This is a genomic window from Pseudoalteromonas sp. c7(2019) (assembly GCF_011378625.1).
Classification (GTDB): Bacteria; Pseudomonadota; Gammaproteobacteria; order Enterobacterales; family Alteromonadaceae; genus Pseudoalteromonas; species Pseudoalteromonas arctica.
Genome location: NZ_WTKS01000012.1, coordinates 1 through 57,671, shown reverse-complemented (window position 1 = coordinate 57,671; position 57,671 = coordinate 1). Strand labels below are relative to the sequence as shown.

Genomic DNA, 57,671 nt, shown 5'->3' with positions numbered 1-57,671 from the left:
CAGGACTTGGTACATACATGCTATTTAGCTGAGTACTAGAATAGCGTTCACCTAAACCACGCACATAAATAAATTTGCCGTCGACTAACGTTAAACCAGTAACACGACGAAGTGCAGAGGCGGCATCGCCATCACCAGTACGTGATATTTGGTCTGCACCCATAATATCAGCAACAAACGCTTGGTTTTGACGTTCTTGCAGTACCGCACCCGCACTGCCCTTTAATCGTTGCCCTACAGCAACAACTTCTTCTATTTCTTGCTCTTCTACTTGCTGCTCAGCAGCCGTGGCTGTATTTACTGATAAACCAAGTAACGCAGCCATTACAGCGTAGTTTAACTTTGATAAAGCAAGTGTAGAGGGTTTAAAAGATTTCATTTTTATACTCCGAAACAAAACAAGACATTAGCCGAGCTTTCGCTCGGCTATAATGTGGTTTGGGTTAAAGGCCTACTTTTACCCAACCTGCTGTCCAGTCTGTTTGTGCATCCATCGCACCAATGTAATCTACAGAATCAAAGTAACTATCTAAGCTTGATGAATCAAAGCCATTACCAAGTAATAACGACTCAGCAGTTGGCATATAGCCATTATCTGCAAGCCCAAGGTCAGCGGCTACTTGAACTGAATTGCCTGTTTGTCCTAAGAACCAAGATTCAACATTACCTGTACCAATTGCTTGCGTACCAAAGTTGTTAGCGGTTTCACACGCAACAATTGAGTGAGTAACAGTTAATGTACCGTCCTCTGCTCGCGGCGCTGAATCAGAGCCTACTCGTAAACAGTTTGAATAGTCTGCACCACCTGTAACCACTACGTTTTTAAGCATACCCGCAGTACCTGCACGTAAGCGGATACCATTTACACCCACATTACCAATAATTGTTACATTAGAAATAGTTGGCATTGTTAGTGGCGTTGCACTTGAATCAAACTCAGAGTTATCAGCTTCAATTGCATTGTCGCCCTCAGAGTCTGATTGTTTAATCAATACATATTGCGCTTTACCCGTCCAACCGAATGACCAATCAAGTGAATCATCACCTATGCTTGTTAAAACAAGGTGACTAATATTTGCAGTACCACCAAAAAATTCAACACCATCGTCTAGATTTTCATGAACGTGAATGTAATCTAGCTCAGTCTGACGACCAACACCCGCAAGTGTAATACCGTTAAGTTCATCGCCATTACCCAGCGTTTTACCCGCTTGTTTAACTGCAACATACTTTAGCGTACCTGAATTATCCTCAGGGTCATTACCACCGAACTGGCCTGCGTCACCTTCAGCAGACACGCCACAGTTTGCAAGTTCATCTGCGGTAGCTTCGCCTTCTTGATCGCCACATGAGTTAGCTGGTGCATTACCCAATAATACTAAACCGCCCCATTGACCAATCGTAGTTTCTCCGCCCGTCATATCTTGGATTGACGTCATAGTAATTGGTTGATTTACACTGCCTACCGCTTCAATTTTAGAACCACGGCGAACAACTAAGAAGTCATCACCCGACTCACCAATTAACGTTGTACCAAACTGAACATAAAGTGTTGTGTTGTCAGCGCGGTCATTACCAACGGCTGTACGTCCTTTTAAAATCCAATGCGCATCGTTAGTCAGTGTTACATCAGATGTAAATACAACATCAGAGGTTAATTGATATACAGGTTTGTCTGTAATTGTAGGGAAGCTAGCAGAAACATCTGTTGCAAGTCCTTGTGCTAATGCATTAGCAATATCGTCAGGAAAGCTTGGTGTAATAGCAACTGTCCAACCATCCATCCAATTATTATCGCCATCGAATGCGCCGATGTAATCTGTTTTGGTAAAGAACGAGTCAAGCTCAGATGAATCCCCACCAGCACCTAATAAAGGTGAACCCGATTTTGGTGTAAAGCCGTCTGTCGCTAAATTAAGTGCTGAAGCTGTAAGCGTTAAGTTACCCGTTTGACCTTCAAACCAAGACTGCACATTGCCACTACCAATTGCTTGTGAACCAAAGTTATTATCTTCATTACATGCAACAGCTGAGTTTTCGATAGACAACTCACCCGATTCTGCATTAGCAGCAGAGTCTGAGCCTACACGTAAACAGTTTGAGTAACCTTCAGGGCCCGTTATAACAACATTTCGTAGAACGCCCGCTGTACCTGCACGTAAACGAACACCGTTAGTACCATCAGCACCAACAATTGTTACGTTAGAAATAAGCGGTTTAGTCAATGGTGTCGCATTTGAATCGAATTCTGAGTTATCAGCTTCTATTGCGTTATCACCCTCAACTGAACTTTGTTGAATATAGATATTTTGTGCACGACCCGACCAACCAAATGACCAATCGAATGCATCGTCGCCAATATCAGTTAGTACAATGTTACGAACATTAACTGTGCCACCAAAAAACTCAACACCATCATCTAGGTTTTGGTGAATTTGAATGTATTCAACTTTCGTTTGTGAGCCAACACCTGCAAATGAGATACCGTTAAGTTCATCGCCATTACCCAGCGTTTTACCTGCATGTTTAACAACAATATAACGAAGAACACCTGAGTTATCATCGCTAATATCACCACCAAACTGACCAGCGTCACCTTCAGCTGATACACCACAGTTAGCTAATTCTTCAGCTGTCGTTTCACCGGTTTGATCGCCACACGAGTTAGCAGGTGCATTACCTAATAATACTAAGCCGCCCCATTGACCAATCGTTGTTTCAGCACCTGTTACATCTTGAATAGATGTCATAGTGATTGGCGCAGTTGCATTACCATTGGCATTAATTTGTGAACCACGACGTACAACTAAAAAGTCATCACCTGTTTCACCAATTAGCGTTGTACCCGCTTGAACATATAATATAGTTGCATCTGCACGGTCATTACCAACTGCAGTACGACCATTTAAAATCCAATGTGCATCGTTAGTAAGCGTTACATCTGCTGTGAACGTTGTATCTTCAGTTAAACGGTATACTGGTTTATCTGTAATTGCTGGAAATTCACTAGAAACATCTGATGCTAAGCCTTGTGCGAGCGCGTTATCAATATCAGTAGGGAAGCCGCCATTAATACCGACAGTCCAACCTTCCATCCAGTTAGTTGATCCATCAAAAGCACCAATTTGACCATTTGCGATAAGCGGTGAACCAGCAAGTGGCGTGTAACCGTCATCAGCAAGCATAAGCTCTGCCGGCGTAAGTACTTGGTTACCATCTTGTCCTTCAAACCAAGATTGTACATCGCCACCGTTAATTACTTCACTACCAAAATTATTTGCCGTTGTTTGACACGCCACAATAGAGTTTACAATCGTTAGTGTGCCATCTTCAGCGCGAGGAACTGAATCAGACCCTACACGTAAACAGTTTTCGTAAGTAGCAGGACCCGTTACAAATACATTTTTAAGAGCGCCCGCAGTACCAGCGCGTAGACGAATACCATTATTACCTTCTGCACCGACGATTGTTACGTTAGATATAGTAGGCAGTGTTAATGGCGTGGCGCTTGAATCAAACTCAGAGTTATCCGCTTCAATAGCGTTATCGCCTACGTTAGCAGCTTGTTGAATGTAAACATTAGTAGCCGAACCCGTCCAACCAAAAGACCAATCTAGTGAATCATCACCAATGTTAGTCAGCACTACATTACTTACATTAACCGTACCACCAAAAAACTCGATACCGTCATCCAGGTTTTCATGAACCTGGATATAATCAACCGTAGTTGCAGAGCCAACACCGGCAAATGTAATACCATTTAACTCATCACCATTACCAAGCGTTTTACCTGCTTGCTTAACAAGTACATATTTTAGAGTACCTGAATTATCATCACTAATATTTCCACCGAATTGACCTGCATCACCTTCAGCTGACACACCACAGTTAGCAAGTTCGTCTGCTGTTGCTTCACCTTGTTGGTCTCCACATGAATTTGCAGGTGCATTACCAAGTAATACCAAACCACCCCATTGGCCAATTGCTGTCTCGCTACCCGTAACATCTTGAATTGATGTCATCGTAATAGGCTGGCTTGCAGTGCCTACTGATTCAATTTGTGAACCTCGACGCACAACTAAAAAGTCATCACCTGACTCACCAATAATCGTTGTACCTTGCTGAACATAAAGCGTTGTACTATCTGCGCGGTCATTACCCACAGCAGTACGACCACTCACAATCCAATGTGCATCATTAGTTAATGAAACATCAGCAATCAATGTTGTATCAGCACTTAAGCGATACACTGGTTTATCTGTTATTGCTGGAAATTCACTTGAGACATCCGTTGCTAAGCCTTGAACAAGTGCATTGTCGATATCAGCAGGAAAACCCGTAGTTCCATTTTGAGAATCATCACGCGATGATGTTTCATCTACTGTATCACTGCCACCTTCAACAACATTAGTAACTGTGTCGCCTTCATTTATTGTTGTGTCGCCTTCAGATACAACTAAGTCACCACCACAACCCGCTAATGATATTGCAGTTGCAATCAAACTAACTTTAAATAAGTCAGATAATTTCATTGTTCACTCCGTTAAAGTATTTAATTATTTTGTTAAGTGCTTTAAATAAACTCAAGTCACCTTAAAACATTAAGTAATGCTTTAAGGTCACTTGAGTTATCAGCAGCGCCTACCTTACGGTAGCTATATGACATTACAGTTACACTTTAATAAACATAAGATGACAAAGTTATTTACATAAAATTCAAGTAGTTAATTTATTAAAAACATAAAAAAACCACACTAAAAATAGTGTGGTTTGGATTTGCGATTATGAAATTATATTTAAACGTTATTACTAAAGCTTAAAGCAGTGCCGTTCTTAATGTTTCTGCATGCACTTTCTCGCGCTTTACATATTTAATCCATTGTTGTGCTAAACGCTGTGATTTTTTGTGTTTTTCTGCCTGTTCAAACGCTAAAATAGAGGCATCAAAATTTTGTAAGTTGTACTGAGCCATACCCAAGGCAACAAATGCATTTGATTCAAAATCAAGTGAGCCTTTATCAAGTGCTTTACGCGCTGCGTCGGCCGCTTCCTCGTATTGCTCAGTGTTAACATACACTTCAGCTAAGCGTTGGTCATACTTACCACTGGATGATAAATCAGCTGCTTTTACAAAGTATTCTATTGATTTTTCGTCTTCTTTTGCTTGAATCATCGCCTCAGCTATAAATGCATAGTTTTTAGCGTTTTGCTCTGCGACACCTTCTTTAATCGCTTTACTCATTACAACGCCTGCTTTGTAAGCCAAACCGTTATATAAATACACTTGCGCTAATTGGCGTAGATCAGATTTAGATGTTAAAAAACCTTGCTGGTAAGCCGCCTCAATAATTGCTAGCTGCTTTTTTTCTTGCCCAGTTTCGCCATACATACCCGATAATTGTACCCAGTACTCAGGTTTGTTATAGAGCTTTACCATGCGCTCAAGTACTTCAACAACTTTGTCAGTTTGATTAAGTGAGTAGTACATGGCACGCTGTAGTACTAACCAGTTTTCCTTAGGGGTTTTACCTTCGCTGTCACTTAAAGCAATAACTTGAGATATATACTCAAGCCCTTTTTTATAATCCTTTAACTGATAGTATGTTTGAGCCCTTAACAAGTAATAGCCTTCTGTTTTAGGCTTAGTGTTAATAGTGTCCCAGTCATCTAAAAATGCAATTACCTTTTTGTAATCACTATTAGCCATTGCCAGTTGAGCCAAGCTAAACGTAGTACTTAAACGAAGTGACTCAGGAATGGCTTCCTCTGCTACGACCTTTTCAAACGAAGCTATTGCTTTTGGTAAATCGTTTTCGTTGTAATAAATAAACCCATAAAAGTTATGCATCATCGCAATTTCGTACGAGTTCATGCTTGAAGCTCGCTCTTGAATGCTATCAAGCGCTTCAAGTCCACCTTTAACATAGCCATCATCAGCGAGTTTTTGTGCACGTGCGAGTTGGCTGTAGACCTTTTCGCGTAGCGCTGGTACACGTTTTGTTTTTTGCTCTTGCTCAGCATATGCCGTAGCTACATTTAACCCTGGCATTAGGCTTAGGGCACTTGGTACAACAATACTTGTACTGATCGCAGCAGTACAAAATAGTGTTAATTTTAAAAATTTAGCTGTAGGTAGTAATTTCATAATCGCCTCGCATTTCTGTCCGTTTACTCGTGGTTAATTACTAAATTAACCGCTAATTTGGAAAGATATTTTGTTCTGTACACCCGCAACTTCAACGGCTTCACCATTTACTACGCGCGGTTTATATTTAAATTTAAGGGCTGCATCCATCGCCGCTCTATCAAAGAGTGACTCAGGCTCTGCTTTAACCACTTGTGGGTCTCGCACCGTACCTTGCTTAGTTACTGTAAATTCAACAATAACGTAGCCTTCAATGCCACGTGATAATGCACGGCGCGGATAAACAGGCGCCACTTTAACAATGGGTAAATACTCACCATCACTTGTTTCAAGTGCTAATCCGCCAGACAAATTTACATCTGCATCCACATTGGCGCCAAAGTCGAAGTTATTAGCGTTCGCAGTCGCGTCGCTATTTTGCATTTGCGGCGATTCCATTGGCGGAGGTGGCTCTTTAGGCGTTGGTGGCTTTTGTGGTTTACGTTCTTTTTTTTGCACGCTTTCTTCTTTTTTAAGCCTGACAAAATCAAGTACATTACCCTTGGCGGGTTCACTCATTACACCTTCGCCACCAGTAATAAGTGCCTGCATGCCTAAAAACAACATAAAGGTCACTACACCGGCTATAACTAATGCTACTAAATAACGCATTGCCTGCCCTTATGCTTCTTGAGCCGCAATCGACACATCAAACACACCTGCTGCGCGTGCTGCATCCATTACTTTTATTAAAGTATCTGTTGTTGATTTTTTATCAGCTTGAATAACAACACTACCTTGCGGGTTTTCAGCTTTTAAACGCTCAATATTGGCTTGCACTGCACGTATGTCAATTTGACGTTTGTTAATCCAAATTTCACCCGTGTCAGAAATCGCCACTAATATGTTTGCACGTTCTTTTTTAACAGCTGTTGCTGCTTCAGGGCGGTTTACGTCAATACCCGATTCTTTTACAAACGACGCTGTAACAATAAAGAAAATAAGCATGATAAATACAACATCTAACATAGGTGTCATGTTTATTTCTTCAGCTTCGTCTTCTTGCATTAAATTACCTAAAGGGGCTCTCATTTTTTATTCTCCTAGGATGAACGGCTTTAAATGGGCCGCTTATCAAAATTTTGCTTAATGGTCTAAAACCATGCTGTCTTGTAGTAGCTCTACTTCTCGCTTGGCTTTGCGTTGTAAATACGTTGAGGCAAATACACCCGATAACGCACCTACCATACCCGCCATTGTTGGAATAGTTGCTTTAGATACACCCGATGCCATTGAGCGCGCACTGCCTGTGCCTGTAATTGCCATAACATCAAATACTTCAATCATTCCTGTTACTGTGCCCAATAAGCCAAGTAACGGACATAACGCAACCATTACGTTAATAAGCGGTAAATTAGTATTTAGGCGCATACTTGCACGCGAGATCATCGCTTGGCGAATTTGCTCTGCATTCCAGCTGTTACGCTCACAGCGAGAACTCCATGTGCTTTTAGCGTCTTTTTTATAACCACGAAAACCATTAAAAAAATAAATAAATCGCTCGAGTATCAATAACCACATCGCGAAGATTAACACCCCGATGACCAAGAGAACTTGGCCACCAGTGTCGAGAAAATCACGGATAGCATTGATTGAGTCAATCAATAGCACCATGGCTTATTCTCCTTTCTCACTTCGCTCTGCAATAATACCGGCGCTTTGCTCTTGTAATATAAGCAGTAAACCTTTTGAGCGAGTATTAAGTAGCGTGTAAATAAATACGGTTGGTATTGCAACAACTAAGCCTAATACGGTTGTTACTAGTGCTTGAGAAATACCACCAGCCATTAATTTAGGGTCGCCAGTACCAAATAATGTGATTGCTTGAAAGGTATTGATCATACCGGTTACCGTACCAAGTAAACCTAATAGCGGTGCGACTACTGATATAATTTTGATAAGTGTTAAGTTACGCGTAATTTTTGGCATTTCGCGTAAAATAGCTTCGCTTAATTTAAGTTCGAGTGTGTCGTAAGCAACATTTGGGTAGTCGTCTTTAACTTTCATAACACGACCTAGTGGATTGTCATCTCGCGCTACGCTGTCTTTTAGCTGGCGGCGAATTTTGCCACCAACAAGTAATAGCGATACAAAACGCTCAATCGCAATTAATAATGCAAGTAAACCTACACCTAAAATTACGTAGCCAACAGCGCCACCTTGATGTACTTGCTCTGCAGTATCTGGGGCTTGAACTAGTAAACCTAAAATTGAACCACCCGTTGGGTCAAGTGCAAACTGCACAACACCTGTTTTAGCGTCTTGTAAATCGCCCGCTGTCGATGTGTAACGCGATACTGGTTGGCGAGTTAGTTCGCTTAGTGTATTCGTACCAGGGTTGTATTCTAAATACTTACCGCCCGATACAAGGTTAAAAGCACCTACGCGAACAACTTCTTGCTGTGCTTTATTACCACCTTCCACTATAACCGTTGTATTAAAGCGACTTACTTTACCTTGCTCGGTCATTTCGCGTTGCAGCTCGTACCACACTTTTTCAATATCGTCGATTGAAGCAAGCTTTGATGTTGAACCCATTTTTTGAGCGAGATCGTCCATAAAAGCACTTCGCCCCGGAATTTCTGCCGATACAACCGATGTTGCAAATTTATTGCTTGAATCACCAGCAACTTGCTGAAGAACGCCATATAGTTCTTTAAGTGATCCCATACGCTTTGATAAAGTGTCGGTTAAATTAGCAAGCTTAACTTCGTTTTCTTCAAACTGTGTTTCTAATCGCTCTGACTCACCAAGCATTTGACTGCGTTTTGCTTGTGTATCTTTTAGCATTTGCACTTGTTGGTTTTGACGCGAGGTAAATTCTTGCTCTCGTTGTTTGTTTTGTGCGCTTTGAACCGATTTCCCGTCTTCAATTGATTTAAGTAACGAGTCAAGATTCATTGACTCTGCCGCGATACTATTACCTGTAAAACCTAGGCTTAATGTAAGACTTGCAGCAAAAAGAGCCGTTTTTGTCATTTGAGTAAACAATTTCATTTTTAACCTCTTATTCTGCTGCGTGTACTGGCAGAGTTAACATATCTGGGGCAAGTTGCTTACGCGCTATGCGAAGACCTTTGTTAATTTGGCTTATAGTAGAGTCAGGAAGCGCTACAAACGTTTTTGTGTCTGTATCCCAACTACCTGCTTGCTTGCCATCTCGCGTTAAATAAATAAGCTCTAAACGACCAATGCGTAAAAAGTCTACTTCTCGCTCTTTACCACTAACTTCTAATAGAGCGGTATATGCTTCAATGGTACGCCCGTAATCAACTTCCACTTGATAAGCTTCTAAAACACGGCGAAATTTCTCGCTTGAGGTGATATCAGCGCGATCCATCATGGTTTTTAATGAGGCTAAACGTTTTGCACGCTCATCTTGTAGAAATGGCACGTCGAGTGATACAAACTGCTCAAGGCCTGTGATCATACGCATCATTAAAGGTGTAATTTGACGTTCAATAATAGAAACCTGATCCATTGACAGGTTTAAAGATTCCATCTCTTCTATTTGATTATTTAACTGTTTAGTTAGCTGAGCGTTGTAAACAGCTAAACCGTCAATTTCTTTATTGAGGGTTTTAAACTGCTGTAAACGCCCTTGCATTGAATCTGCAATCTTGTCTATTTTTGTTTGTGATTGCGCAGCTGATTTATTAATTTCACTGCTTTTATCAATAACCTTATCTAAATCGTTTGCGTGTACTGCTGCACTTGCGGCCACAATACCAGCTAAGATTAATGGTTTAACGCCTTTCATCGCATACACCTTTACTCGTTAGTTAGCGGATTTGCTAGTTTGTTTTCTTAGGTCATAAATTTTGTTATATAAATAATTTATGACTTAATAATTTCAATGAGCAGGAGTTTATAGATGAAACATGACAAGGATGTTGCGCAAAAAAGTCGCTTTTATGACAGTGGTAATAATTAAGACTTACGAAGAGGTTTTTAAGATGATAAGAGCATTTGTTAACCAAATGCCCTATAAACAAGCTGGGTTATTTTAAAATTGAATTAATTTGATTAAGGGAATAGTGCCAATCGGTGTAATTTATTTCAATTGGGTATGCTTTATTACCTTTAATAAGCACTAGTGAGGGAAAACCTTGGATTGGTAACGTACGAACGAAAGACAACTCTTCTTTAAGTTCATCATTAAGCTCACTTGATGCTAGCTGCGCAGTAAACTCATTTTTATCTAAGCCAATTTGTTCAGCCAAACTAATTAGCGTACTTTCATCTGACGGGTTTTGCGCATTTAGGTAATAAGCATTTTGAATTGCAGCCACCATTTGAGCTTCTTTATCCGCTTTACGCGCTATAAGTGCGGCTCTACATGCGGGATACGTTGAACGCCTTGGCTGGCAATCGCGCCAAAAGTTATAATTAAATTGCGTACCTAACTGCGCTGAAATTTTATGCCAAGTACCCTCAAGCATCTCTTTCATATTTTGTGGCATTGGGTCTTGGCTATCGGGTGCTAGGCCACCTACTCTATATTCTATTGCCACTTTACCAGCAAGCTCTGATTTTAGCTTAAGCCAGGTTGGTGAGTAACCCCAACACCAGCTACACATTGGGTCATGAACATATATTAATTTACTTTGAGACATATTAATCCTTCAACTAGTTCGAGACGACACTATTACGACCAGCAGCCTTTGCACTATAAAGAGCTTCATCAGCTTGTTTTAACGAATCATCATAATCAGTTACTTTATTTACTTGGGAAATACCAATACTACAGGTGATTGAAATACGCTGCTTGTCATCAGTAAATATAACGTGCCCTGCAACAGCCTCTCGAAATTTGTTTGCTATTACAGTGGCTGTAGAAACAGTAACCTGCGGTAAAATAACAACAAACTCCTCACCGCCATAACGGGCCTTTAACGCAGTTGCCAAAAACTGAGATTCAAGGAGCTTGGTAAATTCAATCAATACCGTATCACCAAAATCGTGACCATGCGTATCGTTTAAAGATTTGAAGTTATCTAAATCAATTAACAAAATTGAAAAAGGTAAGTACTGCTCTGGGCGTGTTTGGGCAAGCTTTAAAAAATGAGAGGTAATAAAGCGTCTGTTTGCCATGCCAGTAAGGGGATCTGTGTACGCATGTTGTTTTTGCTCTAGCGTAATATCGGCAATAGCCATGTGGCTTTTATGTCTAAAATACTCACCAATAAATGAGAATAAAAACACCATAGAAAATGACGCTATAAATCGTGTTTTTTCTACGTCGCCATAGCTAACTTGACCAAAATCAGGGCCGTATAAAATAACAATACAAGAAAACAGTAAAGTAAAACCTAACCAAGCACCTAATCTTACCCCTAAAGATGCAAACGTCACTACAGGATAAAACATTAGCCAATATAGCGCGGTGTTGTCTTTACCACCGGTATAAACAAGTGCAACAAACATCATGCACACAATGCTCATACTTATTAATGCCACTACTTGAAGATTACCCGTTCTTATAAAGTAGATAGAACAGCTTATATTTGTAATGTTAACGATAATTAATGAAGCAGTGAGTATCGGTGAGTAAACCTTATAATTCAAAAACACTAATACAGCAATCACCACAATTGATATCCCAATCATGGTAAATAAAGAAAACGCTTTGCGTTGCATGTCTGAGCTATAAACACTGTCGATATTTATTAGACTGAGCCAGTTTGGTTTATTTACATTTTTTTTAGTCATTAATTTTATACTTTAAACTTTTGAACCATATTTTCTAAGGCACTAAACTGCTGTTTTAGTTTGGTACATTCGTTAAGCGTGTCATTTAAGTTAGCCTTGCCTTGTATAGAAAGCGCACTAATTGTTTGAATATCAGTATCTAATAACTTAACAACTTGGTTTTGCTCATCGGTTGCACTGGCCACAGAATGATTTGCATCGTTAATTTGCTTAATAGCTTGTATAACATGACTCATTAAATTGCCGACGGCATCTGCTTGTTGTACGCTTTTTTCACTGTCTTGAAGGCTTGTTTTCATAAGCTCTACAGCAAGGTTTGAGCCTTTTTGTAACTGGCTCACCGTGTCTTCAATTTCTTGCGTTGATTGTTGAGTGCGGTGTGCTAATTGGCGTACTTCATCTGCTACAACGGCAAAACCGCGTCCTGCCTCTCCTGCTCTAGCGGCTTCTATTGCTGCATTTAGTGCCAATAGATTAGTTTGCTCGCTTACACCTTTAATAACTTCAAGCACTTGCCCAATACTGGCTGTGTGCGTATTTAAACTGTTTATAGTTTGCTGAGCTTTCTCCATATTAGCTGAAAGCTGGTGGATGGTTGTAACACTGTGACTTAATGCTTCTTGGTTTTGTGTTGAGTGCTCATCTGCATTTTTAGCAAGCTGCGATGCACTCTCTGCATTATTTGAAATATCCATTGATGTAGCTGAAAACTGGTTAATAGCCGCTGCAACACTATCGGTTCGTTTACTTTGATCATCATACATAGACAGCGATGAATGTGTTTGTGATACCAAGCTCTCAATTGCTGTATCTAATTGCTCTGTGGACTCTTTTACTTGCTCTATTGAATGCTGAATTTTTTCGATGAAAATATTAAATGAATGGCTTAAGTCGCCAAACTCATCATCATTTTCAACGGTTAAGCGCCTTGTTAAATCGCCTTCGCCTTGTGCTATATCTTTAATGGCATCGTTTAAACGGTTCATAGGCTGCATTAAATAGCGTAATAAAAGCTGCATCATAATAATGATAGTAATGATCCCTATCACCATAAAAACAGCCGCAGTTTGGCCAAAGTTAGAAACGCTGACATACGCTTTATCTTTATCTATGACAACACCTAGGTACCAATCTACGTTTTCAATACCACTGATTTTTGTAAACGAGATAAGCTTAGACTCTCCATTTATCTCGTATTGGGTAAACTCACTTTGCAAGGGCGTATTAGTACCAAAAATGTCTGATGTATTTTTTAAGTTTAACTTAGCATTAGGATGGCTTAACACTTGACCTTTGTTATCGAGTAAAAAACCATAACCGAGACCTAAAAAATCAATATCGTTAATAATTTTAGTCACGGTTTGCATATCAATATCGGCACCTGCAACGCCGCTAAACTGGCCATTTTGTAGCATGGGTACTACCGCTGAAATTGTAAGCTCGTTAGTTGTTACATCAATATAGGGAGTTGTAAAAGCGGTATTTGATTTGTTTTCGACTAATTTGTACCAAGGGCGAGAGGTCGCATCAAAATCAGCAGGTAAAACAACTGATTGATCGTTTAATATAAACGTGCCGCTGGATTTACCGATATACGTATTTTTAAAGCTTCCGGCAAGCTCTGCAGTATTTAATTGTGAAAGGGTGAGTGCTTTAGAATCATTAGCTTTATGGGTTTTAGCAATTGATATAACAATCGCCAACTTTGCATTTAACCAACTCGCTATATTTTGTGAAACAGATTCGGAATTTTGTTGTAATACTAGGCTTAACTGCTGCTCGGTTTGCTTGCGCATCGCAATGTAGTTATTAAAAGTAAATAACCCTAGCACCAAAACCAAAATTAAAGAGGCTGCAATAGTCACTTTGGAAGTGAATTTTAACGAGTTAAGCATATACATCCTTTTTATTATTTATCTTTATTATCCATACAGTTTTAGCAAAAATTTAGCTAAATGTCCTAATAAATAAGGCTTGTGACTAGGTTATTAGATAAAAATAAGGATAAAGGATTAAAAAACAAATGGCTGTAGGGGGTAACTGACTAATATTGAAATAAATTGTGACTCGTATTAATTACTTATGGAACGTTCCTATTAAATGTAGCTTTATAAGTGACTGAATACGTATTCAGTCACTCTTGTATAGTCTGTTATTTCCACTTATTTGCTAAGCGAACAACATTTAATCCGTACCATGCAATAAATACATAACATAGCATTGGAACAAAAAAGCTTTGCTGTATATTTACTGTGTCAGCTATAAACCCTTGCAGTAATGGTACAAGTGCACCACCTACAATAGCTAAGCACAACCAACCAGAACCCTTACTGGTCAATGATCCTAGTCGCTCGATTGCAACTGAAAATATAGTCGGGAACATAATTGAGTTAAATAAACCAATTGCCAATACTGAATATAAAGCGACGTCACCTTGAGTAAAAATGGTGATCAGCAATAGCGCAATAATACTAAATGCATTAAATGCGATCGCCTTAGAAGGCGCTATTTTTTGTAATAATACAGAGCCAATAAAACGCCCTACCATTGCCCCGCCCCAGTAATAACTAATAAGTGCAGCCGCAGTATGCTCTTCAAGTCCTGCTATGTGCGCCTCACCAAAGTAGTTAACTAAAAAGCTGCCAATGGCAACCTCCCCACCTACATAACAAAATATAGCAAGTACACCCATAGTTAAGTGCGGTGCTTGAGTTAATGAACGAGATTCTACTGCAGCATTATTTTCCTCTTTATGGGCTTCAATTTCTGGAAGCTTTATAAAGGCAAATATAATAGCGATAAGTAATAAGGCACCAGCAAGCATTAAATAAGGCACTTTTACAGATTCAGCAGTTGCTGCAGAAGCAGCTAGACTACCTGCTGTACCAAAAAATAATAAACCACCTACATAAGGCCCAACGGTAGTACCAAGCGCATTAAGTGCTTGTGCCAAATTTAAACGAGAAGAAGCTGTTTTTTCGCTCCCAAGAGCAGCAACATAAGGATTGGCAGAAACCTGAAGCACCGTTACACCAGCGGCAAGTACAAATAAAGCGCTCAAAAATAGCCAATATTCATGTACTACAACAGCAGGATAAAACAACATACAGCCAATTGAAGCTACAATTAAACCAGTTAAAATCCCTTTTTTGTAACCAAACTGCTTAACTAAAATCCCCGCAGGGATAGAAACAATAAAATAAGCACCAAAAAAGCAAAACTGTACTAGCATCGCTTCAAAAAAGCTTAAATCAAATACGCCTTTTAATCGTGGTATTAGTACATCATTTAAAACAGTAATAAAACCCCATAAAAAAAATAGGGTCGTCATTGCAGTCAGTGGAAACAGATAATTTTTATTTGGCTGTTCGTTGACCGCGAATGATTGATTTGTATTTATTTCACTCACGTCGTTTTCACTCCATTAACAAGTTGAAAACGATTCTACATGTTTATATATAAATTAGTCAGCGCAACAAAGGAACGTTCCAATTTTATGGCTTACATTGAGTATTTGTCGTATTGATAATACGGTCTATCTCGCCACTATTATGAAACTGATAAAGCCCTTCATTTATGTCCTCTAAGACTAAAAGCCATTTAGGTGTAAGCTTACTAATAGCAAAATATAAAGGGTTGTATTGCAGAGGAATGCTTTCTTGTTCAATGGAAGAAAGCAAAGATTGTTTTTCAGGTTTAGTTAAAGAAGAATAAGTTACAGAGAATTTAAGAACTTGAGGGTCGCCTATAATCAAATCAACACGTTTAGCAACCAGAAGCTGAACAAGCTGTAAATCATCAACAGAGGTAATAACTTCAAACTCAGCATTGTCCATCATGGCATCAAACTCAGGCGTATTTTGATACCCACGAACAACACCAATCTTTTGCCCTTTAAGCGATTTTAAGTTTCCAGTGAAACGGTCTGTATCGCCTTTCCTTTTTAAAAATGCAATTTCGCCACCTTTAAACGAATTAGATAAACCGAGTAATTCTCGACGTGTTTTACCATTAACATAATCGGAGGGGGCTGTATCTTCTATAAAGTATTCAGGCATTAATATATCAGCTTTGCCTAGTTCTACATTTCGTACAGCTCTTGCCCAAGGCAAAAATTCAATATATACGCTGTAGCCCTTACTATTTAATAGAGCAATTGAAAATTGATAAACCCAGCCTTTATTACATAAATTATTACCAATATAAGGAGGCCAATCGAGTGTGGCTAAATGGAGTGTTTGTTTGGGGTTTTTCGCTTCATAGAGCACTCCTGATTTGTGATAATGTCCAGTTAAAACATGTTGAGTACCATTTTGATAATACTCAACTGATGTTTCAGCAAAACAATTACTACTTGTCAGTAATAATATAAAATAAAACCAGCGCATTTTAGTATCTATTTATGATTTATAATGTTTTTAAGTTTAGCCAAAACTAACATTTTTGCACAAATAAACCTTAACTAATCAGCTTTTTTGCCACCTCATTTTATTGTTTGTATCACGAGAGCTAATAATAGTATCGTCACTACTCTCAACGCCGCCTAATTTAGCTAAGCGATCATACAAAACAACATTACAGGTAGCCGCTAAGTTCATGCAGCCAATAGTTGGAATATATACCACTTCATCACACCACTTTAAAACGTCTTTTGGCACAGAGCCATCTTCAGGGCCAAAAACATAGAACGCATTTTCAGGATGCTTAAACTCAGGTAAAGGTGTTGCACCTTCAATAAGCTCAATAACAACAACGGTTGCGCCCTCTGGTTTTACCGCTTCTAAACTATTAGTTTCAGTTAAAGGGATACGCTCAAGTGCGTTCTTAGTATCGGTATGAAACTTTTTAGCGTTTAAGTAACGGTTACCGGTAAAAAACACTTGTTTGGCGTCGTAACAACCTGCTGCACGCAATACACCGCCAACATTAGTCGGGCTTTTAGGATTGATTAAACCAATTACCGCTTGTTGTTTGCTCATTACTCAGCGTCCTTTGTTGGCCACTCTGCAATGTATAAATCAAAGTCGTCTAGCTTTACATCGCAATCTTTGACTGTTTTGTCTTTTACAGAAATACCTAGCTCATGCATCTTTGTTTTATCGCCACTGTTTAATAATGGGTGCCAAGAAGCCAAACCCCGGCCTTCATGTAAACGACGGTAACTGCAGCTTTGTGGCATAAAAAAGATGTCTTTAAGGTTTTCTTTTGTGAGTTTTACACAAGAAGGAACAAGCGTTTGGCGGTTTTCGTATTCGCTACAACCACAGGTGTTGTTATCAAGATACTGACATACAATATTAGTAAATATTAATTGCTCACCTTCGCGTAACTGATCGGTGGCGGTAAATTCGTCTTCATCTTCGCTATCAATAAACGTATTTAAACAACATTTTCCGCATCCATCACAAATGGCTTCCCATTCGTTTTGACTCATGTCGCTTAAGCTTTTTTTAAGCCAAAATTGTGTATTTGCTAATTGTTGATCAAACATAGTTTACTCGTGCCCCCTAAAGAGCGCGCATTCTACCGTATTGCTGTAAATGGCGCAAAGCCAATACCCTTTCAAAGTACAGGCTTTGCGCTACAAATTAGCTTTGAGATTTAACCCAACGCTTAATTTTTTCCTCAAGGATTGGCATTGGCAATGCGCCATCAATTAATATTTGCGTGTGAAACGCTTTAATATCAAATTTATTGCCGAGTTCTTTTTTAGAAAAATCACGTAATTCTTGAATTTTAAATTGCCCTAACTTGTAAGAAAGCGCTTGGCCTGGCCATGCTATGTAGCGCTCTACTTCAGCAATTACATCACTTTTAGCCATAGACGAATTTGCAAGCATGTAGTCTATACCTTGTTGACGCGTCCACCCTTTTGCATGAAAACCAGTATCAAGCACTAAACGCATTGCGCGTAATTGCTCGTCTGATAAACGTCCGTACCACATATAAGGGTCGGTAAATAAACCTAGCTCTTTGCCTAAGCTTTCTGCATAAAGCGCCCAACCTTCTGCAAACACAGTGTAACCACCAAATTTGCGAAAATCAGGTAAGCCCTCTATTTCTTGCTGAAGTGCTATTTGAAAGTGATGGCCCGGGGCTGCTTCGTGAATCGATAAAGTTTCGAGTAAAAATTTAGGCTGCGCTTTCAAGTTATAAGCATTGATATAAAAAATACCAGGGCGAGAGCCATCAGGCGCCGGAGATGCGTATGATGCACCAGCTGCAGACTGCGCTCTGTATGCTTCAACAGCTTTTACAACGTAAGGTGCTTTGGGTGCGATGTTAAAAAGCAGAGGCAAACGTGCGTCTATTTTTTTCTTAACGTTTTCATATGCCGCAATTAACTCCTCGGGCGTGTCGTAGTAAAATTCATCTGAATCGCGTAAATGGTCAAAAAATTCTGATAACTCACCTTTAAAGCCCACGGTTTCTTTTACTTTTTTCATTTCGCTTAAAATACGCGACACTTCACTTAAACCAATGTCATGAATTTCATCTGCAGATAAGCTAAGCGTCGTGTTTTTCTTAATTTGGTATTCGTACCATGCTTTACCGTTTGGTAAGTCACTATAACCAACGCTTTCTCGGCTATTTGCAATATACTGATTAGCTAGAAAGTCACTCATGCTTTTATAAGCTGGTACTAAGTGCTTCATAATCAATTCACGATACTGTGCTGTAACTTTTTGCTTTTGCTGTGCGCTAAACGAGTCTGGTAATTTTTTAATTGGTCCCCAAAATAGTGAGTCTTCGGCATTTTTAACTACATGAGCTGCAAATTGTGGCTGCAGTTTTTCAGCAAGTGGTTTTGGTAACGTAATACCTAGTTTAATGCCTTGCGCCATTGAACGCTCTACACTGGCAAGCCACTTTACAAAACCTTCGCTGCGCGAGATAAAAGCCGTGTAATCTTCAGCGGTATTAAACGGCTGAGCACTTTGACCTGAACCAAAACCTGCAAAGGTGTTATGCGCACCCGCCATTTGGTTAATTGGTAGTAAATAATCAGGAAACTGCATGCCTTCTAATTTAAGTGCAAGGTCGCGCTCTAATATTTCAAAACTTAAAAGCGACTGCCCTGTTAACTGTGCTTTATCTATAAAGTTTAAACGCTGTTGATATTTTTTATAAAAAGCCGCTTTTTTAGCTCTATTTTCTTTTGAAATTACAGGCGTGAATTGATCGTTAAACTCGTTACGACCATTGTACGTTGCGCTGATAGGGCTATATGTAAGCGATTCATCGTAATACTGTGCAACAAGTACATCGAGTTGTTGCTCTGCTGAAAGCTCTGAAACAATACTTGCCGATGCGTTAACGGTATTTAACTGCGAACTGGTATTAGTGTGTGTACTAAGCTCAGTATTCATACAGCCACTTAAAGCAAACATAACGCCACTGGCAACTAATGCTAATTTAATTGATTTCATGATAATCCTTTTTAATATCGTTTTTTGATTATGCGCATTAAGCCTTACTTAATAAAGTAATTACGATAGATTGCGTTCATCGTATTAAATTTGCACTTTTATCTGAGCTTGTTACATTTCTATTAATTCAAATATGATTTAAAAGAAAAATAAAATGAAAAAACAACTACTCAGCACCTCTATTGCCTTACTTTGTTTAACTACTTTTAATGCCCATGCCGTTACATATCTATCGGCTAAAGCCATGGTTAATGTTGAAGATGGCACGCTCGTTAAATCTCCCTTAATTACTATTGATGATGGCGTAATTACAAACATTGAACAAAATAAAAAACCAACGCTGGTTAAAGGTGATAAACATATTCAACTACTTGATTTAACCCTTATGCCAGGTTTAATGGATATGCATGTGCATTTAACAAGCGACCCTACGGTTCCACGCAGTGAACGTTTAGGCCAGTCAGTTCCTAGAATGGCAATTAAAGCGGCTCATTTTGCTAAAAGAACCTTAGAAGCCGGATTTACAACAGTTCGTAATGTTGGCGCAGAAGGTTACAGCGTTATAGCGGTGCGTGACGGCATAAATGCGGGTGACATAGTTGGCCCTCGTATTTGGGCTGCGGGGCCATCACTCGGAATTACCGGCGGGCACTGTGATAACAACCGATTACCTCCTGAGCTAAAATATACTTCAAGTGGCGTCGCAGACGGTCCATGGGCTGCGCGTATAAAAGTACGCGAAAACATTAAATACGGGGCAAACGCTATTAAGTTTTGCGCCACAGGTGGAGTATTTTCAAAAGGGACTAAAGTAGGTGCACAGCAGTATTCTTTTGAAGAAATGAAAGCCATCGTTGATGAAGCCCATATGCGAGATTTACCTGTTGCAGCTCATGCACACGGTACAAGCGGGATTAAAACAGCCATTAAAGCAGGTGTTGATAGCGTAGAGCACGCCAGCTTTTTAGATGACGAAGCCATAGCCCTTGCCAAAGAGCATGGAACTTGGCTTTCTATGGATATTTATAACACCGAATACACTTTGACTTATGGCGAGCAAAATGGTGTTGACGAAGAAAATCTAAATAAAGAACGCCAAGTATCAAAAAGGCAACGTGATAGCTTTAGCCGTGCTGTAAAAGCGGGTGTGAAAATGGTCTTTGGAACGGATGCAGCAATTTACCCGCACGGAGATAATGCAAAACAGTTTAGCCGCATGGTTGAATTTGGCATGACAGAACTACAAGCCATTCAAGCATCCACTATTAATAGCGCTAAGTTATTAAAAATGGATACTCAGTTAGGACAAATTAAAACCGGATTTGCTGCTGATATAATTGCTGTAAAAGCAAACCCTCTTAAAAACATTAAAACCTTAGAGTCAGTACCCTTCGTAATGAAAGCAGGTGTTGTTTATAAAAACCAATTGTAAATACACGCTATTAAGGCTGAGCTTACTTAGCCTTAATAAACCCCTCACCCACCTCAAACATCCTATAAAAGGTACAACGTACCTTTTATAGGCTTAACTTTGTTTGTTAATTATCCGAACAGTTTTATTTAATCAAATAAAATGAACTTTCTATTCACTTTAAAAACAATAACCATTATCATTCGCGCAAATTCAATAACGCGAATAGTTATCACTCTATGAAAACGTTTAAGTACTCTCTTATTACTCTTGCTTGTTTAAATGCAAATATGGCATTTGCCCAAAATACACAAGTTGATGCTGATATTGAACGCATCAGCGTATACGAAAAACAAAACCGCGTTGTGATGAGCTCAGGTCTTGCTACTAAATCAGACATGTCTTTAATGGAAACACCTGCACCGGTTGTTATTATTGACCGTGAACTTATTGAATCTCAAGGTGTAGATAGCCTACAAGATTTAGTTAGAAACGTAAGTGGTTTAACACAAGCAGGTAATAACTACGGTATTGGTGATAACTTAGTAATTCGTGGTTTAGATGCAAACTACACCTACGATGGTATGTATGGTGGTGCAGGCCTGGGTAATACATTTAACCCAACTCGTTCACTTACAAATGTTGAATCTGTTGAGGTTTTAAAAGGCCCAGCAACAGGTTTATATGGCATTGGTAGTGCAGGTGGCGTAATTAACCTAATTGAGAAAAAGCCAGAGTTTGAAGAAAAGCACAAAGTATCGGCTGAGCTTGGCCAGTGGGATAGCTATTCATTATCGTTTGATAGCACTAACGCTATAACAGATGACTTGGCCTATCGTGTAATGGCTAAAACAGCGTCAAGTGACGGCTTTCGCGATTTAAAAGAAGATCGCGACGAAATTTATACTTCGCTTAAATACGTGCTAAACGACAGACAAAACATCATGCTTTCTGCAGCATATATAAAAGATGAAATAGCGGTTGATTCTATTGGTCACCCTATTCGTATTTACAATGCAGAAACTGCAAATGGTTTAAGCGCGGGTGAAGTAACCGGTGCCGATTTAGTAAACGATCCGACAGGAAGCGGCGTACAGTTAAGTGATGCACAACGCGACCAACTTGCTAATTCGCTATCTGCATCTGATGGATTAACACCTTATAGCTTTGGCACAAATGGTATTATTTCACCAATGGCTGATGCTAACGAAGGTGAAGAACTGCGTTTTAAATTAACGCATAACTATTACATTACTGACGATTTGTTTTTAAACCAGCAGCTACAGTACCGTAACTACACATCAAGTTTTGCGCGCCAAACAGGTGCTTATAACTACGTATATTCAACACGCGATGGAATTATTAATAACGACCCTCGTGCTCCATTAGTTGAAGACGGTGTACTTTACCCGTATGCAGCACGTCGCCAAGAATACCGACAAGTAGAAGCAGATGAAAAATCATGGCAGTACTTTTTAGATTTACGTTATGACTTTATGTTAGGCGACGTAGATAACGAATTGCTTGTTAACGCAAACTACGAAGATAGAGATATTCGTTTTAAACAATTCTCAATATGGGATCAAGATTACGTACTCACAAACGATGCTGGTGATGTAACGTACCAAGGTTCATTGCCGTATATTTACGATATAAGAGAACCAAATTGGCCATCTGGCAGCTTTGATGACTTCGATCCACTTAAAACCAGCGACTACAATAAAAAAGTACAAGCATGGGGCTTAGGCATTCAACATGTTGGTTATCTTACTGAAGAGCTTACAACGCGTATTGGTGTAGCATATAACCGAATTGAGCAAACTTACGAGCACTTTGGTGTAGATGAGCGCTATAGCTCAAGCCGCGCAGAGCCAACACCTGAAGCGAGTACATCAGATTCTGGCTTAACGTATAACCTGGGTGCGACGTATCAGCCATCTGAAGATTTATCTGTATTTGTAAATCATTCAAAAGGCCGTACAGCGTATAGTGTATTAGGCTCTGTGGCGGGTAATGAAGCAGACAGAGAAGATTCTGAATCAATCAGTAACGATTTAGGTTTTAGATTTAAAGCGTTTGATGATCAACTACTAGCTTCTATTGTTATATTCGAAAGCTCTCGTACTAATTTAGAATACGCAAATCCGCTTTATGACGCTTTAACATCAGGCTCAAATGTACCTGAAAGCTATTATGATGGTAAAGAAGAAACAACAGGTATTGAACTTGATTTAAACGCTTACTTAAATGATAAATGGAAAGTAAACGTAAACGGTATTTATCAAGATGCACGTGACAAAAGCAATCCTAACAGCAGCAGTTACGACACACGCCAAAAAGGTGTGCCTTACGTAACAGCAAGCACGTGGGTAACTTATTACGCAGATATGTTTAACTTACCTGAAGCTGTAAATATAAGTGGTGGTATTACATTTGTAGATAACAGAAGTACTAATTCGAGTTCGTTCTCGATTCCAGATGGATATGTACCAAGTTACACGATATACGATACAGCTGTATCGTATACAACTGATAAATGGCATATGCAGTTAAACTTAAATAACTTGTTTAACAAAAAATATTACTCAAAAGCAATGTTTTTAGGTGGTATGCCAGGCGAAGAGCGTAATGCAAAACTAAGTTTTAGTTACACACTTTGATAGTTTAGATGATTAAAAAGCACGGTTTGTATTTTTACAAGCCGTGCTTTTTTGCTATGGCGATTTAATTAAATAGTAACCACTATGCGACCGTTAATTTCACCTTTGAGCATATCATCAAAAATTTCGTTAATGTCCTCTAAGCGTTTTTCTTCAATAATCGCTTTTACTTTACCTTGCGCTGCAAATTCCAAGCATTCTTGCAAATCTTTACGTGTACCAACAATAGAGCCCACTACTGACACGCCATTAAGCACAGTATCAAAAATAGGAAGCGGCATATCCTCTGGAGGTAATCCCACTAATACACATTTACCGCCACGGCGTACACTCTTATAAGCTTGTTCAAACCCAGCTTTAGATACCGCAGTACACACAACGCCATGCGCGCCACCTACTTGTTCAAAAATAGCTTCGCTAGGAACAACTTCTTTAAAGTCGAGTGTTATATCTGCGCCAAGCTCTTTAGCAAGCGCGAGTTTTTCTTTACCTGTATCAACAGCTATTACATTAAAACCCATTGCTTTAGCGTACTGTACTGCTAAATGTCCAAGCCCGCCTACACCAACAATAGCAACCCACTGCCCAGGTTTAGCACCAGATACTTTTAATGCTTTATAGGTTGTAACACCTGCACAAAATAATGGAGCAGCTTCAGAAAAGCCTAATCCCTCAGGTATTTTTACAACGTAATCACCGTGAGCCAAACAATATTCTGCATAGCTACCATCAATAGAATAGCCAGTATTATGCTGCGATAAACACAGTGTTTCTTTGCCATCTAGGCAAAACTCACAGTGCCCACATGCACTATAGAGCCAAGGAATACCCACTCTATCGCCAACTTCTAAGTGCTTAATGTTGCTTCCAACTTTATCAATAACACCAACTCCTTCATGCCCTGGAACTAATGGCATTTTTGGCTTTACCGGCCAATCACCATGGCAGGCATGTAAATCGGTGTGGCAAACGCCACAAGCGGCTATTTTTACTAAAACGTCGTTTATTCCAACCTCAGGAATTGGCAGATCTGTTATTTGTAATTTACCTTTGTATTCATTATTAATTGCAGCTTTCATAGTCATTCCATCGTATGTGAAAAAAATTAAAAATAAGGATTTATTTACGTATTGTTGTGTACAACATACCCCAATATAGATGTATAAATATTAATCTAAATCATACTTTAGTCGTTAAAATCAATTTATAAAATGGCTAAGAACTTGCTATCCAAAATGAGCGTGCTAGCATTTACTTTCTGAAATTACTGAAAGTTACTAAGCTATGAGTTTATCCGAAAAGAATTTTGCCTTTGTAATGCATTGTGGTGAGATGGGCAGCCGCTGGGGATTCAATCGTACGATTGGGCAAATGTGTGGTTTGCTGATTATTACTAAAAATCCAATGACAGCCAATGAGATTGCAGATGCGCTTAGTATTTCTCGCGGTAATGTAAGCATGGGTATTAAAGAGTTGCAATCGTGGCAATTAATTAAAGTGCAGCATATTCCTGGCGATCGAAAAGAGTACTACGCCCCTGCTGGCGATATTTGGGATATGGCAAATCGCGTATTTGAAGAACGTAAAAAGCGCGAAATTGAGCCCACCTTAACATTACTACGCGATAACTTATTAGACGAAGCCAGTAACGACGATGAGCTTTATGCACAAAAACAAATGGGGGAAATTCACAACCTACTTGAAACCGTCACTAAATGGTCATCAGAGCTGCAACGCTTAACGCCAGAGCAACTTAATAAGCTGATGAAGCTAGGTTCTGGAATTGGTAAAGTTATTGACTTAAAAGATAAGATATTCAAAAAAGAATAAAGCCGCAATTGCGGCTTTATTTATAGGTATATTTTAATAATTAGATTTTTGGATAACCAATTCTATCCGACAAGTAACCTACGCTAGTAGCAAAGTAATACGAGCGATTCCAATGCATAAATACTTTGTAGTTGTCGTACGCTAAGTACATACGGCCATTTATATCATCAGGCATAACCAGCGCAGCACGCACGTCCACATTAGGTAAATCAGAGCCATCAGCTTTACGTACACCGAGTGCTTGCCAATCAGCTAATGAACGCTCAGAATCATTCCAATATTCTAGCCACTGCTTGCGCGTTTTTGTACCACGCACTAAAACGTATTTACTATCAAAGTTTTCAGGTAACTGTACTTGGCGACCCCACGTAAGAGAGTCGTTCCAGCCTTCTTGCTTTAAATAGTTAGCAATTGAAGCAAAAGCATCTTCTTTTGTGGTCCAAATATCTTTACGGCCATCATTATTGTAATCAACCGCGTAAGCATTAAATGAAGTTGGCATAAATTGCGTTTGCCCCATTGCGCCTGCCCATGAGCCTTTAAATTTATCAAGCGTGATATGGCCCGATTTTAAAATGTCGAGTGCAGCCCAAAGTTGGCGTTTATAAAGCGCTTCTCGGCGTCCATCAAAAGCAAGTGTAACAAGTGACGAAATAACATTATGGCCACCTTGAATGGCGCCAAAGTTACTTTCAAGTCCCCACAATGCCACTATAAAGCGTGCTTGTACGCCAAACTCTTTCGCTACTTTTTCAAGTACATCTTTGTTTTCTGAATAAAGCTTGCGTGCGCGGTCTATTTTCCACTGTGGTACGCGTTTTGGTAAATACGTTTCAAGGGTTTCTTTTACTTCTGGCTGGTTTTTATCAGCCGAAACCACTTTTTCTTTATATGTTGCTGTTGCAAAAGCATCATCAATAAGTTTTGCTTCATAGCCTTTTGAGATGGCTTCTTGCTTTAAATTTGCTAAATAATCTTGAAATTCGGCCTGTGTTTTTGCCACCACAGATGAGCTTAAACATACACCACATAATATAACGATAAGTTTTTTAATCACTATCAACTCCATTTTCTTTTCGTAACTGACTTAGCAAATTTTGTTCCGGTGGAGGAAGTTGTAAATAATACCCCTGATCACTTAGTGCACCTTTTACTGCTTCTAAATCAGACCCACCTAAATGCTCACGTTTTGCTAAGTTGATGATCATCACATAAAGAGGTTGACCAAACATAGCCATTAAAGGTTCCGGAACTTTGTCAAAATCATCTCTTTTTTCAACAAATAAGAACGTATCCGCTTTTTTCTTACTTTTATATACTGCAGTGAGCATTATGACCCTATAAATTCTTGCTTAACAATGCCGCACACTATAACATGAGAGTAATAATAAGTTAGAAAAATTAGATTAGAAATTTCAATAAAGGCCCTATTCAGCCTACGTTTATCTAAAATTAATTTCTAATCAGACAATTCAATTGAGCGTGTATGTCGGACCAAATTTTTGAGTTAAAAGGGAATCTTTTTACGTTATCAGTTTTGCATCTTTATAGTACTGATATAAACCTTTTAGCAGAACAACTATATATAAAAATAGCCCAGGCCCCTAAGTTTTTTGAGGGTGCTCCTATTGTTGTTAATTTAATTGAAATTAAAAACAGTTCACTTGATTTTGTACACTTAAAGTCATTAATCGAGCGTATGAGCTTTAACGCTGTTGGTGTATGTAATGGCTCAGATGAGCAACATACACAAGCTAAAGCTGCTGGCTTATCTGTTTTGAATTATTCACAAGACGTTAAGAGCGAACCTGTTAAACAAGAGGCTAATACGTCGATTGTAGAAAAAACAGTGCATTTACCAGCGCAAATTATTAGCGGTACAGTTCGTTCTGGACAACAAGTTTATGCAAAAGATAGAGATTTGATAGTACTTGGCGCGGTTAGTCATGGTGCTGAAGTTATTGCCGATGGAAATGTGCATATTTATGGCACGCTACGCGGTCGCGCTATTGCAGGCGCAAAAGGTTTTAAAGAAGCACACATTTTTTGCCAAAAACTTGAGGCCGAGCTGGTTTCAATAGATGGTAACTACTGGATCAGTGATTCACTACAAGGTGAACATTGGGGAAATGCAGTGCAAATACAACAAAAAGACGAATCATTAGAAATTTCAGCTTTGGTTAAAGGATAAATCTCATGGCAAAAGTAATTGTCGTTACCTCAGGTAAAGGCGGTGTTGGTAAAACAACATCAAGTGCTGCAATTGGCACAGGCTTAGCGTTAAAAGGCTATAAAACAGTTATTATCGACTTTGATATTGGTTTACGTAACTTAGATTTAATTATGGGTTGTGAACGCCGTGTTGTTTATGACTTTGTAAACGTAATTAATGGTGAGGCAAACCTTAACCAAGCGCTTATTAAAGATAAACGTGTAGATAAATTATTTTTACTACCCGCTTCACAAACTCGTGATAAAGACGCATTAACTCGTGAAGGTGTTGAACGCGTATTAAACGAATTAAAAGAAGACTTTGATTACATTGTGTGTGATTCACCAGCAGGTATTGAAGCTGGCGCTATGATGGCAATGTACTTTGCTGACGAAGCAATCGTGACAACAAATCCAGAAGTGTCGTCAGTTCGAGATTCGGATCGTATTTTAGGTATTTTACACAGCAAATCAAAACGTGCTGAAGAAGGCCTAGAAAACATTAAAGAACACTTACTATTAACACGCTATAATCCTAGTCGTGTTGAAAAAGGTGAAATGCTATCGGTAGAAGATGTGCAAGATATTCTGTCAATCCCACTATTAGGTGTTATTCCTGAATCGCAAGCGGTATTAAGTGCTTCAAACTCAGGCCAACCTGTTATATTGGATACAGAATCTGATGCAGGCCAAGCTTATTCTGATGCAATTAACCGCTTACTAGGTGAAACCGTCGATTTTCGCTTCTTAGACGTTGAGAAAAAAGGCTTATTTAAACGGATTTTTGGAGGTTAACGTGTCTTTACTTGACTACTTCCGCTCAGAAAAGAAAAACAGTGCGTCACTAGCAAAAGAGCGATTGCAGATCATTGTCGCGCACGAGCGTTCTCAACGAGGAACGCCGGATTACTTACCACAATTAAAACAAGACATTTTAGATGTGATCCGTAAATACGTGAACGTAAGTACCGATGCAGTTCAGGTTCAGTTTGATCAGAACGAAGACGATTTAGCCGTACTTGAGCTAAACGTTACACTACCTGATGAAGAAAAGAAGTAATTGAAGAAAGGGCGCTTTATAAGCGCCCTCTTTATTTTCGCAATAACTTTCTAAATACCTACGTTTTAATCCCCTTCGTGCAACTAAAACTTAACTATGTAACACAAAAACTATAGATAAGTATTACACAGTTAAAGAAAATATTTAGTCTTAAGTATCCCATTCTTTTAAAGCGTCTTTAACGTAGGTATATCGCCAAGAGCTCAGTAAGTCAGGCTTTATATGACTCTGTTTTTGCTCATTAGTTAGCTTCCAATTCCAACTAATCAGTTGATTAACTTGCTTTTTAGAGGCCATAACGTCTTCTGGTATATTGTGCTCTTTAGCTACTTTAGTGATTTTTTGTTTTATATCTTTTGCTACTTTTTTATAAGTAGGAAAATCAATTAAGCGCTTAAGTACATCAGGGTGCTGAGCATCTGGAACTTCTTTGGCAGCTTCAATACACTTTATTATATCGACACCAGAGCGATTAACTTCAATAGCTTCAACACCTGGAATTTGACGTAGAGCGTTTAAACTTGAAGGACCACGTTTGGCAATTTCAGTCATGTTATGTTCTTTTAACACAAAATTAAGTGCCAAATTTTTCTTGATAGCTTTATTTCTTCGCCATACAGCAAGCTCTTTTAACACCGCCAGTTCGTGCGGTTTAAGTTGCCATGCATTTTTAATATCTTTATATAAAAGTTCGTCAGGTGTTTGAAATGCACGTTTTTTGGCAATCAATTCACTTTCGTTTATTACAATGTCAAAGAAGCCAGCGGCATTAATGCGATCAATAATCAGCTCAAAACACGGTAATAAGTAAAAAGTATCAGCAGCCGCGTAGTCTAATTGTTTTTTAGTTAACGGGCGTTGCAGCCAGTTAGTGCGTGACTCGCTTTTATCTATTTCAATACCTTGCAGCTCTTTTACCATAAGAGCAAAACCCATACAGTTACCTTCACCGAGTAGCTGCAACGCAAATTGTGTATCAAATAATGGGGCTGGGACAAAGCCTGCGTACTTTTGAAAAACTTCAATATCTTCTGAAGGAGAATGCAGTACTTTTAAAACTGCAGGATCTTTAAGTATTTCCCAAAAATCAAATAGTGAAAGTTCCGCTAATGGGTCAATAAGCGCTAAATGCTCACCATCAAAAACTTGGATAAGTGCAACTTCTGGATACAAAGTACGACGACGCATAAACTCAGTATCAATAGCTAAAATAGGTTTATTTTTTATTTGTTCAACAAAAGTGTTCAGTTGATTTTGGGTTTCGATCAATTGGTATTGCACTTAATCTCCTACAATAAAAAAGCCGACATATGTCGGCTTTTTTATAGGTTGCTAATCTTTCAAGGCTCTTCGGAGTATCTTACCTACGTTAGTTTTAGGTAACTCATCCCTAAACTCTACCAGCTTGGGGACCTTGTAATTAGTTAAATTATCACGACAGTGACTTATTATATCTTTTTCAGTTAAAGAAGGGTCTTTTTTCACAACAAAAACTTTAACTTGTTCACCACTTACATCGTGAGGAATACCAATAGCAGCTACTTCAAGCACACCTTCGTGCATAGCCACTACTTCTTCAATCTCATTAGGGAAAACATTAAAGCCAGATACGATGATCATGTCTTTTTTACGATCTACAATAAAGAAGAAACCTTCGTCATCATAAGTCGCAATATCACCTGTAGCAAACCAGCCGTCTTTTAAACATTCAGCGGTTGCATCTGGTCGTTTGTAATAACCAACCATGACTTGCGGGCCTTTAACACAAAGCTCGCCAGGTTCACCTTTAGCGGCTTCTTCGCCGTTATCTAAAACCAATTTAATATCAGTGTTAGGCGCTGGTAAACCAATAGAGCCATTATATGCTTTCAAATCAAAAGGACTAATAGTAACTAAAGGAGAACATTCTGTAAGGCCATAACCTTCCATTAATTTTGAGCCAGTCACTTTTTGCCATTTTTCAGCAACAGGACGTTGAACGGCCATACCGCCGCCTAAAGACATTTTTAAATGACTAAAATCAAGTTCAGCAAAACCTGGTGTGTTTAATAAACCGTTAAATAATGTATTAACACCGGTAATAGCTGTGAAATTATGTTGACCCAACTCTTTAACAAACCCAGGCATATCTCGTGGGTTTGTAATTAATATATTTAAACCACCGTACTTCATAAATGTTAGGCAGTTAGCTGTTAAGGCAAATATATGATAAAGCGGTAAAGCAGTCACAACCACTTCTTCACCACGGTTTAACACTTTGTCTAAACAACCTGAAACTTGTTCAAGGTTACCAACCATGTTGCCATGGCTCAGCATTGCCCCTTTAGATACACCTGTTGTGCCGCCGGTGTACTGCAAAAATGCAAGATCAGACAAGCTCATTTCAGGGCGCGTATATTTAGCTTCATCTGCAGCTAAAACGTCTGAAAATTTAATTGTGTTAGGCAAGTTGAACTTTGGCACCATTTTTTTAATGTGCTTCACAACAAAGTTAACGACATGCTTTTTAAGCCCGCCAACCATATCGCCTACTTGCGTAACCACGATATGTTTAACATCAGTATGAGCAAGTGACTTTTCAAGTGTGTCAGCAAAGTTTGCTAGGATGAAAATAGCCGTAGTGTCAGAGTCTTTTAGCTGATGCTCTAATTCACGTACTGTGTAAAGTGGGTTAACATTTACAACCACACAACCTGCACGCAAAACACCTAAAATTGTGACTGGTGTTTGTAGTAAATTAGGCATCATTACGGCAACTTTGTCGCCTTTTTTAAGACCCAAATCATTTTGAATATAGGAAGCAACTTTTTTTGTTGCTGTGTCTATTTCATCGTAAGACATCGTTTTACCCATATTCGTAAATGCAGGTAAATCGGTGTAGTCACTAAAACTTTTTTCGAACACTTCGAGTAACGAGTTGTAATGCTCAGGATCGATTGTTTCAGGCATACCCTCTGGGTAGCGCTTAAGCCAGATTTTTTCCACTCTTAGCCCCTGTTTATAATTATATTTTTATTAACCTTAATCTAAGTAAGGCGCTTTAACAATTGAGCAAATACTCTAATGCAGGAATAATCCCACATTTAACACAAACTTACAATTAACATGCACCATTTTGCAGCATAAAGTCTTGAATATGCTCAAAACAGTGTTCACTGCTTTGCATGTGGCAATGATGCCCACCATCTACATTAATGACCTTCAAGCTATTGTAATAACTAATATACTTTGCCAAATTTTGTTTTACAAACGAATAACCTTCGTTACCTAAAATTAATTGACATGGTGCAATTAAATCTTTTATTGCACCAATACATTGCGCTTCATCAAACCTAAAACCTGAGTGATTTTTGAGCTTTGGATCTGTTGTTAGCGCAAAACCATCTGAAACCTGTTTAATATTTCGTTGCATTAAGAGCTTAATAAGCTCGCTATTCAAATCGGTTGTTTGAGCGCGTGCTTCATAAATAAGTTCTTTCGACTTATAAATTCTCGACTTTTTATTTTTTAAACGCGCTCTATTTAGTACTGCACTTTGTAACTGTTCACACACACCTTCACTAGGGGTTGTAACACAACCAATTCCCTCAATAAAGGTAACAGACTCTACATAATCGCTAAAGCAGCTAGCAAAAAGTCCTGCAACCATAGCGCCCATGGAATGACCTACTAAATGTACTTTTTTAACACCAAGGGCATTTATAAGTTGGTACACATCATCAATATAATCAACAAAATAATAGTGTGCATCATCACTTCGCCAAGATGATAAACCGTGCCCGACAAAGTCAATACAGTACCACGTATGCTTTGGGTTACCGTTGTTTAACATTGGCATAAAGCTATGGCAGTTGTCTAACCACCCATGCAACGCTATTACTATTTCGTTCCCTGAACCTACTTTTAAGCCATGGATATTTAAATTATTGGTTTCAATATTAAATGGCTGCACGGTAAGTCCTTTATTAATTTAGAGCATCATTATTTATAGCATACAAGTTGTCAGACCACTAACTTAGAAAATGGTGCCAAATTCACGATTTAATTATCTTCGTGATGACAAAAGAAGCAAAGCATAATAATTAAACATAACATTATTAATAACTTAAACTAAAAACAACAAACTAACCGTTTTTAATAAGCTCACTCTGTATGTATTTTGAACAATTTAAAAGTGGCGGCATTGTATATACTTAACTTATAACTAGTATAATTTAAATAAATAGAACTAACAGCGTTAACTATAATTCTATGTATATAAAATCAAAGTATAAATTATAAATATCTCAGATATTCATTTATTTATCATCCTATCTGTATACAATATCAGCGGCTATTAAATAAGGTACACTCATAAGGTACAACCATGAAAAAACAGATCAGCTTATTGGCACTTTTATGCACCGCTTCTGGTGCTTACGCAGAATCAGCACCTAAAAATGTAATTTATATGATTGGTGACGGCATGGGTCCGGCTTACACCACGGCTTATCGCTATTTTAAAGATGACCCTGCAACAAAAGAAGTAGAAGGCACGGTTTTTGACACTATTTTAAAAGGCATGGCTCACACCTACCCTGATGACCATACTTATGTAACAGACAGCGCTGCGGGTGCTACAGCGCTTAGTAGCGGCCATAAAAGTTATAATGGTGCAGTTGCTGTAGATACAGATAAAAAGCCAGTTAAAACCATGCTTGAAATGGCAAAAGAGCGCGGTATGACAACAGCGCTTGTTGTAACGTCACAAATAAACCATGCAACACCTGCTAGCTTTACAGCTCACAATGAATCTCGTTACAACTACGATGATATTGCCAACGATTATTTTGATAATAAGATTGCTGGTAAATTACCTGTTGATTTAATGCTAGGTGGCGGTACTAAATATTTTATTCGTGACGACCGTAATTTAGTTGAAGAATTTAAAGCGGCAGGTTACCAATACGGTGACGATATTAATAATCTGGGACAAATTACACAAATACCTGCCATAGGTTTGTATGCAAGCAAAGGCTTGCCATTTGCCCTTGATATGAATCCAACTCGCCTTACTCAGTTAACATCTAAAGCGCTTGGTTTACTAGATAACCAGAACGAAGAAGGCTTTTTTGTGATGATTGAGGGCAGCCAAATTGATTGGTGTGGTCACTCTAACGATATAGCTTGTGCGATGGCTGAAATGGACGACTTTGCTAAATCAATCGAAAAAGCAAAAGCGTACGTTGATAAAAATAAAGACACTATACTTGTAGTTACAGCCGATCACTCAACGGGCGGCTTAACTATTGGTTCGCATGGCCAATTTAAATGGGAAACAGACGTAATTAAAGGTGTTAAGGCAACGGCTAGTAAGTTAACAGACAAACTTATGGAGTCTAAAGACTTAAAACCAGTATGGACTGCTAACACCAATATTGAATTTACAACTGAAAACCAAATCAAACTTGAGCAAGCTAAAAAAATGGGCGAAAAAGCGCTTAATTTAGCTGTTAAAAGTATTATTAGTGATGCAAGCTTTACTGGCTGGACAACTGGCGGACACACCGCTGTAGACGTTCAAGTATTTGCCTATGGCAAAGGCAGTGAGCAATTTATCGGCTCACAAAATAATACTGATATTGCAGATAAGCTAATTGGCTTTATTGAACAGTAATACCAATCCGCAATAATACTTAATCAATTTGAGGGGTTAAATCTGACGTTAACTACGTTAAAAATTTCTGATATAGAACAACTAAATAACGAAATTTTTGCCTTGTTATCGACACGATTTTCTTCCCTCAAAATAGATCACTTAATTAAGCGAATTGGTATAATTTCACCTCGTTTTGAACACAAAAAGCCCGAACACATGTTCGGGCTTTTTATTGAATTTTATCGCTGTATTTATCTAAAACGTTTGAATGAGCTTTAAGCGTATATATCAACGCCTATTAAATTTTGTACTTCGGCTCTGCGTTCTAAATTGGCAAATTCAGTATAAGTAGAAATCGCTTTACTTACTTGAGCTGTCGGTTGGTCGTAAATTGTTTGGCTGTATTCATTGCTTTTAGCACTGCTTTTAAACAGTTGATTAGCCAGTTCGACGCCCTCGACACTGCTTTTTACATAATCGGTATTCGTTTTTTGAGCAGCCGGCTGGTCTAATAAACTCTGTGGTTTATTAGTAACAACTTTAGTAGGGCTAACCCTACCCGGAATATCTCCGGTAAAAAAACCTGAACCAATAGGTAGCGTCATTACGCGTCTCCAACCTTAATATTGCATAAAATTATGATTTAAAAACAACCAATTTGCAAATAATATGATTACTCACGTCCTGGTAGCTTTTTCCACGTTACCGTATCGCGCACATATTTAGGTTGAGCGTCACTCGCTTTTACAACATCACCCGCTAAAAACGCGGCTTCAACATGCGCTAACATATAACGCGCATCAGGCAATGTAATATCAGTATTAATTGTCACGTTTTCAAAGTCATTAAGCGCATCAGGATAGGTTTTAAAGCCCGTGCCTACCGCTACAGATGGCTCACTGGTCGCTATATAATCATTGTTTAGTAAATCAGGTTTTATAACGCATTCTTGGTTAACTAAAAGCATTAGATTATTTTGCGCTTGGTAATGTGCAAAGTATATCTCACCCATGCGTGCATCTATGCTTGGATAAACACTCACACTACCGTTTTGTTCAAATGCTTGTTGCGCCATAATAGCCAAAGTAGACACACCTACAAGCGGCAAATTAGTTGAATACGCTAAACCTTGTGCTATTGCTACACTAATACGCACACCAGTAAAACTGCCCGGGCCTTGCCCAAAACCAATGACATCTAAGTCTTTTAATTTACAGTTTGCTTTAGTTAATAGCTCATCCACAAGTGGAAGTATTTTTTGGCTATGTTGCTGCGGACATTCTTCAAAATGATGAAATGTTTGGCCCTGAAAATGTAAAACAATTGAAAGTGCTTCAGTTGAAGCATCAAGGGCAAGAATATTACTTTTGATCATTTTATTACTCTAATTAATTTGTTTTAAAAATGTATTGGCATCTTCTAAGCTTCGCGTGCGGCGCATCGGCGGTAAGCTTTTTAAAAATACTTGGCCATATTGGCGTGTAACTAAGCGATTATCGCATATTACAAGTACGCCTTTGTCTTTACTATCTCGAATTAAACGCCCTACACCTTGTTTTAGCGCAATAACAGCCTGCGGTAATTGTATGTGTGAAAAAGGGTCTTTTCCCTGCATTTGGCAATCTTGCATTTTAGCTTGAAGCAATGGATCGTCAGGGGCTGCAAATGGCAATTTGTCTATAATAACACAGCTTAGTGTACTGCCGCGTACATCAACACCTTCCCAAAAAGAAGCCGTGCCGAGTAATACCGCATTACCATGGCGAGTAAATTTCTCTAAAATAATACGCTTAGACATTTGCCCTTGCATATAAACTGGGTAGTCTATTTGTGTGGTGAGCCCTTCGGCAACTAAGTGCATCATTCGATAGCTCGTAAATAACACAAAACAACGCCCTTGCGCTGACTTTATAAGCTCAAGTGTTAATTTTACAATCGCATGGGGCATATTATCAGCGTGCGATTCAGGTAAGTAACGCGGTAAACACAGCAGCGCCTGATTAGGGTAATCAAACGGGCTATCTACCATCATGCTTTGCTTTGGTTTTAAACCAAGGCTTGCATTAAAGTGCTCTAGTTTATTGTCGACCGAAAGTGTTGCTGATGTAAATACAAAGCCTGCGCCCGTGTCTTGCATCATTTGAGCAAATTTAGCGGATACATTTAATGGCGTTATATTAATAGTTAAATAACGGCGCGTTGTTTCATACCAGTAACTAAAACCGGTTTGGGCTGTATCAAAAACCCGCTCTAACTGCCCTTTAAACGCAAGTGCACGCTCAAACGGGTGCTCAATTTTGTCGCTTCTATCTAGGCAAAGTTTAAGTACTTGATAAACAAAATCTAAATCACTGATCACACGATGAAGTGCCGCACATATTTGTTTATCGCTTAGCTTTTCTCGCCAATCGCCTCTACTGCCATCAACACCAAACTGTAATCGTAAATCAGCAACGCTTGTTTCAAGCTTATTTAAGCTTTTACCTAGCTGCAGCATATCGGGAATTTCGGCTCTATAAATAGCACGTAAATCATTAATTAAATCCACCAGCTTTTTAGTACTAATACTCTCACCAAAATAATCACTGGCAATTTCGCTTAACTGGTGGGCTTCATCAAATATATACGCGTCAGCTTTTGGCATAAGCTCAGCAAAGCCACTTTCTTTTACAGCCATGTCGGCAAAAAATAAATGGTGATTAATCACAACTACGTCGGCATCGGCCGCAGTTAAACGTGCTTTGCGTATATAACAGCTTTGAAAATCTGGACACTCTTTACCTAAGCAATTATCAGCTGTTGAATTTACATAAGGCAGTACTTTCGCGTCATCTTCTATACCAATACAATCGGCTAAATCGCCTGACTGCGTTTCACTGGCAAACTTAGCTACCATCGCTAGTTGGTGCATTACGTCGGAGTCATCAGTAGGCACATGCGCAACATGCTGATTAAGTCGGTAGGTACATAAGTAATTAGCACGCCCTTTTAATAAGGCGGTTTTTTTAGAAGCACCAAGCGCTTTCACTAATTGAGGTAAATCGCGGTGGTATAACTGTTCTTGTAAGGCTTTAGAACCAGTCGATATTATCGTTCGGCCTTTTGATTTAAGTGCAGGGGCTAAATATGCAAATGTTTTACCAGTACCCGTGCCTGCTTCAACAACTAATTGCGAACTGTTTTTTAATGCATCTGCAACAGCTACTGCCATATCAATTTGTGGTTGGCGAGGCGTATATCCATCTAACGATGACGCCAAAGGCCCGGTTGCACTAAACAGCTGTTTGATAATACCAATCACTTTAAAATAAATAATAGCGGGATTTTACGTAAGCAAAGCATTTAGGGCAAGTAATTACAAAATCGACTTTTATTTTATGATACAACACACGTTTCAATAATGTGATTAACCACTAAAGTTTACAACAAACACTGTATTTATAACGTACATTTAATTTAATAATGACAATATTTACAAAGCCTAATTTCCTATTAACTCTTACTAAAAACAATCCGTATTAAAAGCTATATTTAGGCATAAATACTGTGACTCTCAAATATTACAGGAGTAACATACGCGGGTTTATAATCCTCCTTTTTGTGTGTCGTTTAAAAAATAGTTAAGGTTAATCAATGAATGCTTGGTACCTCATTTGTTTTCTCTCTGCAATTGCAATTTTTATAGCCTTTGCAAACCAGTACATCCTCAAAATGCAAACTACTATTGCCATTACTACCGGATCTGTGGTTATTTCTTTATTACTGATTATTGCAGTAAAATTATTAGGCGATCAAAATGCGTTAGCCATGACCCAAATTGTTTCCAGTATTGACTTTAACGAGTTACTACTTAAAGGCATGTTGGGGTTTTTACTTTATGCGGGTGCGCTCGAAATAAACCTACTTGCCCTGCGTAAGCAGCGGTGGGAAATTACTGCCCTGGTATTGTTTTCAACCATTGCTTCCACATTTATAGTGGGTTATTTAAGCTTTTATTTATTTTCAGTTTTTGGTTTTGATGTCCCCTTTATTTATTGTTTACTGTTTGGCGCGCTTATTAGCCCAACCGACCCTATCGCTGTACTTGCTATTATTAAACAAATGCGAGCGCCAGAAGGCATCTCAGTTCAAGTAGAAGGTGAGTCGCTATTTAACGATGGTATTGGTTTAGTTATATTTACCACTATATTTTCTGTTGCTTTTTATGGCACAGATGCACAATTTGGTGACATAGCAGAGCTATTCTTTGTAGATGCAATAGGGGGCATTGCGTTTGGTTTAGTCATTGCATTAGTTGGCCACTTTTTAATTATTAATAGCCGCGATGTAAATATTCGCTTATTAATTACCTTAACTATCCCAACAGCAGGTTTTGCTGCAGCAAATATTTGGGAAATATCTGGCGCACTTGCCATGGTAACCAGTGGCATATTAATGGGTAATATTACCCGCACTAAAGCAACCGAGCGCACGGGCCCCGAAGACACGCGCTACGTAAAAGATTTTTGGCATGCAACCGACAGCTTTCTAAATGCTCTACTGTTTTTAATAATAGGTATGCTAATAGTCACTATGCCAATCACGCTTGGCGAAATTGGTTTAGGGTTATTAATGGTACCTGTTGTACTGCTAGCACGCTTTATAAGTGTAGGTGCACCATTTGTAATTTTTAAACGCTTTAGAACTTACGATAAACACAGTGTTAAAATTTTGACCTGGGGTGGACTACGTGGTGGCCTTGCTCTGGCAATGGCGGCAGCAATCCCACGCGAGCAAGTTTTTGTAGGCGGTTCAGACCTACATAACCTAATCGTTATTGTTACTTACGTAGTGGTTATATTTTCTATTATTGTACAAGGATTAACTATTTCGCCGCTTATTCAAAGCAGCATTAAGTCAGCTGAGCAAGCCAAGTAATAAATGCTTTGTCTGCAACACATTCAGTAACCAAGTTATTATAAAAATCACTTGGTTACTGTTACTCATGTGTTACAAAAACACTTTAAAGTTCTATAAATTGTTATCCTTTTTATTTATCTGCTTTGTTTAAATTAATCCGCTTGAAATGCAAATGAAAACAATTATAATTTTGACTTTTCCTCTACAGGGCTTTTCGATGTCCATAAATAATTCTCACATGTTTTTAAATTTGGTGTCTCTGAGCAAACGACAATTTCAATGTTTTTTTATGCTTTTTATAATGGTCATGGCAAGCTTTAGTGTTTCAGCCTCGCCTAATGAGCAAACAAAAATAAAACAAATTGCACAGCTTGCAGAGTATGTAGGTGTTGATTACGTGGCAGCTGTTGGGAATGGTGAAATACTTGATCCTGACGAATATCAAGAAATGACTGAATTTTCGCACGTTATTATTGAGCAAGCTGGACAGCTATCAAGCCAAACAAATGAGTTTGATACAGTAAAGGCACAAGCTAAAGACCTGCATACAGCGATTGCCAATAAAGCGAGTGTTGCCGATGTACGTGCAGCAAGCTCAGCGCTTCGTGAGTCGCTACTTACCTTTATGCCGCAACTATCGTTACCTACATCACTACTTCCTGTTGAGCAAACCAAAGCGCTTTTTGCTGCTAACTGTTCAATGTGTCACGGCCCTAGTGGTCAAGGCGACGGCCCGCTTGCAAGAAACTTATCACCAGAGCCTACCAATTTTACCGATGAAGAACGCGCAACTAACCGCTCATTAATGGGGTTATTTGACGCTGTAAGTAACGGTATTAACGACACGCCAATGATTGCTTTTACTCAATTTAATGAACAACAACGTTGGTCTTTAGCTTTTTATGTAGGTAGCTTGGCATTTAAAGATGTTCAAAAACCACAAAATCTAGAGCAAAACATTACCGCTTCGCAGATTGTAAACTTAAACCCTGCACAATTATCGGCAGGTCAAAGTGAAGCACAAGCTCATTACGTTAAATGGCTTCGTGGTAATCCAGAGCAACTATTTACCGGTAAAAAGAATCCGATAACGGTTACTCGCACGCAGTTACTTGCAGCACAAGCCGCGCATGCTAAAGGCAATTACTCACAAGCAAGTGATTTAGCAATTAGCGCTTACCTAGATGGCTTTGAGCTTGTTGAAAACAACTTAAATGCCTACGACGAAACACTGCGTAAAAACATCGAAGTACAACTGATGAACCTGCGCCAAACATTTAAAAACGAGAAAGATGCAGCCATCGTTGGCGAAAAAGTAAGTGCAGCGCTAGCTCAACTCGCTAAAGCAGATAGCATGCTAAACGAAACCAAACTAACTGATGGTGCACTCCTCTCAGCGAGTTTAGTTATACTACTACGCGAAGGCCTAGAAGCACTCCTCGTTATTATTGCCCTTATGACTGTACTTATTAAAACTAAACGCCAAGACGCACTTAAATATGTACATGTTGGTTGGGTAACCGCACTTATTGCTGGTGGTTTAACGTGGGCTGCGGCGCAAACATTAATAGAAATAAGTGGTGCAAGTCGCGAAGTTATGGAAGGTGCTGGTGCATTGTTTGCCGCTGTAATTTTACTTTATGTTGGCGTATGGATGCACAGTAAAACCAGCGCGCAGCAATGGCAAAAATACATCAAAGACAATATAGATAAGCGTCTTGAGTCGGGTACATTATGGGGTTTAGCAGGGCTTTCGTTTATAGCCGTATACCGTGAAGTATTTGAAACTGTATTGTTCTATCAGTCTTTATTAACGCAAAGCTCGCCTGCCCAATATTCATCTATTGCTTCGGGTTTTGCGATAGCTGTAGCAATACTGGCTATTATTACGTGGGTATTAATTAAGTACTCAATTAGATTACCGGTTGCTAAGTTTTTTGCCATTACCACTTACCTATTATTTGCACTCTCGTTTGTGCTTATGGGCAAAGCCGTTATTGCATTACAAGAGGCCGATATAATAGGTATTACTCCGCTACCAATGAGCTTTGATATTGCATGGCTTGGTATAAAGTCAACATGGCAAGGTATTGTGGCTCAAGTATGTGTGTTCGCTATATTTAGCTTTTATATATTTAAAAGCAAAAACCAAGAGTAATGCCTATCTGCTTAAGAGTTTAAGCTAATTGGCATAAGCAAAATACATAGTAAAAAGGCCCGCAAGGGCCTTTTTGAGTTAATTGCTTATGTATTTAGTAAAGTTGGTATTATCAAGCCCATGTATCTAAATGGGTGTTTTCGTCATCATCTACGTTAGACTTTTTTTTACTATTTTGATCATCAAGCATATTGAGCTTTTTCTTTTTTTGTAACTCACGCCTTTTTTTATTCTCTAGTTCAACTTTTTCAGCGGCAGCCCCACTTTGCACACCCGCAATATGAAAAGCACTTTTTGACTCAACTTCTAGCCTAGTTATTCTTCCTAAATAAGGGATCATAATATCCATAAGTACTTCCTTATTTTTTCATTTTATTCATTAACCACTTGGTTTGAGTGATAAACAACCAATTGTTGGCGAAAATTGCGCTTATTATCTTAATATTATCGACAGTTATAACATATGCTTTAATTAAGCTAAAAAAAACTTGCCATAATATAGCTGTTTATGTTTTTATGAATGCGAAATTTATTTAAACAGATAACAACTGAACGTTACTATATCAACGAGCAGTTACATAGGATAAAAAATGCGCTTAAACCTGACAACAGTACATCATCACCACCATTCACCGGAATAACCTGTCAGGTCTTTCGCTGAGAGGTTATTCCTAAAAGGAACCTCTGGCGATTCAAATAACATTGATTCATTTTCGCCCTGAGGTTCCCCTCGGGGTTTTTAGTTTTTAAATTAAAGGAAAATGAATAATGAACAACAGTAATCGTCTACGTATCGCCATCCAAAAAGGCGGCCGCCTATCTAAAGATTGTCAAGATCTGCTTAAACAGTTAGGTGTTAAACTTAACCTTCGTGAACAACGCTTAATTGCACACTCAACTAATATGCCAATTGACGTACTACGTGTGCGCGATGACGATATTCCGGGTTTAGTAATGGACGGTGTATGTGACTTAGGCATAGTTGGCGAAAACGTACTTGTAGAAGTTCAAGCAGAACGTGAACGACAAGGTGTTCCAAGTGAAGTAACCAAACTTTCAAAACTAGACTTTGGTTACTGTCGTCTTGCACTTGCATGGCCACAAGAGCTTGGCGCTCGCGATAAGAGCTGGTTTGAAGGCAAACGTATTGCGACTACCTACCCAGAAATCTTAACTCAGTGGTTAAAGCGCGAAGGTATTAACGCAAGTACAGTAATGCTTACGGGTTCTGTTGAAGTAGCACCGCGTGCGGGTTTATCTGATGCAATTTGTGATTTAGTATCTACTGGCGCAACACTTGAAGCTAACGGCTTGATTCAAGGCGAAACAATTTTAGAATCAAACGCGTGTTTAATTCAAAATAAAGATCTTCAAGATGCTGACAAACTAGCACTAATCAATAAGCTTATGCCGCGCCTACGTGGTGTTAGACAAGCTAAAGAAAGCAAATACATCATGCTACACGCACCAAAAAACAAACTTGATGAAATTTGTGAAATTTTACCAGGTTCTGGTCAACCTACTCTACTTGCCCTTGCTGGTAACGATGAATACGTAGCACTTCACATGGTAAGCAGCGAAACATTATTTTGGGAAACAATGGAGCAGTTAAAAGCCTTAGGCGCTAACTCTATTTTAGTTATGCCAATTGAAAAAATGATGGAGTAAGTGCCATGCTTCGTTGGAATGAGGAATCTTCACAAGTACAAGCAGCGGCGCTAATGCGCCCTGCAGTTTCTGCCAGTGCCAAGGTTGAAGCTATATGCAAAACTATTTTAGCTAACGTAAAAGAGCAAGGCGATGAAGCCTTACTTAGCATGGCTAAAGAGTTTGATAATAGATCTAACCCTCGCTTATGTGTTCCGCTTGATGAAATTAACGCATCAGAGCAAGCACTAAGTGCAGAGCTTAAATACGCAATTGATACCGCTTATGCAAACGTTAAACGTTTTCACGAAGCGCAATTGCCAAAAGATATTAAATTATCGACCCAACCAGGCGTTGTATGTGAACTGAAATATCAAGCCATCGAAGCAGTCGGTATTTATGTACCCGGTGGCAGTGCTCCACTGCCATCGTCGGTTATTATGCAGGGTGTATTAGCGCAGTTAAGCGGCGCAAAAACCGTTGTACTTGCTACACCGGTACAAGGTGATAAAGCGATTAACCCTGCTATTTTATATGCAGCTAAGTTATGTGGCATTACTACTTTGATAGAAAGTGGTGGCGCAGGCGCAATTGCAGCAATGGCTTATGGCACCGAATCGGTTCCTAAAGTGAACAAAATATTTGGCCCAGGTAATAGCTTTGTAACAATGGCTAAACAGCTCGTTGCGCAAACTATTCCAGGTATGGCAATTGATATGCCAGCAGGTCCGTCTGAAGTACTTGTTATTGCAGATGAACGTGCAAACCCAGAATTTATAGCCGCCGATTTACTCTCACAAGCAGAGCACGGTGCAGACTCGCAAGTTATTTTATTATGTAACAGCGAGAGTATTATAGAACAAACTCAGCAGGCACTTACACGCCAGCTGGCTAATTTGAGCCGCAAAGAAACAGCCGAGCAAGCGCTCGCTAATTCTTCGCTTATTTTAGTTGATTCAGTTGCGCAAGCATTTGATGTATCGGCGCAGTACGGACCAGAGCACTTAATTTTACAACTAGGCGATGCAACACCGTACCTAGATAAAGTTAAAAATGCAGGCTCAGTATTTGTAGGTGACTACACGCCAGAATCTGCAGGCGATTACGCATCGGGAACTAACCACGTGTTACCAACATATGGTTACAGTGCAACATACTCGAGCTTAAACTTACTTGATTTTTTTCGTACATACACAGTGCAAACAATTACTAAAAGTGGATTAACCCAGCTTTCAAAAGCTATTTTACCACTTGCAGATGCAGAAGGCCTTGATGCCCACGCTAATGCGGTTTCAATTCGTTTAGAGGCAATTAAAAATGAGCAATGAGAGCGCACAAGCGTCTAGCTTATTACCTAAGAATATTGCAGCCCTTGCTGCATACAGCTCTGCAAAAAGTGAAAAGCTAACCGGTACTACGTGGCTCAATGCTAACGAAAGCCCTTATGCTAAAAATCTTGAACTGAGTATTGAAGATTTAAATCGCTACCCTGATCCACAACCGCAACTGGTTATTGACAGGTACGCCGCTTATACAGAGCTTGAAAGCGAAAATATATTAATGACGCGCGGCGCAGATGAAGGCATTGAGCTTTTAGTGCGCACATACTGTGAGCCAGCTAAAGATAGTATTGCGCTATTTTTACCAACCTACGGTATGTACAAAGTAACCGCCGATACACACAACGTTGGTATTAACGCGCTTACCCAAGAATTATTAAGTGGCAGTGCTGACGAAATAGTTGCAGCTGTTGGCAGCTCAAAACTGGTATTTATTTGTAACCCAAATAATCCAACTGGCAGCTTAACGCCACTTGATAAAGTAAAAGCGATTGCAACAGCGCTTATGGGTAAAGCACTGGTTATTGTTGATGAAGCTTATATAGAGTTTTGCCCAGAGCAAAGCGCCACTAAACTTATTAATGAGTTTAGTAATGTAGTGGTTTTGCGTACGCTTTCTAAAGCGTTTGCGTTGGCAGGCCTCAGAACAGGCTTTACCCTTGCACAAGCAGCAACTCTTGCGCCAATTCGTAAAGTCATTGCGCCGTATCCAGTATCTGGCGTTGTAGCAAGTATTGCAGCGCAAGCAATTGCACCCGATGCAATTACATCAATGCGCCGCCAAGTGACTATTTTAAATAGCTTAAAAGCTAAATTAGTAGATTGGCTAAACGCCTCCCCTGCTGCATTAAAAATTCTCACTGGTGAAGGTAACTTTGTTACTTTAAAATTAGCCGATAAAAACTATTTTAAAATTGCACTTGAGCAAGGTTTGGTTATGCGCGCTTTTACGCTATACGGTGAAGACGACTGGCTACGAATTTCAATTGGCAGTGAACAAGAACTCGAACAAGTAAAAATTTGGTTAGATGGCTTACAAACGCCAGCTTCCACAGCATCTTTAGCAGGAAACGAAGTATCATGAGTAACCCCTATTTATTTATCGACCGCGACGGCACTATCATTGAAGAGCCAATTACCGACAAACAGGTAGATAGCCTTGAAAAGCTAGCATTTTTACCTGGTGTTATTCCTGCGTTGTTACAATTACAAGCTGCAGGTTACCGTTTAGTTATGGTATCTAACCAAGATGGTTTGGGCACAGATAGCTTCCCTACTGCTGATTTTGACATAGCACAAGACAAAATGATGGACATAATGCAAAGCCAAGGCATTAGCTTTGACGAAGTATTAATTTGCCCTCACTTTAACGAGCAAAACTGCGATTGCCGTAAACCTAAAACAGGCTTACTTACCGAGCTTATGCGCTCAGGCAAAGTAGACTTAGCGCGCTCTTTTGTTATTGGCGACCGCGAAACTGATATTGGCCTTGCTCAAAACTTATGTTGTGAAGGTATTTTATACGACGGCGATTGGAGTGCGATAGTGACTAAATTGACCACCGCAAACCGCGAAGGTCGTGTTACACGAAACACTAAAGAAACCCAAATTGATGTAGCCATAAACTTAGATCAAACTAAAAATGGCAGCATAGACACCGGTCTTGGCTTTTTTGATCACATGCTTGATCAAATTCGCACGCACGCAAACATTGGTTTAAACATTAAAGCCAAAGGTGATTTACACATAGACGAGCACCACCTTGTTGAAGACATTGGTATTGCCTTAGGTGTCGCACTTAAACAAGCCCTCGGTACTAAATCGCAAATTGCGCGCTATGGTTTTGCTCTTCCTATGGATGAGTGTAAAGCCGAAGCACAAATTGATTTATCGGGCCGTGCATCATTTGTATTAAACGCTAACTTTAGCCGCGAAAAAGCCGGTGATTTAGACGTACAAATGGTTGAGCACTTTTTCAAAAGCTTAAGTGATAACGCCGCTATTAGCCTTATTTTATCGGTAAGCGACGGTAACTGTCATCACCAAGTAGAAGGCTTATTTAAAGCGTTTTCACGTGCACTTCGTATGGCAGTAGCACAAGACACGACCCAACAAACAGCCAGCTCTAAGGGATGTTTATGATTGCCATAATTAATACCGGTTGTGCCAATATAAATTCAGTACGTTTTGCGTTTGAACGCTTAGGGCAAACGCCAACAGTAATTACTTCACCAGAGCAATTAGCGGGTTTTGAGCGCGCTATATTACCAGGTGTAGGTCACGCATCGGTTGCTATGAAACGCCTAGTCGATAACGGCTGGCAACAAGCTATAAACGAATACCAGCGCCCGCTTATGGGGATTTGCTTAGGTATGCAGTTACTGTGCGAAAGCACCGAAGAAGGTAACGTACAGTGCCTGGGTAAAATACCAGGACAAGTAAAAGCGCTTGATGTAGGCAACTTAACGTCGCCGCATATGGGTTGGAATAACTTAAGCGTTAACAAAGAGCATGCATTAACTAAAGGGCTGACGCTCGATGAGCAAGTGTATTTTGTTCACAGCTTTGCGCACACCGTAAACGACGCCACACTCGTGAGCGGCGAATACGGTCAAACCTTTTCAGCCATTGTTGCTAAAGACAATTACGCAGGCATGCAATTTCACCCAGAGCGCAGCGCAAAAGTTGGCGCACGTTTATTACAAAATTTTGTTGATTGGCAGTTATAAGCTGCCCATTAACTAACAAAAAAGAGATTATTTGTGATTATTCCAGCATTAGACGTATTACAAAATCAAATTGTGCGCTTGTACCAAGGTAAATACGACACAGCACAGTTTTACCCTTTCGAACTTGGTGCGCGTTTAAAAGAATACGCCGACAGTGGCGCAGGTAAACTACACCTTGTTGATTTAGAAGGTGCACGCGATCCAAGTAAAAAGCAGTGGAAACATATTCAAGCTGCAACCAAAGCACTTAACGTACCTTACCAAGTGGGTGGCGGTATCCGCTCAGAGCAAGATGTAAGTGATTGGCTAAAAGCCGGTGCAAACCAAGTTGTTATTGGTTCAATGGCAGTAGAAAAACGCGAACAAGTAAAAGCGTGGATTGAGCAATTTGGCGCAGAACACTTTGTAATTGCTCTTGATGTAAATAAAACAGCCACGGGCTGGGCACCTGCTACACACGGTTGGTTAAGTGAATCTGAATTTGGTTTACTTGAGCTGGTAGATTTTTATGTAGGCTTAGGTGTTATTGACTTTTTATGCACGGACATCAGTAAAGATGGCACCATGACGGGTCCATCGTTTGAGCTTTACGAAGATCTAACTCGCCACAACAGCACAATTAAAGTGCAAGCCTCAGGGGGCGTAAGCTCACTTGACGACATTAAAAAGCTTAAAGGGCTAGGTGTAGGCGGCGTTATTTTAGGTAAATCATTGCTTGATGGCGCATTTAGCGTTGAGGAGGCATTGGCATGTTATCAAAACGCATAATCCCATGTTTAGACGTTAAAGACGGCCAAGTAGTTAAAGGCGTTAAGTTTAAAGGTCATGAAGTTGTTGGCGACATTTTGACAATGGCTAAAGCCTACAGCGAAGCTGGCGCCGATGAACTGGTTTTTTACGAAATCAGTGCAAGCGTTGAAAAACGCCTACTTGATGTAAACTGGGTAGAAAGTATTGCACGCAATATCGATATTCCATTTTGTGTAGCCGGCGGTATTAAATCAGTAGCTGATGCAGCGCGTGTTTTAGAGCGCGGTGCTGACAAAATAAGCATTAACAGCCCTGCTATTGCGCGCCCTGAACTTATTAAAGAATTACACGATGAGTTTGGTAAGCAATGTGTTGTTGTTGGCATAGACAGCTTTTTTGATGAAACGACCGGTGAATATTTAGTTTACCAATTAACTGGCGATCCTAATGCATCAAGCCGTACGCGTTATAAAACACAAGAATGGGTTAAACGCGTACAAGATTTAGGTGCAGGCGAAATTGTATTAAACTGTATGAACCAAGATGGGGTTCGTAACGGTTACGACAACGAGCAACTCAGTAAAATTCGCGAGCTATGTAACATTCCTTTAATCGCCTCTGGCGGTGCGGGTAGTATGCAAGATTTTGTTGATGTATTTAAACAAAGCAAAGTAGATGGTGCATTAGCCGCCAGCGTTTTTCATAAAAATGTGATTAACATTGGCGAACTAAAACAATTTTTAACAGATAACCAAGTGGCAGCAAGATTATGCAAGTAACACAACAAAACCAAGCTCAAGTCGATTTCGCTAAAAGTGACATGATCCCTGCTATTATTCAAGATGCCCGCTCGGGTGTTATTTTAATGCAAGGCTTTATGAACAGCGAAGCACTCGCTGTTACGCTTGAGAGTAATAAAGTAACGTTTTACTCGCGTTCAAAATCGCGTTTATGGACTAAAGGTGAGTCATCAGAAAACTACTTAAACGTAGTGTCTGTGCATACCGATTGTGACTACGATTCAATTTTAGTACTTGCCAACCCAGAAGGCCCAACGTGCCACTTAGGCACACAAAGCTGTTTTGGTGATGAAGCAAAACCAAGTTTAAGCTTTTTAGCACAGTTAGAAGATGTGATTGTAGCGCGTAAAAACGACGACCCTGAAAAAAGCTACACAGCGTCATTATTTGCAAAAGACTTAAGCCGTAGTTGTCAAAAAGTAGGTGAAGAAGGCGTAGAAGTTGCCCTTGCCGCTATGAAACACGATAACGATGAGCTAACAAACGAATCTGCTGATTTAATTTATCACCTGACTGTATTGCTACAACGCCAAGGCTTAGCCCTTGAAGATGTAGTTAAATGCTTGCAAGGTCGCCATAAATAGCATTAGTTGTGACTAACAAAGAGGCTCATATTTATATGGGCCTTTTTATTTTTACAGTAAATCACGTGTGATATAGTGCGTGGCTAAATTAATCGGTTACTGTGAACTATGAAAAACTATATTACTCCTTCTATTGTCGCATTTATTTTAGTTATCGCGTTTATTTTAGCGGGCTGTACCAGCAAAACTAATCAGACTACAACTACAGCAACCACTACTACAACGAATCAGTCTGTAAAAACCACAGTAACACTCGATGAATGCAGCACCATAAATAACCTAATAAATGGTTATGAGTCTGGTTTTAATTCAATCAAAACAGATAAAGTAAATAACCAGTTTACTAATAAATGGCGTACTAATACTCATATTATTGGAGCAACCTGTACGGTTACTTTAAATAATTCAGAGCAAGCAAGCTACCAATGCCAAACACCTGTTAATAAACAAACGCAAACCGTAAGGTCTCATCAAAAACTGGCTAAGCAATTACGCCAATGCTTAACCACAACAGGTTGGTTTGAAAGCCAAAAAGAAACAGCAAGTTCAATTTACAGCACCTTTGTACTTGATACTAAAACCCCTGTCATTACACTCTCTACCAATCAAGAAGGTAATGGGTTCACTACTCGCTTTGAAATTGCTCCACCGTTAGGACTTTAATAATGCGCCAATTAAATCAAAACAAAAAACCATCTAAATTTAAAACTGATTGCCTAGGAATATGCGAAAGGCGCAGCGGTTACTGCACCGGTTGTGGGCGTACCAACGAAGAAATTTTTGATTGGATAATATTATCTGAAGATGAAAAAAAAGCGATTTTAGAAACACCACGAGCAGATGCTAACTCATAACAAATAAAGCCCCTAAATGTTAAAAGTAACAGTTAACTGATTAACTAAAAACTTTTTACTTGTTGTGGCTATTCATTTTAGTTGCGCTAATACAGCTTTCGACTACTTGCTCAAATGAGTTATTAATATCTATATTTATAACATTGGGCTCATCTTCTTTTGGTACTTCTAGCGCTTCAAATTGGCTTTTGAGTAAATCAACAGGCATAAAATGCCCTTTTCTGTCCTGCATACGGCTTTTAACCAGTTCAAAATCACCATAAAGATGTAAAAAGGTAATGCCTATATTTCCGTCACGTATTTGTTCTCGGTATTTCTTTTTTAATGCAGAGCAGACTATTACCGCAATTTCATTTTTCTTTTCAATGCTAAATGCAGCATCACGTATTCTTTCTAGCCAAGGCACACGATCAGCATCGTTTAAAGGCTGCCCAGATGACATTTTTAATATATTAGCCTTGGGATGTAAGTCGTCTCCGTCGATAAATTTAGCGCCAATGCGCTTTGCTAATGCATCACCCACACTTGACTTTCCTGTGCTTGAAACCCCCATTACAATATAAACACGACCTACATTTGTGTTACTCATGTATTTACCCTCGCCTTAATTTAATAATTAATTATTTTCAATGTATATATTATATTGAGTTACGGGTAACATGTTACCCGTAACAAATACGAAAGTGAAGTTAAACACACACTAAACATCATAATTCACACTGAATATAAGTAGGGAAAAATGTCAGATTTATCATTAATACTAACCGCGGCAGGCTCCATATTTTTATTGCTTTTCTTAGTAATGAAAGTACGACTACATGCTGTCGTCTCTTTAATCCTTGTTTCTATGATTGCAGGATTATTCTCAGGAATGAGCCCTGAAATAATTGCCGCTACAATTCAAAAAGGAATGGCAGGTACACTAGGCTTTGTCGCGGTGGTGGTCGCTTTAGGCGCCATGTTTGGCAAAGTAATGGAAGAAACCGGCGCGCTGGATCGTATTGCTCACACACTTTTACACCGTTTTGGAGAAAAAAACGCTAATTGGGCGCTTACCTTTACGGGCTTTATTTGTGCCCTCCCCCTCTTTTTTGATGTGGCCGTTGTACTTTTAATCGGTATTGTTTTTGCTGTGGTAAGAAAAGGCGGTGGCAGCGTTGTTAAAATTGGTATTGGGCTACTTGCTGGAATAGCGTCTTGTCAGGCGTTTCTTATTCCTGCGCCAGGGCCGATTTTGGTTGCCTCTCAATTAGGCGCTGACTATGGTTATATGATTTTATTTGGCCTTATTGCTGCCATACCGGCAATGATTATAGGAGGTCCAATTTGGGGCTCTATTATTTCTAAATCTATTCATGTAGAACTCCCACAGCACGAACAAATCGACGATAACCAAAGAGTTGGTAAAGGGACGCCTAGTTTTGGATTAGCATTAGGTTTGATTGCTTTGCCATTAATTATGATTAGTTTAAATACTATTGGTAGTCGCTTTGTTGAAAAAGACTCTGATTTATATAATTGGTTAGCCTTTATAGGTCATCCATTTACAGCAATTTTAGTTGCCTGCCTAATGGCATTTTATTTGCTCGGCGCAAGGCGCGGTGTCCCTAATGCTAAAATCATGGAAATTTGTGGTAGTGCCCTACAACCTGCGGGAATTATTATTCTTGTCACTGGTGCCGGTGGGGTATTTAAACAAGTATTAGTTGATTCAGGAGTAGGTACTGCACTGGGTAATTACTTAGCTGGCTCAGGCTTACCGATTGTAATACTCGCTTTTGTATTATCAGCCGCAGTGCGGGTCATTCAAGGCTCTGCGACAGTAGCTATGCTTACAGCGTGTGGCTTAATTATTCCAATGCTTCAGCCTTTAGGCCTTGATGGAGCGCAGCTTGCCGCTGTTACCATCGCTATTGGTGGGGGCTCTATTGTGCTCTCCCATGTAAACGACTCAGGATTTTGGTTAGCGAGTCGCTATCTCGGTTTGAGCGAAATGCAAACTCTTAAAACATGGACAGTTATGGAAACCATTATTGGTACTGTTGGCGCACTTGTCGCTATGATTATTTCTCTGTTTTTGTAAAATTACAGTATGTAGAGTTATCATCACACATATAAAAATTACCTGAGCCTTTTGTTATTTAGGCTCAGGTAATTAAGCTCATGTAATTTGAGTATTTAAACACTCTCACCTAGATGAACTATATAACCAGTATCAATTACTTGCTTATAATCCATGCTAGTATCCAAATCGGAATTAATCCGGCTCAACAACTCTCTTCCCGCAACATTACCTATCTGATAACGAGGGGTGATCACACTTGCTAATTGAGGCACCATTGCTTGGCCAATATCATGACCATGAAAACCAACAATCCCCATTTGGCTAGGCACTAAAATATTGTTTCGCTGGCACTCAAAAATAGCCCCAATTGCTAAATCATCATTAGTACAAAACAAACAATCAGTATTTGGGTAGTCAGTACGCGCTTTTTGTAAAAGTTCAGCGCCTAAACTATAAGATGAAGCTTGATCAGTCATCACACTTTTAGGCGTAAAGCCTTTAGCTAACATAGCATCTGAATAACCTTGAAATTTTAGGCGTGTTCGTACATCGAGCCTTGCACCTATATAAACAATATTGCGATAGCCTTTATTTAAAAGTGCCGTCGTCATATCAAAAGCGGCTTTAACGTTATCAAAACCAACCGCTTGCTGCATAGGAGAGTGATGAGTATCCATTATTTCAATCACAGGTACGCCTGACATTTCAATCATTTTTAGCGTTCTGTCTGTATGTGTGGTTTCTGATAAAATTAAACCATCAACGTGGTACGACAATAAATACTCAACCCGTTTTTCTTCAATTTCAGGGTTGTAACCATAATGGGCCAACATTGTTTGGTATCCTGCAGGCCCTGTTACATCTTCAATGCCTCTTATAACTTGAGCAAATACGTGATTCGTTAACGATGGGACTAGTACACCAATAGAGTAGCTTTTAGCATTAGAGAGTAAATCAGGGGCTTTATTTGCAATGTAGCCTAGCGTATCAATAGCTGCACTAATTTTAGTGCGAGTAGACTCTGATACTTTTTCGGGATTACGTAAATAACGACTCACCGTCATTTTGGTTACACCAACCGCATCGGCAATATCTTGAAGAGAAGAACGTTTGTTTTTTTTCATCACACACAATTAAATAAAATGTTACTTGTAACATACCAACTATTGCGAAAAATCACTACTTTTAGCCATTTTTATTTAGGTTATCGCTAAGCGATTACCCAGAGATTTAAATAACCTAGACCTATTTTAATGAATAAATCTGTATTTGTACCAATAACATTAAACAGAGGCTCAGATACTCCGAGCCTCATCGTAATTAAAAACTTATAGCAATCTCAACAATTGCGAACCAGGTATGCCGCTTTGTGGTAATAGCGCGGGGGTAACTGCAAATACTTCTGGGATTTTACTTTTAATTTCATCCATCTTTTTACGGTTATTTTGTTTATCATAAACATAATATTTAAGGATATTTCCGTATACATCGTCTTTTGCATCAACCTGCTCTAGGGTTTTTAATGCTTTATCGTAATCAGCAAGGTAAATGTATGCCAGTGCTAAGTTATCAGCAGAGCCAACATGTAGCTTCCCTTCAAGCTGTTTTGATAAATCTTCAAGCTCTGCAACAGCAAGCTTATAACGCCCTAGCTGTATATAGGCCGTTGCTAATGAATTTTTTAAAAAGTAAGGCGGGTTACTGCCCGGCTCGTACCATTTTTCGTAAGCACTCAATATGTCTTCATATTGCTCAAGTTTAGAGTAAATGTGATTTAGCAGCCTAAAGCTTTGTAGTTTGATTTCAGCTTCTTCAAAACCAGTAAGTTTGCCTCTATTCAAGTGCCAATCTTGAATGCCTTGCGCAGCTTGGTTTAACAGTTCAGGGTTATCACTTTTTGCCCCAGCAGCGCTTTTTAGAAGCTGTGCAAGTTGTTGTTTATATTCTTCACTTTTAACAGGAGCCTGAGACGTATTATTACTTTGCTGTTTGTTATCTGAACTACCGTCTACAATTTGCGCTGCAGCTAAAGCACTAAAAGACATTGCCGCCGCAACCATAACCAAATATTTACTTTTCATTGTTTTTTCCTTGTTTAACATTTTGATCCTCTGAATATTAAAACTCTTAGAATGAGCAATATTCAAAAGTGGGGGGGTAAAAAAGTTAGGCGAGCTTTTAGCACTTTGCTCTTGTAGCAATAAACTTGCTAAATCCAATTGGTATTTACCTTTTAGCTTTTGCATACACAACTCATCACAGCTAAGTTCGAGTTGCTCTCTTGCTAAACCAGTTAACTTTAAGCAAATAGGATTCCACCAAAAAACGCTTTCTATAAAACAAATAAGCCACGTCCAATAAATATCACCTTGTTGTAAATGAGTTACCTCGTGTTGAATGACTGAATCTAATTCTTTACGGTGTGTCATCGTCGACTCTAACCAAATAACAGGCTTTATTAACCCGGTAGCAAAAGCAGGTTCTGTATGGGTTGTTAGTCTAATTGGATACTGATTGTTGATGTGGTTAAGTTCAGGACTTGGCTTTGAGTTAATGTATAAATTTTTTATAAGCTTTACATATAAGCCCACGCGTAATAAAAACAATCCAAAACCAGCTAAAACTAAAACCATAAAAACATTACTAAGTGATGGCAATAAGTCCCATATAACCATATCGCTTTGTAATTCGTCCTTAGTTGCTACTTGTTCAGCATTTGGTATTAGTGCTTTAACATCGGGAATCAATTGCGCCACGTTAAATGTGTAACGATTTTCTCCTTCAAATAAGGATAACTGGGAAAAATATTGCCAAGGGACAAACCAACATGCCAAGGCAGTCATTAAAATGTAAAAGTTTAATCGTGCTGGGGCATTTTTTAGCCCTTTTACTGTAAGCAAAATACATAAGCTAATAAGTGTGCAAGTTAGTAAATAATCCGTCATTATTCTCTCCTTTAATCTAACTTCTTATTTTTTAAAAGCGTTTGTAAATATTCTATATCTTCATCATTTAGCTTTTCTTCTTTGATAAAGTGGGCAATTAAACTACGAGAATTACCTTTAAAAAATCGTTGCATAAAACTAGGCATAGCTTGCTCCGATAATGTGTCTTGAGTCACTATTGTTCTAAAAACAATAGCTCGCCCTTCATGTCCACAACGCTCAATCGCTCCTTTGTGTTCTAACCTATCTACAATAGTTTTAACTGTTGTATAGGCTACTTTTTTATCTTTTTGCTTATCAGCTAAAAGCACTTTATGTAGTTGACTCGCGGTACAAGGTTCTTCCTGCCAGAGCAGCTGCATAATATCCATTTCAAAATCACTAAGTTTCATTGTCGCTCCTATTACTACAGTTGTAGTGGTACTGTTACAAATGTAGTAGTAAGTAATCTTAGTGTCAATACAAAATTGACATGTGATTAAAAAACAAACGGTAGAAATATAAAAGTCTTGGGAAGGTTTTATAAAAAAGGTAGATAAAATAAAGAGGTATACTTATTAATAGATTTTAGAAAAACATAAAAAACGATAGTTTATTTTCAACTAACGTTTTTTATGCTTTAAAGTTTTTTATGAAAGGTAGTGAGGTAACTATGCTTTATCGAGCGCTTGGCTTACATCGGCAATTATATCTACAATGTTTTCAATACCGACCGACAAACGAATTAAATCGCGACTTACGCCCGCATTAGCAAGCTCTTCATCATTTAATTGGCGGTGTGTGGTTGACGCTGGATGACATGCAAGCGACTTGGCATCGCCAATATTAACTAAGCGTAAAATCATGTTTAGCGCATCAATAAAACGAGTACCCGCTTCTAGGCCACCAGCAATACCAAAACTTAAAATACCCGATGCTTTACCACTGGTAATTTTTTGACTCATTTCGTTATACGGGCTTGATTTAAGCCCTGCGTAATTAACCCAAAGTACTTTTGGATGATTTTCTAAATATTCAGCTAACTGCTGTGCATTTTCGCAGTGGCGATCCATTCTTAAGCCTAAGGTTTCAAGGCCGATTAAAATGTCAGATGCGTTTTTAGGCGCAAGCGCTGCGCCGGTATTTCTAAGTGGCACTACTCTGCAACGTCCAATAAATGCAGCTTCAGCAAAAGCTTCGGTATACACCACATTGTGATACGACGGATCGGGCTCGTTCATCATTGCAAAACGCGTAGCATTCGCTTTCCAATCAAATTTACCTGAGTCGACAATCATGCCGCCAATGGCAGTACCGTGCCCGTTTATATACTTTGTAAGTGAGTGAACCACTATATCGGCGCCCAGCTCAAATGGGCGGCATAAATACGGCGTAGCCACAGTATTATCAACAATAAGCGGCACACCTTTACTGTGTGCAATACGTGCTAAACGTTCAATATCAACAATATTACCTGCAGGATTACCAATAGATTCACAAAAAACAGCGCGGGTGTTATCGTCAATTGCATTCTCGAACGCGGTAAAGTCATCGGCTTTAATCATGCGCGCTTCAATACCTTGCCTAGGTAGTGTATGAGCAAATAAGTTATACGTGCCACCATATACTTGGCTGGTGCTTACAATATTAGTGCCTACTTCGCACAAGCATTGAATAGCATAAGTAATAGCGGCCATCCCAGAGGCAACAGCTAGCCCACCAATACCCCCTTCCATTGCAGCAATACGTTGTTCAAGTACGGCATTAGTTGGGTTCATTATGCGGGTGTAAATATTTCCAGGTACTTTTAAATCGAATAAATCAGCGCCATGCTGCGTATTATCAAATGTATAAGAAGAAGTGTGATAGATAGGCACGGCTGCCGATTTGGTCGTAGGCTCAGATTCGTAACCGTGGTGCAGTGCTAATGACTCTAATTTCATAATTATTTCCTTCAATTAATTTACCACTAAGCTAGCACTTCTTGATTATAAAATGCACATGAAATATTTTAAAGAGTGTTGAGGTGAGGTGATTTGATTTAAGTTAAAGGCGGCGGTTAATGGGCATTCAAATGATATTTAACAACTAATCAGTCCTATTATTCACAATATAATAATCCACCAAGCATAATATTTATTATTGGTAATAATTTACACAATTTGCTATTAATAGAAGCCCATAAACTAAGGATATTCCAGCGTAAAAAAGAAAAGTATCCTTCAATAAACCTGCAGTGCTATAAAAGGAGTTATTAGTATGTCAAAAATGTTCAAGTTAAAATCAAACAGAAATATTGCTATAAAAATGAGTTGTGGAGTGACATTAATTTGCGCTACATACATATCATTTAGTAACATATTTATAGGGCTAGGTTTAGCTGTCGTCTCTATTCTCATAACTTACTCTGTATTAAGTAAAAAAGGCAGTTGGTTCTCTTAGTTATAACTGAAACTATTTGAGTAACGTCATTCATACAAGAGAGCAGACGCTATAAGCTTCTAGCACTCTTTCTAAGTTTAGCTAAGAGCGAATAGCAGATCGTTGAGGTTGGCTAAAAATCGTAGTTACTTGATTGGTCAAACTGCTCTTTGCGCGTATATTCATGAAAATAAGCGACGCGCGCATATTGTTCTATTAAACTTTACTTTAAAGCTTTAAAAAACTTAGTGGTAGTAATGCTTTAGGTTATTTGTTAAAACTAAATAAAGTAGATAAATGAGCGTTAAGTCGGCAGAAATATGCGCGATGAGCGCACTATTAAATTGTTGAACTAAGCCGCTAC

51 protein-coding genes (1 of these 51 running past the window's edge) are annotated in these 57,671 nt (G+C 39.1%); 20 read left to right on the top strand and 31 right to left on the bottom strand.

Annotated elements, in window-relative coordinates:
* From GQR38_RS14035 to GQR38_RS13960, 16 genes are all read right to left on the bottom strand, one after another.
* Positions 1-379 carry the 5' end (the start) of a TonB-dependent receptor gene (locus tag GQR38_RS14035; RefSeq protein WP_024593984.1) on the bottom strand. The gene continues 2,324 nt to the left of window position 1, outside the view, so only the first 379 of its 2,703 coding nucleotides appear in the window; it begins with the start codon at positions 377-379; the stop codon falls past the left edge of the window.
* A 64-nt stretch (positions 380-443) separates the two neighbouring features.
* Positions 444-4,532: a hypothetical protein gene (locus GQR38_RS14030; protein ID WP_165722020.1), complete on the bottom strand. Its 4,089-nt coding sequence runs from the start codon at positions 4,530-4,532 to the stop codon at positions 444-446.
* A gap of 284 nt (positions 4,533-4,816) precedes the next feature.
* Positions 4,817-6,145: a CDC27 family protein gene (locus GQR38_RS14025; protein WP_165722021.1), complete on the bottom strand. Its 1,329-nt coding sequence runs from the start codon at positions 6,143-6,145 to the stop codon at positions 4,817-4,819.
* A gap of 45 nt (positions 6,146-6,190) precedes the next feature.
* Positions 6,191-6,796 (bottom strand): energy transducer TonB, encoded by a 606-nt coding sequence (locus GQR38_RS14020; RefSeq protein WP_024608113.1) that lies wholly within the window; start codon positions 6,794-6,796, stop codon positions 6,191-6,193.
* Between the two features lie 9 nt (positions 6,797-6,805).
* A complete protein-coding gene (locus tag GQR38_RS14015; RefSeq protein ID WP_024591042.1) occupies positions 6,806-7,216 on the bottom strand; it encodes a biopolymer transporter ExbD in 411 nt (136 codons plus the stop codon).
* 54 nt (positions 7,217-7,270) lie between these two features.
* Positions 7,271-7,798 (bottom strand): MotA/TolQ/ExbB proton channel family protein, encoded by a 528-nt coding sequence (locus tag GQR38_RS14010; protein ID WP_024591043.1) that lies wholly within the window; start codon positions 7,796-7,798, stop codon positions 7,271-7,273.
* Between the two features lie 3 nt (positions 7,799-7,801).
* On the bottom strand, positions 7,802-9,181 hold the full coding sequence (locus tag GQR38_RS14005; protein WP_101163503.1) for a MotA/TolQ/ExbB proton channel family protein: 1,380 nt from the start codon (positions 9,179-9,181) through the stop codon (positions 7,802-7,804).
* A 10-nt stretch (positions 9,182-9,191) separates the two neighbouring features.
* The gene (locus tag GQR38_RS14000) at positions 9,192-9,944 is read right to left on the bottom strand and encodes a DUF3450 domain-containing protein (protein WP_076924682.1); all 753 of its coding nucleotides are present in this window, start codon (positions 9,942-9,944) and stop codon (positions 9,192-9,194) included.
* Positions 9,945-10,185: 241 nt separating this feature from the next.
* A complete protein-coding gene (locus tag GQR38_RS13995) occupies positions 10,186-10,800 on the bottom strand; it encodes a DsbA family protein (protein WP_165722022.1) in 615 nt (204 codons plus the stop codon).
* Positions 10,801-10,813: 13 nt separating this feature from the next.
* On the bottom strand, positions 10,814-11,896 hold the full coding sequence (locus GQR38_RS13990; protein WP_165722023.1) for a GGDEF domain-containing protein: 1,083 nt from the start codon (positions 11,894-11,896) through the stop codon (positions 10,814-10,816).
* A 5-nt stretch (positions 11,897-11,901) separates the two neighbouring features.
* Entirely contained in the window at positions 11,902-13,791 is a 1,890-nt protein-coding gene (locus GQR38_RS13985) for a methyl-accepting chemotaxis protein (protein ID WP_024591048.1), read from the bottom strand.
* 257 nt (positions 13,792-14,048) lie between these two features.
* Complete coding sequence (locus GQR38_RS13980; RefSeq protein ID WP_007583255.1) at positions 14,049-15,305, bottom strand: sugar MFS transporter; 1,257 nt, start codon at positions 15,303-15,305, stop codon at positions 14,049-14,051.
* Positions 15,306-15,390: 85 nt separating this feature from the next.
* A complete protein-coding gene (locus GQR38_RS13975; protein ID WP_165722024.1) occupies positions 15,391-16,284 on the bottom strand; it encodes a transporter substrate-binding domain-containing protein in 894 nt (297 codons plus the stop codon).
* Positions 16,285-16,362: 78 nt separating this feature from the next.
* Positions 16,363-16,875 (bottom strand): RNA methyltransferase, encoded by a 513-nt coding sequence (locus GQR38_RS13970; protein WP_007583259.1) that lies wholly within the window; start codon positions 16,873-16,875, stop codon positions 16,363-16,365.
* Complete coding sequence (locus tag GQR38_RS13965) at positions 16,875-17,387, bottom strand: YcgN family cysteine cluster protein (protein WP_024591051.1); 513 nt, start codon at positions 17,385-17,387, stop codon at positions 16,875-16,877. The genes GQR38_RS13970 and GQR38_RS13965 overlap by 1 nt, the downstream gene beginning before the upstream one ends.
* A 97-nt stretch (positions 17,388-17,484) precedes the next feature.
* Positions 17,485-19,326 carry a DUF885 domain-containing protein gene (locus tag GQR38_RS13960; RefSeq protein ID WP_165722025.1) on the bottom strand — a complete coding sequence of 614 codons (1,842 nt, stop codon included), beginning with the start codon at positions 19,324-19,326 and terminating at the stop codon, positions 17,485-17,487.
* Positions 19,327-19,480: 154 nt separating this feature from the next.
* On the opposite strand from GQR38_RS13960, the gene GQR38_RS13955 reads away from it, so the two are divergent.
* Positions 19,481-20,758 carry an amidohydrolase family protein gene (locus tag GQR38_RS13955; protein ID WP_165722026.1) on the top strand — a complete coding sequence of 426 codons (1,278 nt, stop codon included), beginning with the start codon at positions 19,481-19,483 and terminating at the stop codon, positions 20,756-20,758.
* A 218-nt stretch (positions 20,759-20,976) separates the two neighbouring features.
* On the top strand, positions 20,977-23,397 hold the full coding sequence (locus tag GQR38_RS13950) for a TonB-dependent receptor (protein WP_165722027.1): 2,421 nt from the start codon (positions 20,977-20,979) through the stop codon (positions 23,395-23,397).
* 68 nt (positions 23,398-23,465) lie between these two features.
* Here GQR38_RS13950 and adhP read toward each other — a convergent pair whose 3' ends face one another.
* Positions 23,466-24,476, bottom strand: a complete 1,011-nt coding sequence (gene adhP / locus GQR38_RS13945; RefSeq protein WP_007583268.1) for an alcohol dehydrogenase AdhP — start codon at positions 24,474-24,476, stop codon at positions 23,466-23,468.
* Between the two features lie 205 nt (positions 24,477-24,681).
* Here adhP and GQR38_RS13940 point away from each other — a divergent pair, with 205 nt between their 5' ends.
* Positions 24,682-25,227 carry a MarR family transcriptional regulator gene (locus tag GQR38_RS13940; RefSeq protein ID WP_010552940.1) on the top strand — a complete coding sequence of 182 codons (546 nt, stop codon included), beginning with the start codon at positions 24,682-24,684 and terminating at the stop codon, positions 25,225-25,227.
* 40 nt (positions 25,228-25,267) lie between these two features.
* On the opposite strand, the gene GQR38_RS13935 is transcribed toward GQR38_RS13940, so the two are convergent.
* Together GQR38_RS13935 and GQR38_RS13930 are read right to left on the bottom strand one after the other, a co-directional pair.
* A complete protein-coding gene (locus tag GQR38_RS13935; RefSeq protein ID WP_165722028.1) occupies positions 25,268-26,284 on the bottom strand; it encodes a lytic murein transglycosylase in 1,017 nt (338 codons plus the stop codon).
* Positions 26,277-26,558: a YcgL domain-containing protein gene (locus tag GQR38_RS13930; protein WP_007583270.1), complete on the bottom strand. Its 282-nt coding sequence runs from the start codon at positions 26,556-26,558 to the stop codon at positions 26,277-26,279. Before GQR38_RS13930 ends, GQR38_RS13935 begins: the two co-directional genes overlap by 8 nt.
* Before the next feature lie 155 nt (positions 26,559-26,713).
* On the opposite strand from GQR38_RS13930, the gene minC reads away from it, so the two are divergent.
* The 3 genes from minC to minE are packed head-to-tail and all read left to right on the top strand — an operon-like array spanning position 26,714 to position 28,498.
* A complete protein-coding gene (gene minC, locus GQR38_RS13925) occupies positions 26,714-27,418 on the top strand; it encodes a septum site-determining protein MinC (protein WP_007583271.1) in 705 nt (234 codons plus the stop codon).
* A gap of 5 nt (positions 27,419-27,423) precedes the next feature.
* Positions 27,424-28,233 carry a septum site-determining protein MinD gene (minD, locus tag GQR38_RS13920; RefSeq protein ID WP_007583272.1) on the top strand — a complete coding sequence of 270 codons (810 nt, stop codon included), beginning with the start codon at positions 27,424-27,426 and terminating at the stop codon, positions 28,231-28,233.
* 1 nt (position 28,234) lies between these two features.
* The gene (minE, locus tag GQR38_RS13915; RefSeq protein WP_004334706.1) at positions 28,235-28,498 is read left to right on the top strand and encodes a cell division topological specificity factor MinE; all 264 of its coding nucleotides are present in this window, start codon (positions 28,235-28,237) and stop codon (positions 28,496-28,498) included.
* Positions 28,499-28,648: 150 nt separating this feature from the next.
* Here minE and rnd read toward each other — a convergent pair whose 3' ends face one another.
* The 3 genes from rnd to GQR38_RS13900 all read right to left on the bottom strand — a co-directional run bounded on the left by rnd (position 28,649) and on the right by GQR38_RS13900 (position 32,450).
* Positions 28,649-29,779 (bottom strand): ribonuclease D, encoded by a 1,131-nt coding sequence (gene rnd, locus GQR38_RS13910; RefSeq protein WP_007583273.1) that lies wholly within the window; start codon positions 29,777-29,779, stop codon positions 28,649-28,651.
* A gap of 51 nt (positions 29,780-29,830) precedes the next feature.
* Complete coding sequence (gene fadD / locus GQR38_RS13905) at positions 29,831-31,483, bottom strand: long-chain-fatty-acid--CoA ligase FadD (protein ID WP_007580629.1); 1,653 nt, start codon at positions 31,481-31,483, stop codon at positions 29,831-29,833.
* A 115-nt stretch (positions 31,484-31,598) separates the two neighbouring features.
* A complete protein-coding gene (locus tag GQR38_RS13900) occupies positions 31,599-32,450 on the bottom strand; it encodes an alpha/beta hydrolase (RefSeq protein WP_165722029.1) in 852 nt (283 codons plus the stop codon).
* Between the two features lie 414 nt (positions 32,451-32,864).
* Between GQR38_RS13900 and GQR38_RS13895 the strand changes: the two genes are divergently transcribed.
* Entirely contained in the window at positions 32,865-34,154 is a 1,290-nt protein-coding gene (locus tag GQR38_RS13895) for an alkaline phosphatase (protein WP_165722030.1), read from the top strand.
* A 257-nt stretch (positions 34,155-34,411) separates the two neighbouring features.
* On the opposite strand, the gene GQR38_RS13890 is transcribed toward GQR38_RS13895, so the two are convergent.
* The 3 genes from GQR38_RS13890 to GQR38_RS13880 all read right to left on the bottom strand — a co-directional run bounded on the left by GQR38_RS13890 (position 34,412) and on the right by GQR38_RS13880 (position 37,437).
* Entirely contained in the window at positions 34,412-34,741 is a 330-nt protein-coding gene (locus GQR38_RS13890; protein WP_007580633.1) for a hypothetical protein, read from the bottom strand.
* A 68-nt stretch (positions 34,742-34,809) separates the two neighbouring features.
* Positions 34,810-35,511 (bottom strand): tRNA (adenosine(37)-N6)-threonylcarbamoyltransferase complex dimerization subunit type 1 TsaB, encoded by a 702-nt coding sequence (tsaB, locus tag GQR38_RS13885; RefSeq protein ID WP_165722031.1) that lies wholly within the window; start codon positions 35,509-35,511, stop codon positions 34,810-34,812.
* 9 nt (positions 35,512-35,520) lie between these two features.
* A complete protein-coding gene (locus GQR38_RS13880) occupies positions 35,521-37,437 on the bottom strand; it encodes an ATP-dependent DNA helicase (protein ID WP_101163490.1) in 1,917 nt (638 codons plus the stop codon).
* A gap of 332 nt (positions 37,438-37,769) precedes the next feature.
* On the opposite strand from GQR38_RS13880, the gene GQR38_RS13875 reads away from it, so the two are divergent.
* Together GQR38_RS13875 and GQR38_RS13870 are read left to right on the top strand one after the other, a co-directional pair.
* Entirely contained in the window at positions 37,770-39,053 is a 1,284-nt protein-coding gene (locus GQR38_RS13875; protein ID WP_007580638.1) for a sodium:proton antiporter, read from the top strand.
* A gap of 283 nt (positions 39,054-39,336) precedes the next feature.
* Positions 39,337-41,193: a cytochrome c/FTR1 family iron permease gene (locus GQR38_RS13870; protein WP_165722043.1), complete on the top strand. Its 1,857-nt coding sequence runs from the start codon at positions 39,337-39,339 to the stop codon at positions 41,191-41,193.
* Between the two features lie 112 nt (positions 41,194-41,305).
* Here the strand turns inward: GQR38_RS13870 and GQR38_RS13865 are convergent, their stop codons facing one another.
* A complete protein-coding gene (locus tag GQR38_RS13865) occupies positions 41,306-41,542 on the bottom strand; it encodes a hypothetical protein (protein ID WP_101163489.1) in 237 nt (78 codons plus the stop codon).
* Between the two features lie 419 nt (positions 41,543-41,961).
* Here GQR38_RS13865 and hisG point away from each other — a divergent pair, with 419 nt between their 5' ends.
* From hisG to GQR38_RS13815, 10 genes are all read left to right on the top strand, one after another.
* Positions 41,962-42,861, top strand: coding sequence for an ATP phosphoribosyltransferase (gene hisG, locus GQR38_RS13860; RefSeq protein ID WP_007580644.1), 900 nt, complete (start codon positions 41,962-41,964; stop codon positions 42,859-42,861).
* Positions 42,862-42,866: 5 nt separating this feature from the next.
* A complete protein-coding gene (hisD, locus tag GQR38_RS13855; RefSeq protein WP_165722032.1) occupies positions 42,867-44,168 on the top strand; it encodes a histidinol dehydrogenase in 1,302 nt (433 codons plus the stop codon).
* Positions 44,158-45,264 (top strand): histidinol-phosphate transaminase, encoded by a 1,107-nt coding sequence (hisC, locus tag GQR38_RS13850; protein WP_165722033.1) that lies wholly within the window; start codon positions 44,158-44,160, stop codon positions 45,262-45,264. Before hisD ends, hisC begins: the two co-directional genes overlap by 11 nt.
* Positions 45,261-46,322 carry a bifunctional histidinol-phosphatase/imidazoleglycerol-phosphate dehydratase HisB gene (hisB, locus tag GQR38_RS13845; protein ID WP_007580650.1) on the top strand — a complete coding sequence of 354 codons (1,062 nt, stop codon included), beginning with the start codon at positions 45,261-45,263 and terminating at the stop codon, positions 46,320-46,322. The genes hisC and hisB overlap by 4 nt, the downstream gene beginning before the upstream one ends.
* The gene (gene hisH, locus GQR38_RS13840) at positions 46,319-46,909 is read left to right on the top strand and encodes an imidazole glycerol phosphate synthase subunit HisH (protein WP_002960265.1); all 591 of its coding nucleotides are present in this window, start codon (positions 46,319-46,321) and stop codon (positions 46,907-46,909) included. The genes hisB and hisH overlap by 4 nt, the downstream gene beginning before the upstream one ends.
* 33 nt (positions 46,910-46,942) lie before the next feature.
* Complete coding sequence (locus GQR38_RS13835; protein ID WP_165722034.1) at positions 46,943-47,677, top strand: 1-(5-phosphoribosyl)-5-[(5-phosphoribosylamino)methylideneamino] imidazole-4-carboxamide isomerase; 735 nt, start codon at positions 46,943-46,945, stop codon at positions 47,675-47,677.
* Positions 47,659-48,438, top strand: coding sequence for an imidazole glycerol phosphate synthase subunit HisF (hisF, locus tag GQR38_RS13830; RefSeq protein ID WP_024611092.1), 780 nt, complete (start codon positions 47,659-47,661; stop codon positions 48,436-48,438). The genes GQR38_RS13835 and hisF overlap by 19 nt, the downstream gene beginning before the upstream one ends.
* Positions 48,429-49,043: a bifunctional phosphoribosyl-AMP cyclohydrolase/phosphoribosyl-ATP diphosphatase HisIE gene (gene hisIE, locus GQR38_RS13825; RefSeq protein WP_165722035.1), complete on the top strand. Its 615-nt coding sequence runs from the start codon at positions 48,429-48,431 to the stop codon at positions 49,041-49,043. The genes hisF and hisIE overlap by 10 nt, the downstream gene beginning before the upstream one ends.
* 108 nt (positions 49,044-49,151) lie before the next feature.
* Positions 49,152-49,706 carry a hypothetical protein gene (locus GQR38_RS13820; protein ID WP_165722036.1) on the top strand — a complete coding sequence of 185 codons (555 nt, stop codon included), beginning with the start codon at positions 49,152-49,154 and terminating at the stop codon, positions 49,704-49,706.
* A gap of 2 nt (positions 49,707-49,708) precedes the next feature.
* Positions 49,709-49,897, top strand: coding sequence for a DUF1289 domain-containing protein (locus tag GQR38_RS13815; protein WP_002960277.1), 189 nt, complete (start codon positions 49,709-49,711; stop codon positions 49,895-49,897).
* Between the two features lie 55 nt (positions 49,898-49,952).
* Here GQR38_RS13815 and GQR38_RS13810 read toward each other — a convergent pair whose 3' ends face one another.
* Positions 49,953-50,486, bottom strand: a complete 534-nt coding sequence (locus GQR38_RS13810; RefSeq protein ID WP_165722037.1) for a gluconokinase — start codon at positions 50,484-50,486, stop codon at positions 49,953-49,955.
* A 150-nt stretch (positions 50,487-50,636) separates the two neighbouring features.
* Between GQR38_RS13810 and gntU the strand changes: the two genes are divergently transcribed.
* A complete protein-coding gene (gene gntU, locus GQR38_RS13805; RefSeq protein ID WP_165722038.1) occupies positions 50,637-51,980 on the top strand; it encodes a gluconate transporter in 1,344 nt (447 codons plus the stop codon).
* 95 nt (positions 51,981-52,075) lie between these two features.
* Here the strand turns inward: gntU and gntR are convergent, their stop codons facing one another.
* The 4 genes from gntR to GQR38_RS13785 form a co-directional block, all read right to left on the bottom strand.
* Positions 52,076-53,086: a gluconate operon transcriptional repressor GntR gene (gntR, locus tag GQR38_RS13800; protein WP_165722039.1), complete on the bottom strand. Its 1,011-nt coding sequence runs from the start codon at positions 53,084-53,086 to the stop codon at positions 52,076-52,078.
* A gap of 204 nt (positions 53,087-53,290) precedes the next feature.
* Positions 53,291-54,907: a M56 family metallopeptidase gene (locus GQR38_RS13795; RefSeq protein WP_165722040.1), complete on the bottom strand. Its 1,617-nt coding sequence runs from the start codon at positions 54,905-54,907 to the stop codon at positions 53,291-53,293.
* 11 nt (positions 54,908-54,918) lie between these two features.
* A complete protein-coding gene (locus GQR38_RS13790) occupies positions 54,919-55,299 on the bottom strand; it encodes a BlaI/MecI/CopY family transcriptional regulator (protein WP_002960288.1) in 381 nt (126 codons plus the stop codon).
* 258 nt (positions 55,300-55,557) lie between these two features.
* Positions 55,558-56,829: an aminotransferase class I/II-fold pyridoxal phosphate-dependent enzyme gene (locus tag GQR38_RS13785; RefSeq protein ID WP_165722041.1), complete on the bottom strand. Its 1,272-nt coding sequence runs from the start codon at positions 56,827-56,829 to the stop codon at positions 55,558-55,560.
* Positions 56,830-57,671: the final 842 nt, after the last annotated feature.

Coding starts and splice junctions, on each gene's coding strand:
- GQR38_RS14020 (WP_024608113.1), bottom strand. CDS start 6,796: ATGCGTTATTTAGTAGCATTAGTTATAGCCGGTGTAGTGACCTTTATG.
- GQR38_RS14015 (WP_024591042.1), bottom strand. CDS start 7,216: ATGAGAGCCCCTTTAGGTAATTTAATGCAAGAAGACGAAGCTGAAGAA.
- hisG (WP_007580644.1), top strand. CDS start 41,962: ATGAACAACAGTAATCGTCTACGTATCGCCATCCAAAAAGGCGGCCGC.
- adhP (WP_007583268.1), bottom strand. CDS start 24,476: ATGAAAGCTGCAATTAATAATGAATACAAAGGTAAATTACAAATAACA.
- GQR38_RS14000 (WP_076924682.1), bottom strand. CDS start 9,944: ATGAAAGGCGTTAAACCATTAATCTTAGCTGGTATTGTGGCCGCAAGT.
- gntR (WP_165722039.1), bottom strand. CDS start 53,086: ATGAAAAAAAACAAACGTTCTTCTCTTCAAGATATTGCCGATGCGGTT.
- GQR38_RS13895 (WP_165722030.1), top strand. CDS start 32,865: ATGAAAAAACAGATCAGCTTATTGGCACTTTTATGCACCGCTTCTGGT.
- hisB (WP_007580650.1), top strand. CDS start 45,261: ATGAGTAACCCCTATTTATTTATCGACCGCGACGGCACTATCATTGAA.
- hisH (WP_002960265.1), top strand. CDS start 46,319: ATGATTGCCATAATTAATACCGGTTGTGCCAATATAAATTCAGTACGT.
- GQR38_RS13870 (WP_165722043.1), top strand. CDS start 39,337: ATGGTCATGGCAAGCTTTAGTGTTTCAGCCTCGCCTAATGAGCAAACA.
- GQR38_RS14005 (WP_101163503.1), bottom strand. CDS start 9,181: ATGAAATTGTTTACTCAAATGACAAAAACGGCTCTTTTTGCTGCAAGT.
- GQR38_RS13955 (WP_165722026.1), top strand. CDS start 19,481: ATGAAAAAACAACTACTCAGCACCTCTATTGCCTTACTTTGTTTAACT.
- GQR38_RS13940 (WP_010552940.1), top strand. CDS start 24,682: ATGAGTTTATCCGAAAAGAATTTTGCCTTTGTAATGCATTGTGGTGAG.
- GQR38_RS13785 (WP_165722041.1), bottom strand. CDS start 56,829: ATGAAATTAGAGTCATTAGCACTGCACCACGGTTACGAATCTGAGCCT.
- hisF (WP_024611092.1), top strand. CDS start 47,659: ATGTTATCAAAACGCATAATCCCATGTTTAGACGTTAAAGACGGCCAA.
- gntU (WP_165722038.1), top strand. CDS start 50,637: ATGTCAGATTTATCATTAATACTAACCGCGGCAGGCTCCATATTTTTA.
- hisIE (WP_165722035.1), top strand. CDS start 48,429: ATGCAAGTAACACAACAAAACCAAGCTCAAGTCGATTTCGCTAAAAGT.
- GQR38_RS13820 (WP_165722036.1), top strand. CDS start 49,152: ATGAAAAACTATATTACTCCTTCTATTGTCGCATTTATTTTAGTTATC.
- GQR38_RS13875 (WP_007580638.1), top strand. CDS start 37,770: ATGAATGCTTGGTACCTCATTTGTTTTCTCTCTGCAATTGCAATTTTT.
- minD (WP_007583272.1), top strand. CDS start 27,424: ATGGCAAAAGTAATTGTCGTTACCTCAGGTAAAGGCGGTGTTGGTAAA.
- GQR38_RS13960 (WP_165722025.1), bottom strand. CDS start 19,326: ATGAAATCAATTAAATTAGCATTAGTTGCCAGTGGCGTTATGTTTGCT.
- GQR38_RS13965 (WP_024591051.1), bottom strand. CDS start 17,387: ATGTTTGATCAACAATTAGCAAATACACAATTTTGGCTTAAAAAAAGC.
- GQR38_RS13950 (WP_165722027.1), top strand. CDS start 20,977: ATGAAAACGTTTAAGTACTCTCTTATTACTCTTGCTTGTTTAAATGCA.
- GQR38_RS13990 (WP_165722023.1), bottom strand. CDS start 11,896: ATGACTAAAAAAAATGTAAATAAACCAAACTGGCTCAGTCTAATAAAT.
- hisD (WP_165722032.1), top strand. CDS start 42,867: ATGCTTCGTTGGAATGAGGAATCTTCACAAGTACAAGCAGCGGCGCTA.
- GQR38_RS13970 (WP_007583259.1), bottom strand. CDS start 16,875: ATGAGCAAACAACAAGCGGTAATTGGTTTAATCAATCCTAAAAGCCCG.
- tsaB (WP_165722031.1), bottom strand. CDS start 35,511: ATGATCAAAAGTAATATTCTTGCCCTTGATGCTTCAACTGAAGCACTT.
- GQR38_RS13985 (WP_024591048.1), bottom strand. CDS start 13,791: ATGCTTAACTCGTTAAAATTCACTTCCAAAGTGACTATTGCAGCCTCT.
- GQR38_RS14025 (WP_165722021.1), bottom strand. CDS start 6,145: ATGAAATTACTACCTACAGCTAAATTTTTAAAATTAACACTATTTTGT.
- GQR38_RS13890 (WP_007580633.1), bottom strand. CDS start 34,741: ATGACGCTACCTATTGGTTCAGGTTTTTTTACCGGAGATATTCCGGGT.
- GQR38_RS13795 (WP_165722040.1), bottom strand. CDS start 54,907: ATGACGGATTATTTACTAACTTGCACACTTATTAGCTTATGTATTTTG.
- GQR38_RS13930 (WP_007583270.1), bottom strand. CDS start 26,558: ATGCTCACTGCAGTATATAAAAGTAAGAAAAAAGCGGATACGTTCTTA.
- minC (WP_007583271.1), top strand. CDS start 26,714: ATGTCGGACCAAATTTTTGAGTTAAAAGGGAATCTTTTTACGTTATCA.
- GQR38_RS14010 (WP_024591043.1), bottom strand. CDS start 7,798: ATGGTGCTATTGATTGACTCAATCAATGCTATCCGTGATTTTCTCGAC.
- hisC (WP_165722033.1), top strand. CDS start 44,158: ATGAGCAATGAGAGCGCACAAGCGTCTAGCTTATTACCTAAGAATATT.
- GQR38_RS14030 (WP_165722020.1), bottom strand. CDS start 4,532: ATGAAATTATCTGACTTATTTAAAGTTAGTTTGATTGCAACTGCAATA.
- GQR38_RS13975 (WP_165722024.1), bottom strand. CDS start 16,284: ATGCGCTGGTTTTATTTTATATTATTACTGACAAGTAGTAATTGTTTT.
- GQR38_RS13790 (WP_002960288.1), bottom strand. CDS start 55,299: ATGAAACTTAGTGATTTTGAAATGGATATTATGCAGCTGCTCTGGCAG.
- GQR38_RS13815 (WP_002960277.1), top strand. CDS start 49,709: ATGCGCCAATTAAATCAAAACAAAAAACCATCTAAATTTAAAACTGAT.
- GQR38_RS13810 (WP_165722037.1), bottom strand. CDS start 50,486: ATGAGTAACACAAATGTAGGTCGTGTTTATATTGTAATGGGGGTTTCA.
- GQR38_RS13995 (WP_165722022.1), bottom strand. CDS start 10,800: ATGTCTCAAAGTAAATTAATATATGTTCATGACCCAATGTGTAGCTGG.
- GQR38_RS13865 (WP_101163489.1), bottom strand. CDS start 41,542: ATGGATATTATGATCCCTTATTTAGGAAGAATAACTAGGCTAGAAGTT.